The organism is Lactobacillus crispatus, assembly GCF_018987235.1.
GTDB classification, from domain to species: domain Bacteria; phylum Bacillota; class Bacilli; order Lactobacillales; family Lactobacillaceae; genus Lactobacillus; species Lactobacillus crispatus.
Genome location: NZ_CP072197.1, coordinates 1211100 through 1268770 on the forward strand (window position 1 = coordinate 1211100; position 57671 = coordinate 1268770).

52 protein-coding genes and 1 pseudogene (2 of these 53 cut by a window edge) are annotated in these 57671 nt (G+C 37.3%); 13 read left to right on the forward strand and 40 right to left on the reverse strand.

Annotated features, from left to right (window positions below; all coding sequences use genetic code 11):
• The 3 genes from pyk to J6L97_RS05905 all read right to left on the reverse strand — a co-directional run.
• A protein-coding gene (pyk, locus tag J6L97_RS05895) for a pyruvate kinase (protein WP_013086285.1) crosses the window boundary here: on the reverse strand, positions 1-1244 show its 5' portion. 526 nt of this gene lie to the left of the window's left edge; 1244 of the gene's 1770 nt are visible here — the first part of the coding sequence; the start codon lies at positions 1242-1244; its stop codon lies beyond the left edge, outside the window.
• A gap of 33 nt (positions 1245-1277) precedes the next feature.
• Positions 1278-2240 carry a 6-phosphofructokinase gene (pfkA, locus tag J6L97_RS05900; protein WP_005720158.1) on the reverse strand — a complete coding sequence of 321 codons (963 nt, stop codon included), beginning with the start codon at positions 2238-2240 and terminating at the stop codon, positions 1278-1280.
• 167 nt (positions 2241-2407) lie between these two features.
• Positions 2408-5515, reverse strand: coding sequence for a DNA polymerase III subunit alpha (locus tag J6L97_RS05905; protein ID WP_057726526.1), 3108 nt, complete (start codon positions 5513-5515; stop codon positions 2408-2410).
• A 115-nt stretch (positions 5516-5630) separates the two neighbouring features.
• On the opposite strand from J6L97_RS05905, the gene J6L97_RS05910 reads away from it, so the two are divergent.
• Positions 5631-5849 carry a DUF2929 family protein gene (locus J6L97_RS05910; RefSeq protein WP_005722935.1) on the forward strand — a complete coding sequence of 73 codons (219 nt, stop codon included), beginning with the start codon at positions 5631-5633 and terminating at the stop codon, positions 5847-5849.
• Between the two features lie 61 nt (positions 5850-5910).
• On the opposite strand, the gene J6L97_RS05915 is transcribed toward J6L97_RS05910, so the two are convergent.
• From J6L97_RS05915 to uvrC, 8 genes are all read right to left on the reverse strand, one after another.
• Positions 5911-7467: a bifunctional metallophosphatase/5'-nucleotidase gene (locus J6L97_RS05915; protein ID WP_057726527.1), complete on the reverse strand. Its 1557-nt coding sequence runs from the start codon at positions 7465-7467 to the stop codon at positions 5911-5913.
• Between the two features lie 59 nt (positions 7468-7526).
• On the reverse strand, positions 7527-7715 hold the full coding sequence (gene rpmF / locus J6L97_RS05920; protein WP_005720154.1) for a 50S ribosomal protein L32: 189 nt from the start codon (positions 7713-7715) through the stop codon (positions 7527-7529).
• Positions 7716-7817: 102 nt separating this feature from the next.
• Entirely contained in the window at positions 7818-8066 is a 249-nt protein-coding gene (locus J6L97_RS05925; protein ID WP_005720153.1) for a lipopolysaccharide assembly protein LapA domain-containing protein, read from the reverse strand.
• Between the two features lie 6 nt (positions 8067-8072).
• Positions 8073-8867, reverse strand: coding sequence for an SDR family NAD(P)-dependent oxidoreductase (locus J6L97_RS05930; protein ID WP_013086283.1), 795 nt, complete (start codon positions 8865-8867; stop codon positions 8073-8075).
• Positions 8864-9802, reverse strand: a complete 939-nt coding sequence (rnz, locus tag J6L97_RS05935; protein ID WP_005724643.1) for a ribonuclease Z — start codon at positions 9800-9802, stop codon at positions 8864-8866. The genes J6L97_RS05930 and rnz overlap by 4 nt, the downstream gene beginning before the upstream one ends.
• 17 nt (positions 9803-9819) lie before the next feature.
• Entirely contained in the window at positions 9820-11736 is a 1917-nt protein-coding gene (locus J6L97_RS05940; RefSeq protein WP_081036405.1) for an acyltransferase family protein, read from the reverse strand.
• Between the two features lie 15 nt (positions 11737-11751).
• Positions 11752-13056: a GTPase ObgE gene (gene obgE, locus J6L97_RS05945; RefSeq protein ID WP_005722345.1), complete on the reverse strand. Its 1305-nt coding sequence runs from the start codon at positions 13054-13056 to the stop codon at positions 11752-11754.
• A gap of 78 nt (positions 13057-13134) precedes the next feature.
• Positions 13135-14937 carry an excinuclease ABC subunit UvrC gene (gene uvrC, locus J6L97_RS05950; protein WP_023488620.1) on the reverse strand — a complete coding sequence of 601 codons (1803 nt, stop codon included), beginning with the start codon at positions 14935-14937 and terminating at the stop codon, positions 13135-13137.
• A 139-nt stretch (positions 14938-15076) separates the two neighbouring features.
• Between uvrC and J6L97_RS05955 the strand changes: the two genes are divergently transcribed.
• The gene (locus tag J6L97_RS05955) at positions 15077-15691 is read left to right on the forward strand and encodes a DedA family protein (RefSeq protein ID WP_005724638.1); all 615 of its coding nucleotides are present in this window, start codon (positions 15077-15079) and stop codon (positions 15689-15691) included.
• Positions 15692-15788: 97 nt separating this feature from the next.
• Entirely contained in the window at positions 15789-17174 is a 1386-nt protein-coding gene (locus J6L97_RS05960; protein ID WP_057726529.1) for an APC family permease, read from the forward strand.
• Between the two features lie 66 nt (positions 17175-17240).
• Here J6L97_RS05960 and J6L97_RS05965 read toward each other — a convergent pair whose 3' ends face one another.
• The 4 genes from J6L97_RS05965 to coaBC all read right to left on the reverse strand — a co-directional run bounded on the left by J6L97_RS05965 (position 17241) and on the right by coaBC (position 21660).
• Positions 17241-18206 (reverse strand): NAD(P)-dependent oxidoreductase, encoded by a 966-nt coding sequence (locus J6L97_RS05965; RefSeq protein WP_057726530.1) that lies wholly within the window; start codon positions 18204-18206, stop codon positions 17241-17243.
• Positions 18207-18272: 66 nt separating this feature from the next.
• The gene (locus J6L97_RS05970; protein ID WP_057726531.1) at positions 18273-19085 is read right to left on the reverse strand and encodes a Cof-type HAD-IIB family hydrolase; all 813 of its coding nucleotides are present in this window, start codon (positions 19083-19085) and stop codon (positions 18273-18275) included.
• A gap of 48 nt (positions 19086-19133) precedes the next feature.
• Positions 19134-19970 carry an aldo/keto reductase gene (locus J6L97_RS05975; RefSeq protein ID WP_057726532.1) on the reverse strand — a complete coding sequence of 279 codons (837 nt, stop codon included), beginning with the start codon at positions 19968-19970 and terminating at the stop codon, positions 19134-19136.
• Between the two features lie 499 nt (positions 19971-20469).
• The gene (coaBC, locus tag J6L97_RS05980) at positions 20470-21660 is read right to left on the reverse strand and encodes a bifunctional phosphopantothenoylcysteine decarboxylase/phosphopantothenate--cysteine ligase CoaBC (protein ID WP_035443635.1); all 1191 of its coding nucleotides are present in this window, start codon (positions 21658-21660) and stop codon (positions 20470-20472) included.
• Positions 21661-22137: 477 nt separating this feature from the next.
• Between coaBC and J6L97_RS05985 the strand changes: the two genes are divergently transcribed.
• Positions 22138-23322 (forward strand): aminotransferase class I/II-fold pyridoxal phosphate-dependent enzyme, encoded by a 1185-nt coding sequence (locus J6L97_RS05985; RefSeq protein WP_057726533.1) that lies wholly within the window; start codon positions 22138-22140, stop codon positions 23320-23322.
• A gap of 65 nt (positions 23323-23387) precedes the next feature.
• Here the strand turns inward: J6L97_RS05985 and aspS are convergent, their stop codons facing one another.
• The 6 genes from aspS to prmA form a co-directional block, all read right to left on the reverse strand.
• Positions 23388-25241: an aspartate--tRNA ligase gene (aspS, locus tag J6L97_RS05990; RefSeq protein WP_057726534.1), complete on the reverse strand. Its 1854-nt coding sequence runs from the start codon at positions 25239-25241 to the stop codon at positions 23388-23390.
• Between the two features lie 5 nt (positions 25242-25246).
• A complete protein-coding gene (hisS, locus tag J6L97_RS05995; protein WP_023488611.1) occupies positions 25247-26533 on the reverse strand; it encodes a histidine--tRNA ligase in 1287 nt (428 codons plus the stop codon).
• A gap of 295 nt (positions 26534-26828) precedes the next feature.
• Entirely contained in the window at positions 26829-27266 is a 438-nt protein-coding gene (gene dtd / locus J6L97_RS06000) for a D-aminoacyl-tRNA deacylase (protein WP_005720133.1), read from the reverse strand.
• Complete coding sequence (locus J6L97_RS06005) at positions 27266-29506, reverse strand: RelA/SpoT family protein (protein WP_057726535.1); 2241 nt, start codon at positions 29504-29506, stop codon at positions 27266-27268. Before J6L97_RS06005 ends, dtd begins: the two co-directional genes overlap by 1 nt.
• A 14-nt stretch (positions 29507-29520) precedes the next feature.
• The gene (locus J6L97_RS06010) at positions 29521-29883 is read right to left on the reverse strand and encodes a hypothetical protein (protein WP_013086268.1); all 363 of its coding nucleotides are present in this window, start codon (positions 29881-29883) and stop codon (positions 29521-29523) included.
• Between the two features lie 55 nt (positions 29884-29938).
• The gene (prmA, locus tag J6L97_RS06015; RefSeq protein ID WP_021355666.1) at positions 29939-30883 is read right to left on the reverse strand and encodes a 50S ribosomal protein L11 methyltransferase; all 945 of its coding nucleotides are present in this window, start codon (positions 30881-30883) and stop codon (positions 29939-29941) included.
• A 60-nt stretch (positions 30884-30943) separates the two neighbouring features.
• On the opposite strand from prmA, the gene J6L97_RS06020 reads away from it, so the two are divergent.
• Positions 30944-31453 carry an aminoacyl-tRNA deacylase gene (locus tag J6L97_RS06020; protein ID WP_005727610.1) on the forward strand — a complete coding sequence of 170 codons (510 nt, stop codon included), beginning with the start codon at positions 30944-30946 and terminating at the stop codon, positions 31451-31453.
• Positions 31454-31848: 395 nt separating this feature from the next.
• Here the strand turns inward: J6L97_RS06020 and J6L97_RS06025 are convergent, their stop codons facing one another.
• Entirely contained in the window at positions 31849-33195 is a 1347-nt protein-coding gene (locus tag J6L97_RS06025; protein ID WP_057726536.1) for a threonine/serine exporter family protein, read from the reverse strand.
• Positions 33196-33412: 217 nt separating this feature from the next.
• Between J6L97_RS06025 and J6L97_RS06030 the strand changes: the two genes are divergently transcribed.
• The 4 genes from J6L97_RS06030 to J6L97_RS11230 all read left to right on the forward strand — a co-directional run bounded on the left by J6L97_RS06030 (position 33413) and on the right by J6L97_RS11230 (position 36082).
• The gene (locus J6L97_RS06030; RefSeq protein ID WP_123811765.1) at positions 33413-34447 is read left to right on the forward strand and encodes an IS30 family transposase; all 1035 of its coding nucleotides are present in this window, start codon (positions 33413-33415) and stop codon (positions 34445-34447) included.
• An 88-nt stretch (positions 34448-34535) separates the two neighbouring features.
• Complete coding sequence (locus J6L97_RS06035; protein WP_057726714.1) at positions 34536-35474, forward strand: sugar-binding transcriptional regulator; 939 nt, start codon at positions 34536-34538, stop codon at positions 35472-35474.
• Positions 35475-35521: 47 nt separating this feature from the next.
• Positions 35522-35848, forward strand: coding sequence for a hypothetical protein (locus J6L97_RS06040; RefSeq protein WP_005720120.1), 327 nt, complete (start codon positions 35522-35524; stop codon positions 35846-35848).
• Positions 35849-35950: 102 nt separating this feature from the next.
• Positions 35951-36082, forward strand: coding sequence for a hypothetical protein (locus J6L97_RS11230; protein ID WP_005720118.1), 132 nt, complete (start codon positions 35951-35953; stop codon positions 36080-36082).
• Between the two features lie 66 nt (positions 36083-36148).
• Here J6L97_RS11230 and J6L97_RS06045 read toward each other — a convergent pair whose 3' ends face one another.
• Positions 36149-36529, reverse strand: a complete 381-nt coding sequence (locus J6L97_RS06045; RefSeq protein ID WP_005720116.1) for a DUF1828 domain-containing protein — start codon at positions 36527-36529, stop codon at positions 36149-36151.
• Between the two features lie 157 nt (positions 36530-36686).
• On the opposite strand from J6L97_RS06045, the gene J6L97_RS06050 reads away from it, so the two are divergent.
• Genes J6L97_RS06050 through J6L97_RS06060 form a run of 3 tightly spaced genes read left to right on the forward strand, consistent with a single transcriptional unit; the run spans position 36687 to position 39783 of the window.
• On the forward strand, positions 36687-37244 hold the full coding sequence (locus tag J6L97_RS06050; RefSeq protein WP_057726715.1) for an ECF-type riboflavin transporter substrate-binding protein: 558 nt from the start codon (positions 36687-36689) through the stop codon (positions 37242-37244).
• Between the two features lie 3 nt (positions 37245-37247).
• On the forward strand, positions 37248-38957 hold the full coding sequence (locus J6L97_RS06055) for an ABC transporter ATP-binding protein (RefSeq protein WP_057726716.1): 1710 nt from the start codon (positions 37248-37250) through the stop codon (positions 38955-38957).
• On the forward strand, positions 38950-39783 hold the full coding sequence (locus J6L97_RS06060; protein WP_057726717.1) for an energy-coupling factor transporter transmembrane component T family protein: 834 nt from the start codon (positions 38950-38952) through the stop codon (positions 39781-39783). Before J6L97_RS06055 ends, J6L97_RS06060 begins: the two co-directional genes overlap by 8 nt.
• A gap of 17 nt (positions 39784-39800) precedes the next feature.
• On the opposite strand, the gene J6L97_RS06065 is transcribed toward J6L97_RS06060, so the two are convergent.
• The 16 genes and pseudogenes from J6L97_RS06065 to J6L97_RS06140 all read right to left on the reverse strand — a co-directional run bounded on the left by J6L97_RS06065 (position 39801) and on the right by J6L97_RS06140 (position 56167).
• Positions 39801-39962 carry a hypothetical protein gene (locus J6L97_RS06065; protein WP_005720315.1) on the reverse strand — a complete coding sequence of 54 codons (162 nt, stop codon included), beginning with the start codon at positions 39960-39962 and terminating at the stop codon, positions 39801-39803.
• Positions 39963-39991: 29 nt separating this feature from the next.
• The gene (locus J6L97_RS06070; protein WP_005722922.1) at positions 39992-40447 is read right to left on the reverse strand and encodes a DUF441 domain-containing protein; all 456 of its coding nucleotides are present in this window, start codon (positions 40445-40447) and stop codon (positions 39992-39994) included.
• Positions 40448-40863: 416 nt separating this feature from the next.
• Positions 40864-42405: a citrate lyase subunit alpha gene (citF, locus tag J6L97_RS06075; RefSeq protein ID WP_143436821.1), complete on the reverse strand. Its 1542-nt coding sequence runs from the start codon at positions 42403-42405 to the stop codon at positions 40864-40866.
• Complete coding sequence (citE, locus tag J6L97_RS06080) at positions 42395-43309, reverse strand: citrate (pro-3S)-lyase subunit beta (RefSeq protein WP_013086264.1); 915 nt, start codon at positions 43307-43309, stop codon at positions 42395-42397. The genes citF and citE overlap by 11 nt, the downstream gene beginning before the upstream one ends.
• On the reverse strand, positions 43310-43603 hold the full coding sequence (gene citD / locus J6L97_RS06085; protein WP_005720311.1) for a citrate lyase acyl carrier protein: 294 nt from the start codon (positions 43601-43603) through the stop codon (positions 43310-43312).
• Positions 43593-44648 carry a [citrate (pro-3S)-lyase] ligase gene (gene citC / locus J6L97_RS06090; RefSeq protein WP_054832832.1) on the reverse strand — a complete coding sequence of 352 codons (1056 nt, stop codon included), beginning with the start codon at positions 44646-44648 and terminating at the stop codon, positions 43593-43595. The genes citD and citC overlap by 11 nt, the downstream gene beginning before the upstream one ends.
• 80 nt (positions 44649-44728) lie before the next feature.
• Positions 44729-45519 (reverse strand): annotated as a pseudogene (locus J6L97_RS06095) (alpha/beta fold hydrolase).
• Between the two features lie 81 nt (positions 45520-45600).
• The gene (locus J6L97_RS06100) at positions 45601-47070 is read right to left on the reverse strand and encodes a DASS family sodium-coupled anion symporter (protein WP_005720306.1); all 1470 of its coding nucleotides are present in this window, start codon (positions 47068-47070) and stop codon (positions 45601-45603) included.
• A 16-nt stretch (positions 47071-47086) separates the two neighbouring features.
• Positions 47087-47785, reverse strand: a complete 699-nt coding sequence (locus tag J6L97_RS06105; RefSeq protein WP_005720304.1) for an RraA family protein — start codon at positions 47783-47785, stop codon at positions 47087-47089.
• A gap of 252 nt (positions 47786-48037) precedes the next feature.
• Positions 48038-49354, reverse strand: a complete 1317-nt coding sequence (locus J6L97_RS06110) for a C1 family peptidase (RefSeq protein ID WP_057726718.1) — start codon at positions 49352-49354, stop codon at positions 48038-48040.
• A gap of 138 nt (positions 49355-49492) precedes the next feature.
• Positions 49493-50422 carry an L-lactate dehydrogenase gene (locus tag J6L97_RS06115; protein ID WP_005720302.1) on the reverse strand — a complete coding sequence of 310 codons (930 nt, stop codon included), beginning with the start codon at positions 50420-50422 and terminating at the stop codon, positions 49493-49495.
• 196 nt (positions 50423-50618) lie between these two features.
• Positions 50619-51995: a flavocytochrome c gene (locus tag J6L97_RS06120; protein ID WP_013086259.1), complete on the reverse strand. Its 1377-nt coding sequence runs from the start codon at positions 51993-51995 to the stop codon at positions 50619-50621.
• Between the two features lie 12 nt (positions 51996-52007).
• Positions 52008-53411 carry a class II fumarate hydratase gene (locus J6L97_RS06125; RefSeq protein ID WP_057726719.1) on the reverse strand — a complete coding sequence of 468 codons (1404 nt, stop codon included), beginning with the start codon at positions 53409-53411 and terminating at the stop codon, positions 52008-52010.
• A 130-nt stretch (positions 53412-53541) separates the two neighbouring features.
• Positions 53542-54243, reverse strand: a complete 702-nt coding sequence (locus tag J6L97_RS06130; RefSeq protein WP_005722357.1) for a methionine ABC transporter permease — start codon at positions 54241-54243, stop codon at positions 53542-53544.
• Positions 54236-55300 carry a methionine ABC transporter ATP-binding protein gene (locus J6L97_RS06135; RefSeq protein WP_057726720.1) on the reverse strand — a complete coding sequence of 355 codons (1065 nt, stop codon included), beginning with the start codon at positions 55298-55300 and terminating at the stop codon, positions 54236-54238. Before J6L97_RS06135 ends, J6L97_RS06130 begins: the two co-directional genes overlap by 8 nt.
• Before the next feature lie 12 nt (positions 55301-55312).
• Positions 55313-56167 carry a MetQ/NlpA family ABC transporter substrate-binding protein gene (locus tag J6L97_RS06140; protein WP_054832833.1) on the reverse strand — a complete coding sequence of 285 codons (855 nt, stop codon included), beginning with the start codon at positions 56165-56167 and terminating at the stop codon, positions 55313-55315.
• A 418-nt stretch (positions 56168-56585) separates the two neighbouring features.
• On the opposite strand from J6L97_RS06140, the gene J6L97_RS06145 reads away from it, so the two are divergent.
• Positions 56586-57527, forward strand: a complete 942-nt coding sequence (locus tag J6L97_RS06145) for a DNA/RNA non-specific endonuclease (protein WP_005720295.1) — start codon at positions 56586-56588, stop codon at positions 57525-57527.
• 41 nt (positions 57528-57568) lie between these two features.
• Here the strand turns inward: J6L97_RS06145 and J6L97_RS06150 are convergent, their stop codons facing one another.
• Positions 57569-57671, reverse strand: the 3' portion of a protein-coding gene (locus J6L97_RS06150) for an HAD-IC family P-type ATPase (protein WP_057726721.1). The gene runs 2300 nt beyond the window's last position; 103 of the gene's 2403 nt are visible here — the last part of the coding sequence; the start codon falls outside the window, past its right edge — the gene reads right to left on this strand; its stop codon occupies positions 57569-57571.

Consider the following 57671-nt stretch of genomic DNA (forward strand, 5'->3'; position numbering starts at 1 on the left):
CCCAATGAGTGTTGAATCTTTTCGTCAAAGGTCATAGCAATAATGTCAGCATTTGGACGGTACTTAGAAATCATACGTGCAGTGTAACCTGAGTTAGTTGCAGTAATGATAGTCTTAACACCTAATTCTTGAGCAGTACGTACAACTGATTCACCGATAGCTTCAGTTACGTTTGAACCCTTGTAGGCTTCGAATCTTTGAAGAGCTAAAGTATTACGCTTAAGCATTTGCTTTTCAGTACGTTCGTCAATTTCAGCCATAGCCTTAACAGCCTTAACTGGGTAAAGACCATTTGCTGATTCACCTGAAAGCATAGTTGCGTCAGTACCATCAAGAACAGCGTTAGCAACGTCTGAAACTTCGGCACGAGTTGGACGTGGGTTTTCTTGCATTGAGTCAAGCATTTGAGTAGCAGTAATAACTGGCTTACCAAGTGCGTTAGCCTTGCGGATTAGGCTCTTTTGTACAAATGGAACTTCCATAAATGGAATTTCAACACCCATGTCACCACGAGCAACCATTAAACCATCTGAAACTTGCAAAATTTCGTCTGCGTTGTCGATACCTTCTTGAGATTCAATCTTTGGGAAGATCTTAACGTAGTCTGCACCTGCTTCTTCACAAAGCTTACGGATGTCTAAGATATCTTGAGCCTTACGTGCAAATGAAGCAGTAATGAAGTTAATACCATAGTTCAAACCAAACTTAATGTCATCAGTATCCTTTTCAGTAATACCTGGAAGGCGAATTTCAACACCAGGAGCGTTAACACCCTTCTTTGAACCGATTACACCAGTGTTTTGAGCTTCACAAACAAGTTCTCTCTTTGAGTCGTCCTTTTCCTTGATCAAAAGGTCAACCAAACCATCATCGATTAATACGTGACCACCAACGTGAGTATCATCGTATAAACCGTCGTAGGTAACGTGGATCATGTCCTTGTTACCCTTCTTAGTGGCATCCATTGATACACGGATCATGTCACCAGTATTAATAGTGAACTTACCACCTTCTTGTTCAGTGGTTCTGATTTCAGCACCCTTAGTGTCAAGGTCGATACCAAGAAGTAAACCAGTATCCTTTTCCACTTGACGAACCATCTTCATACGAGCAAGGTGTTCTGGGTGGTCACCGTGTGAGAAGTTGAAACGGAATACGTTTGCACCAGCCTTAGCTAAAGCAGTAATAGTTTCAATATCGTTTGAAGCTGGCCCTAAAGTACTAACAATCTTAGTTTTCTTCATTATTAAAAAAATCCTCTCCAAAAATCAACTAAATTAATATTTAGTCATTTCTTCATTTACATCCAATAACGCATAATCACCTTGGTGTTTACCGTCAAACAAATCAAGAATGTCGTGGGTATTAAGTTCACCATTCTCCATGCCGACAGCTAAACCGCCCTTCCCATCGAGAAGTAACTTAACAGCATAATTACCCATCTTAGTAGCATTAACTCTATCTGTAACAGTAGGTGAGCCACCACGTTGCATATGCGCAAGGACATTAGCACGAGCATCAAAGTCACCATATTTAAGGAGTTCGTCCTTAAACTTATCAGCAGCCATAACGCCTTCTGCTAAAACAATGATACCATGATCTTTGCCATCTGCAAAACCACGAGTAAGAGTTTCTGCAATTTCCTTAACATCGTATGAACGTTCAGGAATTACAATTGCGTCTGCTCCACTTGCTACACCGACACGCATAGCGATATCACCACATTCACGACCCATTACATTAACAACGAATACGCGGTGGTGACTGCTTGCAGTATCACGAATTTTATCGATAGCATCCATAGCAGTACGACAAGCAGAATCAAAGCCGATCGTGTAGTCAGTATAAGGAATATCATTATCGATAGTTCCTGGCAAACCAACTGAGTTTACGCCGTGGCGAGTCAAGGCTAAAGCACCATGGTATGAACCGTCACCGCCAATTACGATAACCGCATCAATACCATGTTTCTTTAATTGCTCAACACCCTTTTGTTGCACTTCTTCTTGTGCAAATTCAGGGAAACGAGCACTGTACAAGAAAGTACCGCCTTCACTAATCTTGTGGTCAACATTTTCCGTGGTAAGCGGAACAAAGTCACCTGCAACCAAACCAGCGAAACCATAACGAATTCCAAAGACTTCAAGCCCATGATGGATAGCAGTCTTTGTCACAGCTCTAATTGCTGCATTCATACCAGGGGCGTCTCCGCCACTAGTTAAAATACCAATCCGTTTCATGAATTCACCTCATCATGATTATTTTGTGTAATTTCTCACATCACATAAATATTAACATTTTTTAGGCAAAAAAGCTCACAAAAATTGGGCTAATTTATGCTTTCTTTCCGTATTTAAGTTTGTTAGCACTTACATCCATCGTCAAAGATAGCTTTGTAATTTGAACTTTATTCTTTAAAATTAACTTTTCGCAAATTGGTTAAGAAATACTGTTTTTTATTTTGGTCAAATCGATCACCTTGAACCTTGACTCCTAGTAAATAAATATCTCCTTCTTTTAAAATAGAGCCAAATTTTTCATAAGCCGGTGGAAAAATAATAATTTCTTGTTCGCTAGATGTATCAGCAAAACTAGCAAAAGCCATTGTTTTTCCATTTTTGGTCCTAATTTGCTTTAACTTCATTAATTTACCCACGCTAATACCACTATCATTTAACTGAAATTGATTCAATGGTCTAGCGTTAAATTTTTGTGCATATTTTTGTACAGCTATTAGAGGAGTAGTTGTTGTAGTAAAGCCTAAAGCTTTCTCTTCCATTTCTGCTTTTTGGGCAGCAGTCGGTGGCTCAGCAGGCTTAAGTGGTGCATCCCCCAGAATCTCAGATAAAGACATATTTTGTCCCGTTAATTGCACATTAGCAATTACATCTTTGCAGTTAAGCAATAACTCATTGCGATTATCTTCGATTGAGTCAAATGCTCCAGCCATAATCAATGCTTCAATTGCGTCTACTTGTAAGAACTTAGCATCGATTCTACGCAAAAAATCATTAAAAGACTTATACGGTTTAGTATTGGCAGCTATTTCCTTAGCAAAATCAAGACGTAATCCTTTAATTGCTTTTAAACCAACTAAAATCTTGCCATCTTGTAAAGTATAGTCTAATTGGCTGTGATTGATATCAGGCGGCAAAATACGAACTCCAGCTTCCTGAGCTTGCATCGAATAGCTTTGCGCTTTAGCAGACGTTGATGAATTGAGCATCGCTGTGTAAAATGCAGCAGGATAATGAACCTTCAAATAAGCTAGCCAAAAGGCAATCTTGGTATATGCCACCGCGTGTGAACGGTTAAAACCATAGTTAGCAAATTGCTCTATATAATGATAAACTCGCTCACCTACTTCTTTAGGATGACCTTTTTTGACCGTACCAGCAATAAATTTTCCACGTTCTTGCTCAATGACATTCTGATTCTTTTTAGACATCGCACGTCGTAAAATATCGGCTTCACCCAATGAAAATCCTGCCAGGATTTGAGCTGTTTGCATGACTTGTTCCTGATAAACCAAAATTCCATAAGTTGATTGTAAAATTTGCTTTAAACTGGGATCAGGATAATGCACAGTAGCCGTACCATTTTTTCTTGCAACAAATGCGTCAATATTTTGCATTGGACCTGGACGGTATAAAGCGTTCACCGCTACTAGGTCCTCAAAATTGTCGGGATGCAATTTACGCAAAACACCACGAATCCCACCAGATTCAAATTGGAAGACTGCATCTGTTTTACCTTGTTGAAACAGTTCCATTGTTTTGGGATCATTTAACGGAATTGTATTAGGATCTAGCTTTACACCTTGCTGCCGCACTAAAGCTAAAATATTGCCTAAAACTGTCAAATTGCGCAATCCCAAAAAGTCGATCTTTAGCAAACCTAATGATTCAACATATTTTTTGGTTTGCTGAGTTACAGGAATGCCGAAAGGACCAGCCTGCAATCCCGAAATGCCAGCAATCGAATCATCACTAATCACCAATCCAGCCGCATGAATAGAATAATGCCTTGGCAATCCCTCAAGTCCTAAAGCAGTCTTAAATAACAATTTATTCTCAGGCGTTGCATCAACCAATAATCTTAGTTCTCTAGACTCTTGATATGCTTTTTTTAATCCCATTTTATCTTTAGAGTACGGGATTGCGTGAGTCCACTTAGTGATTTCTGGTCCTGTTAAGCCAAAAACCCGGCCAGCGTCTCTTAATACTTGTTTAGCAGCCATTGTACCAAAAGTCAAAATTTGAGCAGCATGATCCATGCCATACTTTTGATACATATACTTAATTACTGTATTCCGTTGAATATCAGGAATGTCCAGATCAATATCAGGCATCTCATGACGAGCCGGATTTAAAAAACGCTCAAACAGTAAATTATATTGGATGGGATCAACTTCAGTGATACGCAAAGAGTATGAAACCAGTGAACCACAAGCTGAACCACGTCCTGGACCAGTAGTAATTTTTACTCGGTGACAATAGTTAATTACATCCCATACAATCAAAAAATAATCATCGAACCCCATCTGATTGATGACTCGTAATTCATAATTTAATCTTTTCTGATACTCGGCTGGAATACTTTTTTGACCAAAGCGCGCTTGTAAACCAGTTTGAGCCAAATAACGCAAATATTCTTCTGAAGTCGGAAACTTATCTTGATGATATTTAGGTAAGACCGGTTTTTGAAAGATCACTTCAGCATTACATTTCTGAGCAATTTTCCAAGTATTATTAATTGCATCATCCAAGTCATATTGATGATAGCGTTCTAAAACATTTTGTGCAGAATCTAAATAATGCGAACCAGCTTGCTTAGCTAGTGGCAATATATCTTGCAATTTATCTCCCTTAGCAATCGCACGCAAAGTTTTTTGTAAAAATTGCTCACGTGGCCGTAAATATTGACTATCTTCCACTGCAACTAAAGATAATTCAAATTGCTTAGCTAATCCACGGACATAATCAATGTAATCTATACTTGCTTTTGAAGCATATACACCCAAATAAAGATCAGACGTTAACTTCTTTAGTTGGCGAACATAATCACTGCCTAATGCCTGATTTGTATCATGCAGCGCCATTAATTCACTTTTTAGATTAGCTGGTACGATAATCAACAAATCATCTAAATATTTGGTTAATTCATTCAGCGTTAAGACCTTATCGTTTTGCCCATTTTCCGTTAACAAATTTACCGCGCTAGAAAGTCGCAATAAATTATGATAGCCCTTATTTGTTTTGGCAAAAACTAGCAAATCATATTTTTGGGTGCTATCAACCAAACCATTTAAACGCAGTTGCATCCCAAGAAGTGGTTTAATTCCCGCCTTTTTAGCCAACTCATAAAAATTGACCAAACCATAAGTCACGTTCACGTCGGCTAAACCAACCACAGGATAGCCCTTCTCTTTAGCGTCTTTTATCAAATCACTTACCTTGGTTGGACTACTTAAAAGCGTAAAGGAGCTTATGTTTTGAAGTGCTGCTACTTGCATAAATTAACCACCTTTCGTCATTACAAACATTAAATTAAGTATACCAAATTGAACCAATCAGGTTTGAATTTGCGCTTCATTTTTGATAAAATCTTACACGAAAGAAGGAATCATTATGGGTCGTTATATCATCACAACTGTATGGAGCGTAATCTACATGTTAGTTGTAGGCTTTATTGCTGGTCCTTTAACCCGAAGTGCTTCATTCAACGGCACAGATTTAAGAAATTGTGTAATCGTTGGGATCATTTTTGGTATTCTTTTCTCAGCAATTATTGCGACTATTACTGCTCGTTCACACAAAGATAATAGTAAATACAGTAAGTTAAAATAATTATTCAATCTATTCAAAAAAGACGTGAGATGTTTTTATTCTCACGTCTTTTTCGTTTGGTTTAGTAAAACTTATAATTCTTTTTTGTATCTACTTCGACTGGTCCATGAGTCAAATATTCGCTAAACATTTGTACATAGTCCTTATCCAAAGTGGTTTCAATTTTTTCCATACTATATTCAGGATAAAATCCCCCACCCATAGCACGATAGTTGTTAACTGCTAAATGATAAATCTGATCATCTTTGATTGGCTTACCGTGCAAAGTTAGTTTAGTCAGCCGTTCACCTACTGGTCTGGATAAATCCGCTTCATATTCGACTGGATAAAAGACGTCAAAATGATACAACATTGGCTTAGGCTTAATCCATCGATCAATAAAGCCAATGTTTCCTGCTTCATCTTTCTTCAAAAAGCCAGCAGAGTGCTCAATAATATGACGTAATTCTTTACCAGTCAGCTTCACACGACACAACTGATTAGCATACGGATAATTTAACAAAACATCTCTCATAGTAATGGTCTTATCAAATCCCTTAGCTGTCTCACTCATCACTGCAGTTGCCGAAACATCAGCTTTAGTAAACCATAATTGCATTTGTTGGATTAAATTAATAAATGGCGCGCCTTCTATTCTGCCTTTCATTGCATTTTCAATTCGAGCAGGTTTATCTAAATGTGCAATTGGTTGATCTAGCCATTTTTGTGTTCTTTTATCCAAGTCAGATACAATATCAACAATTACAGGATCAGGATCATAATCGTTAGTGTCAATCAACTTAGTGGACATTGATTTGATTTTCTTAGTATCATCATCAATATCAAGAACCACTTCAGCTACAGCTTCACCGCGATAACCTGGTTGAACAATAGCAGTATCGCGTGTAACCAAATTTAAGCGCCGATGCTGGTGACCTGTCAATAGGACATCAACTTCTGGAATTTTGGTTAAAATCTGATAACCTTCATTTTCACCACGATTAGGTTCAGTCGCCTTACCAGTTTCAGGATCGCTTTCAAAGCCACCATGATACATCACAGCTAAAATATCAACCTGAGGGCGTAATATTTTGGCATAATGCTTAATTTTTTCGTAAGCAGAGGCAAACTTTAAGCCTTTTACATTTTCTTTAGGTTCCCAATGTGGGATATATTGCGTTGTAATCCCCAATAAACCAATCTTTAAGCCATTTCTCTTGATAATAGTGTATTCTCTACCAAAAAATGGAACTTCTGTTTCTGCATCCAGTACATTATCATTAATGATTGGTGCCTCATTGTTATCAACATAGTAGCTTAAATAATCTAATCCAAAGTTAAAATCATGGTTACCTAAAAAGCGAGCATCATACCCCACTGCATTATAAGCTTGCGTAAAAATACGTAAATCACTATAATCACCAGTTGAATGAGCATAGGAAGCAAGTGGTGAGCCTTGCAAACAATCACCTGCATCGGTAACTACAACATTGTTATCACCATACTTTTTCTTTTCAGATTTAATAACTGAGCTAACTCTACTCAAACTAAAAGGAGCATGATAGTCGGTTTTATTTTGGTAATCAGTTGGCAACAAAAATCCATGTGTATCACTAGAATGTAAAAATACTAACTTCATTATTTGTTTTTCCTTTTTCTAGGTATAAAAAAAGACACCATATCAAAGGTGTCCTTTAACTAGTTATTGCTGTTGTCGTTGTTATTTACAACTTGACGACCCTTGTAATAACCCTTTGGTGAAACACGGTGGCTTAAGCGGTATTCACCAGTAGTTGCATCATAGTGCATTGCTGGAACACTCAACTTAATGTGACCACGACGTGAACGTTTCTTTTGTTTAGAAGTATGTCTTGCAGGAACTGCCATTTAATTTGATCTCCTTTATTGTAGTCTTAAGCTTCAGGGTCATATAACCCCGAATCACTCACGTAGTTCAATCATACTATTCAATTGCTAATAAATCAAGATTTATTCTATTTTCTTCTCTTTTTTATTGAAGAAAGTGACCTTGTGATCCGTTTTTTCCTTAGTATCTCGTCCAAAGAACCAAGCAATAATCATCCCGATAATCACCATTACCACTAACACAACAATTAGTGGTAACCTCACCTTAAAAAAGCCAAAATTAATTGCGACAGGTGATGTATTTAAAACAACAAAAATTACTGCAATTAAAGCCACAACTGATCCAATAATTAAATTTCTTTGTTTTTCCATCTTTTTTTACTTTCTAGAAGCAAACTTTAAGGAAATCTCATCACCAATCGATGGAAATAGATTATACAATTTAGCCGCTACAGCTAAACTAAGTGGTAAATTTAATTCACGTTTATCACTGCCAAAGAAGTGAACTACTTGCCAAGCAACATCATCTGGATCCAACATAAATTCTTGAACATTTTTGACATAATTTCCAGTCTTATCTGCTACATTGAGGAAATTAGTATAAACTGGTCCTGGGTTTACAGTCATTACCTTGACACCAAATGGCTTTAATTCTAGCCGTAAGACATTTGAAAATTGAATTACGGCAGCCTTAGATGCACTGTAAGCGGCTGACTTGGTAGTTGGTACCTTGCCAGCAATTGAGCCAAAATTAATAATTTGACCAGTCTTTTGTTCCATCATGACCCTACCTACTAAACGAGTAAAGTACATCAAACCTAAAACATTAACTTGGAACATATTGGTAACGTCTTGCATTTTTTGGTCCATAAATTCTTCGAATTTACCAAAACCAGCACAATTAACTAAAAAGTCAATGTGTTTTACTTGTTTAGTAATTGCATTAAAGGTTTGTTCAATTTCTTCCGGCTTACCCATATCTGTTGGAAAAACATATGCTTCAGCACCGGATAGTTCTTTAGCTTCTGCTGCAATTTCATCTAATTGGTTCTTTCTTCTAGCAATTAAAATTACAGTAGCACCACGACCAGCACTTTCAAGGGCAATGGAACGTCCAATCCCACTTGAAGCACCTGTAATTACAACAACTTTATTTCTTAATGAGTCTTTCATTTTTCTGAGCCTTTCATTGGAATATTAATCTGATCAAAATCATTAACTAATACTGTATTAGAAAATACTTTTTTAGCCTGTTTTTCGAGTTTTTTCGCTTTAGCACCCATATAACGAGCAGAAATATGATTTAGACATAATAATTTAACATTATCTTTCCGAGCAATTTTGGCTGCTTCAACCGAAGTAGAATGATAATAATCATGCGCCAATTTTTGTTCATCCCCTGCAAAAGTTGATTCATGGACTAAAACATCTGCATCTTTAGCCAAACGAGCAATACTTGGCGTGGAACGTGTGTCATAGATGACCGTCACAATTCTTCCCGATTTAGTAGGTCCTAAGAAATTTTTACCATCCAAAACAGTACCATCAGCTAAAGTTACTTTTTCGCCATTTTTTAATTTCCCCAAAAGTGGCCCATTAGGAACATTATACTGTGCTAACTTGTCAATTAATAATTCGCCTGGATGTGAAGCCTCCACTACTCTAAAACCAAAACTGGGTATCCGGTGGTCTAGTTGCTCCGTATACACTCGAAAGCCCTTATCCTCACAGATTAACCCTGATTTAGCTAATTCAACAAACCTTATAGGATATGAAATTTTAGTCCGAGATACCTTAAGAGCTGTTCTAACAAATTCTTCAATACCACTGGGACCATAAATAGTAATAGGACCAACATCACCTTGAAAAGAACGAGTTGACAATAACCCTGGTAACCCAAAAATGTGATCACCGTGATTATGTGATATAAAAATTTTGGTAACTTTTCGTAATTTAATATTTGTTCTTAAAATTTGATGCTGAGTTGCTTCACCTACGTCAAAAAGCCAGATTTCATTCAATTCATCCAGCAACTTAAGTGCAACACTAGAAACATTGCGTTGCTTTGAAGGTTGCCCAGCACCAGTACCTAAAAATTGTAATTCCATGAAAATCCTATTCTAATCTAAAATTTTGAATGCTTAACAATTGTTTTGGTAACTAATGCACTATAGTATTTTGAGCCCTCTAAATTAGGGTGAGTATGATCACCGTAGAACCAGTCAGGATGATTCTTCGAGTATGAATACCAATCAATTATTATAAGATTATGATACCGTTTTGCACCTTGCTTTAGCAAATTATTCACTGAATTTTGCCAATCTCTAGTTGGAACGTGAACATTGATCCAGAAAACTTTTCTCTTAGGCCCAGCCTGATGCATTATTCGATCAAGATCTTCCATTGAGAAAGGTCCATTAGTTCCTAATCCTATTAAGATATTATCTGCTAAAACTCCTTGACTTTGATAACTATCTAATAAGCCAAAAGCAACATTCAATTGTCTTGAAACAGCAGCATCAATTAACGCTTTAGGCATTAATTGTTTTAAATCGTTGCTCGAACCGGCCATTACCGAGTCGCCAATCGCAGTTACTTGAACATGTTGAGCCAATTGCAAATCTAACTGGGAAATACCATATTTAACAAAAGATTTGTTAATAGGATGCTTTTTAGTTTGAAGCTCAGCTTCACGAATAATTTTAGATTTTTTTTCTTTTTTCTTTTTTTCTTTTTTTAACTTTTCAATTAATTTAGCATTATCCTTTTTTTGTTTTTTAGAATTCTGATTAATTCGCTGTGCTAATTGGCTTTTATTAAAGTCTTCTGCTTTTACTCCTGGTGAAATAGCAATAGCTGCTGATCCTAAGATTAAAATCAAAGCTGCTAAGGCTGCTTGACCTTTCTTAAAGTAATCTTTTGTTTCAAAATTAAAAATTCGAGCAAAATATTGCTTCGTTTTATCCCAGGTAATCCTACCCATTGGTCTTTCAATCAAACGATAAGTAATTTCTGTAATCACTAAAATTAAAATCACTTCAATAAGGTGATACAGCATTGGATTATCACCAATATTTACCTTATCTTCAAAAAAGATCATTACTGGAAATTGATACAGATAGATGCCATAGCTTCGTGAGCCAATCCAATCAAATAACTTATTAGTTAGGATTTGATTCCAATGACTGCCAGGATGAGCAATTACCGCTACTAAAATACATACATCTAAAGTAAATAACAACATTCCGCCAGAGTAAGTAAAGGCTTGTTGTGGATTCATCCACTTAGAGAAGAACATTGCTAACATTAAAACAAATGAAGCAAGGCCCACCAAGTCCAATATCCAACTTACTTTTCGTTCGACTTGCTGATTTAAACCTTCTATCGGCCAAACAACTGCTAATGCTGCTCCTAATCCTAAAGAAAAGAAACGAGTATCAGTTCCGTAATAAATTCGATTAATATCAGCCTTTAAAAAGTATAGGATTGCCATTTCTAATGCAGAAACAGCTGATAGACCAACTAAAATCCAGAAAATATTTTTTTTCTTTTTAACCAATTTAACTAGTAAATAAATGACAATTGGCCAAACAATATAAAATTGGCCTTCAATTGACATCGTCCATAAATTAGTAAATGGTGATTCATTAGCTGCAAAACGCTCAAAATAGCTTTGACCATTATGAATTTGCCAAAAATTAAATACATTTAATAGATTTGCAAGTACAACCTGATTTAATTTAGCCAGTAAATTTCGTTGAAAGATAAAGATATAGGCTGCACTTAACCATAAAACAGTAATTAATTGTGGATATAACTTTTTTATTCGACTCAAATAAAAATGACGATTATTATATGATCCTGTTTTATCATATGAATTAAGCATATGATCTGTCACCAAATATCCTGAGAGCACGAAAAAAATCGGCACTCCCAGATATCCTCCCATAAAGGAATTAGGATCCAAATGATAAAGAATTACTCCGATAACTGCTAAGGCTCTAAGGCCAGAATACCCCGTAATAAACCTATTTTTTTTCATACCCTATCTCTACTCTTATTGTACGAATTCAAAGACAAACTTGCCAATAGCCACATCATCACCATTAACAGCTCCTTTTTCACGTAGTGCGTCATCAACACCTAAACGCTTAAGCTTTCTTGCTAAACGCATAATACCGTCTTGGTGATCCAAGTTGGTCATTTGAACTAATCTTTCTAATTGTTCACCCTTAACGATAAATTCATGTTCGCCAACTTGCTCAACTGTAAATTCATTCTTTTGTGGTGCCTGATACTTATATTCTTTAATCTTTTGTGCTAGCTTAGGTTGTTCTTCAGCCTGTTCTTGTTCAACTTCAGTTACTAAGTTGGCAGTATCTGACATCAACTTATCTACGCCTTTATGAGTTACACTTGAGATTTCATAAATAGGTTCATTATTTCCTTCTGCTTTTAATGCTTTTTTAAACTCAGCTAGTTTTTCCTCAGCACCAGGAATATCCATTTGTGAAGCTACAATCAATTCTCGCTTCTTTGATAAATCTGTTTCGTAATTTTTGAGTTCTTTTTTAATGGTATGGTAATCATCAATTGCCTCACGACCATTATTAGGATCCATTGAAACTAGATGTAGAATTACTTTGGTTCTTTCAACGTGACGTAAAAATTGAATTCCTAAGCCTACGCCTTGACTAGCTCCTTCAATTAATCCTGGCAAATCCGCCATTGAAAAGTCACGACCATCTGGCAAGATAACCATTCCCAAATTAGGAGTTAAAGTCGTGAATTGATAAGCAGCAATTTTGGGCTTGGCCTTAGTTGTTACTGATAACAGTGTTGATTTACCAACTGACGGAAAACCAACTAAGCCGACATCAGCCAATAATTTTAATTCTAAACGCAAAACGCGATCTTCACCTGGTTCACCATTTTCAGCAATTTCTGGTGCAGTATTAACACTAGTTGCAAAATGGATATTACCACGACCGCCGCGACCGCCTTTAGCAACGACTAGTTCTTGGCCCTTTTCAGTTAAATCACCAATCAATTCATTAGTGTCATAATCATATACAGTAGTACCAACTGGAACTTTTAAATAAAGATCCTTAGCTGCACGGCCATATTGTGATTTAATACGACCGTTTTCACCACTATCCGCCTTAAACTTACGCCGATAGCGAAAATCCATCAAAGTTCTTAAGCCGCTGTCAGCAACAAAAATAATACTGCCGCCACGGCCACCATCACCACCGGCTGGACCGCCATTAGGGACGTATTTTTCATGGCGGAAAGCCACCATGCCATCGCCGCCTTTTCCGGCTTGTACTTCGATTTTAGTTTGATCAACAAATGTAGGCATGTATATCTCTTCCTTCCGTCTTAATCTAGCTTTTAATACTATACCACAGAAATACGCATGATATCGCGTTTTCTCGGATTACAATGTTAATTTTACCGTTTGTGCTTGAGTAAGCGTTAATCCTGCTCTACGCAAGTCATCAATTGAAGCTTCTTTAATTTTCTTCAATGAACCAAATTCGCGCAATAATTTGTTACGACTTTTAGGACCAATTCCCTTAATCGAATCTAAACGACTGGACAAAGCATTTTTAGCATGGCGTCTTCTATGAAAAGTAATCGCAAAGCGGTGCACTTCGTCTTGAATGCGCGTCATTAAATAAAAGCCCTCTGATTTGGGATTAAGGGGAATCAGTTTCAAAGGAATACCGTTGATGGGATCGCCAAATAATAAATGGTTTGTTCTGTGCTTATCATCTTTAACCATCCCCGCAACTGGGATATTCAAATTTAATTCATTTCGTAAAACATCTAAACAAGCATCGACCTGAATTTGACCACCATCCATCAAAATCAAATCAGGCATTCTTTTATGCTCGCGCAACAGTCTACCATATCTTCGGCGGACAACTTCCCTCGTGTTGCGTACTTCGTCGCCACCATTTTGATGTTCAACCTCACCTTTTAGCTTATATTTACGATAAGCTGTTTTTTCGGGTTCACCATCTTTAAAAACGACTAAAGCAGAGACTGGGTCAGCACCTTGAATATGGGAGTGATCAAAACTTTCAATAAAGTGTCCATATGGTAAGCCTAAAGCATCAAAAATTTCTTTTTGAGCGCCTTTAGTTTTTCGATTACCTAGTTCTAATAATCTAAACTTATCATCTAGCTTTAACTTAGCATTATCCTTCGCCATGTCTAGCAATGACTTTTTCTGCCCTCGTTGCGGTGTTCTAACAGGTACCTTCAAGACCTCAGCTAAAGTAGCATTATCAAATCCTTCAGGAATCAGAATTTCTTTAGGCAAAACCCTATTTCTTTGCTCATAAAATTGCACAATAAAAGAAGTGAAAGCATCTTCTGGATCTGTGGCATCTGTCAAAGGAAACATTCTGGTTTCTCTACGCAATAACTTTGCTTGCCGTAAAAAGAAGATTTGAACAGAAATCCAAGACTTGTCAACGTAATAATTAAAAATATCACGCTGCGTATTATCATTGGAAATAATTTTTTGTTTTTCAACCGTTTCTTCAATATATTTCAATTGGTCGCGAATTTCGGCTGCTCGTTCAAATTCAAGATTGCTAGCTGCTTGAGCCATTTTTTCGGTCAAACTCTGCTTAACACTAGCAATATCTCCATTCAAAAAGCTCTTGATCTTTTTAATTTGCTCTTCGTATTCTTTTTGTGGCACTTTTTTAAAGCATGCACCTAAGCACTGCCCCATATGATAGTAAAGACAAGGTCTGCCTTGATAACCATGACAGCGCCTTAGTGGAAAAACTTTTTGAATAAACTTCAAAGTGGCCTGGGCAGCATATACATTAGGATAGGGACCAAAATAGTAGCCACCATCCTTATGAACGATACTAGTTAACCGAGTTTGCGGATCGTGTTCACGCGTGATTTCTATGTAAGGATATCCCGTACCCTGCTTTAATTGAACATTATAATAAGGTTGATACTTTTTTATTAATGTAATTTCAAGTAAAAAAGCTTCCTTATCAGTTGATACAGTAATGATGTCATAATCTCGAATTTCACGAACTAATTCAGCACGACGTCCAACCTGTTTACTCTTAAAATATGAGCGAACCCGATTTTTTAAATTTTTAGATTTACCAACATATATAACCGTACCGTTAATATCTTTCATCAAATAACAGCCGGGGTTTTCTGGTAAAAGTTTTAGTTTATTCTCAATTAATTGTGTTGCCATTATCTCATCTCACTGAAAAAATTTGCATTTAATAGTTTAACACAGACTGTTTAAGAAGATCTTAACTTTGCTTATAGAAATAGCTATTCGGTACAAAAGTTGATATATTAAAAGAAATAAAATTTGAGGAGAACTTTTGATGACTAATCTAGTTTTTGACTTAATTAACCAATTTGGCTACCTAGCCATCAGTTTGCTAATTGCAATCGAAAACATCTTTCCCCCTATTCCATCCGAAGTAATTCTATCGTTCGCTGGCTTTGCAACCCATCATTCTCAAATGAATGTCTTCGGTGTAATTATTGCTTCAACAATCGGCGCGGTAGTTGGTGCACTAGTTTTATATTGGATTGGCACTTTACTTAATCCAGATCGATTAGAAAAGTTGTTCGATCATAAGTTATTCAAACTACTTGGCTTTAAAAAGGGTGATGTACAAAAGGCTATCAGATGGTTTGATAAATACGGTACCGGTGCAATCTTCTATGGTCGGTGCATCCCTGTAGTTCGTAGCTTAATTTCAATTCCAGCTGGAATAGCAAAAGTTAAATTACCTAAGTTCCTTATTTACACTAGCTTAGGCAGCTTACTCTGGAATGCTATTCTAGTTGGTCTTGGTTCCTATATGGGTGAAAATTGGGAACAAATTGTGTTAATTTTTGAAGAATACTCATTAATCATTGGAGGACTTATTCTAATTGCTTTAATATATTTCTCCTGTAAATGGTATAAGCAAAAAATTAAAGCTGATTAATTCAAACGCTCTATAAAAAATATAGAGCGTTTTCTTCTTTTAAAAATTAAAAATATCATGTAAAATTAATCTAATCTATAATAAGGGAAGTTTGCGAATGAAATTTAATATTTTTAGGAAACAAAATGTTGAGAGCTATCTCGGTAAAGACATTAAGTTCTCCAAAACAATGAACGCCGTTGATTTAATGTCTCTTGGCGTAGGAGCTGTCATCGGGACCGGTATTTTCATCTTACCCGGAACTGTTGCAGCCACATTAGCTGGACCTAGCGTTAGTTTATCCTTTGTTGTTGCAGCAATTGTTTGTGCTTTAGCTGGAATGTGTTATGCAGAATTTGCTTCAGCGATCCCAGTAGCTGGTTCTGCCTATTCATATGGGAATATCGTTTATGGCGAATTTACAGGCTGGATTATCGGTTGGGCACTGATTCTGGAATACATGCTATCTGTAGCCACTGTGGCAGCAGGTTGGTCATCATACTTCAGTTCTTTCATTGCACCATTTGGTCTAAAAATTCCACACGCTATTTCTGGTCCTATGAATCTTAACAATGGCGTTTATTTTGACTTGGTTTCTGTTTTAATCATTTTACTTATCAGTATCCTGTTGTCACGAGGGATGAAGAACTCAATTAAAATTAATGTCGTAGCTGTTTTTATTAAAATCGCCATTATTTTAATTTTTATTTTTGTAGGCTTACAGTTCATTAAACCTAACAACTATCATCCGTTCTTGCCATATCATTTTTCAGGAGTCATCAAAGGAGCAACCACAGTCTTCTTTGCCTTTCTTGGCTTTGATGTTGTTTCATCATCAGCCGCCGAGGTTAAAAATCCTAAGAAAAATATGCCCCTAGGAATTATTGGCACTTTAGCTATTGCAGCTGTACTTTATTTTGGCGTTTCAATCGTTTTAACGGGTATGGTTAATTATACCAAGCTAAACGTATCTAATCCCGTTGCTTTTGCATTGCAATATGTTCATCAAAACTGGGTAGCAGAGTTATTATCATTTGGTGCTATGCTAGGAATGGCTACCATGATGCTGACAATGATCTATTCAAGCTCTCGCTTAATCTATGCTATGGCACGTGATGGGCTATTGCCTAGTGCATTCAGTAAATTAGATAAAAAACATAACTCTCCTCAAAATGCCTTAGTCGCTGTCACTATTATTATTGCAGCAGGTGCAGCATTCTTCTCCGTTGATCAACTAGCCAATTTGGTCAACTTTGGTACACTTTTTGCCTTTACTCTTGTTTCCTTTGGAATTCTAAAATTAAGAAAAAGAACAGATATTGTTAACGATGGCTTTAAAGTTCCCGGATACCCATATTTGCCAATCATTTCTGGTTTAATTTGTATCTTTATGATTTGCCATTTAAGTTCAGAAGTTTACTTAATGGCAGCTATTTGGTTAATCATCGGTGCTGTAATTTACTTTGTTTATGGCTACCACCATAGTCAGCTTGATCATGATTAACATCAGTAAAAATTATGTAAAGAAAAAGACGATTCGCATGAATCGTCTTTTTTAGCTCTGTTTGAACTAGTTAATTTGATTAATTGCCTGACCATCTTTAAAGAAAGACAAAACATTATTCGCAGCTTCTTTAGACAAATTAAATCTAGCAATGTGAGTAGCTGAACCAACGTGAGGCGTCATGATCACATTATCCATTTCAACCAATTCAGGTCTTGGATGCGGTTCGTTTTCGAAAACATCTAAGGCGGCGCCTGCAATTGAACCATTCTTTAACGCAGCAATTAATGCATCCCCGTCAATCAACGATCCACGAGCAACATTAATTAAAAACGCTGTGTCTTTCATTTTCTTTAAAAAGTCTGAATTAACCAGATGATATGTTTCAGCTGTAGCAGGAGTATGTAAACTCACAAAATCAGCTTCTTTTGCCAAAGTATCTAAGTCAACATATTTAGCATCTAATTCTGTTGCAATTTGATCATCTACTTGATGACGATTATGATAAATAATTGTCATACCAAATGCTTTAGCGAACCTAGCAACTTGTTGACCAATTCGACCCATACCTACAATTCCTAAGGTCTTTCCTTCAATGGAGTACCCTTGGTTGTCGTACTCATCGGCATTTAAAAAGACGCCTTCACGCAAAGCATGGTCATAATAATGCAATCTACGAGCTGATGCCATAATCATTGTCCAGGCAAGTTCCGCCGTTGGACGCAACACACTCTTAGGGCAATTTGAAACAACTATTCCTTTTTCTTTAGCGTATTCAACATCAACGTGGTCAAAGCCAACGCCATAAGTTGAAATTATTTTTAAATTTTTCGCAGCATCAATCATTTCTCGATCAAAAGCCATCTTTGCTACGATCACACCATCATATTCTGCAATATGATCAAGCACCCACTCACGATCATCTTCTGGTCGATGTCCTACTGGACCGATATCAACTTGACAAATATTTTTTAAATCAGTTAAGGCCTCATCTCTTAAGCCACCTAAAACTAAAACTTTTGCTTTATTCATTATTTTTAGACCTCTATTCAATTTTCATCTTAAAGTAAAAATACCACTATTTGAAAGAGAAAACATCTACTTTAATATTTTATTGATTGCAACTGCAACACCGTCGTGGTCACAATCAGCCGTAACTTCATCAGCATGTTGCTTTGTATATTCAACAGCATTTCCCATTGCGATACCTAATCCAGCATAAGTTAACATCGGCATGTCGTTTGCTTGATCGCCTAGGGCCATCACATTACTTCGATCTATTTTTAAGTAGTCACATAGTCTTTTCAGGCCAGTCCCCTTATCGACACCGGCAGCGGTTGCTTCATAATAAAAAGGCTCAGTCTTTGAAAATACAGCTCGATCTTTCATCATTTCAAATAAAGGAGATTCTATTTTCTCATCTAAATAGTCTGGATCATCAACATACATACATTTGATGATTGGTATCTGCTTCATTTCTTCTTGTGTACGATATGAGACTTCTAATTTTACGACCCGTGAATTATAAATTGTATAATGTCCCAAATCACGGTTAGCTGTATAAATTCGATCTAACGATACGCTATGAAAATGTAAGTTTAGCTTTCGCGCAATTGTCTCTAAATCTACATAATCTTCATATTTTAGCCCCTGTTTGAAAATAACCTGCCCCGCGGTTGATTCTACAACTGCACCATTAAAACTAACTACATACTGATTTTCTTGGCCATTAAGCCCTAATTCATCTAAATAACGTTGAGCACCTGACAAAGGCCGACCTGTGCAAATTACGATTTGCTTGCCTTGTTTTTGAGCAGTTAAAATTGCTTTTTTAACTGCTGGTGTAATCTCCTTCTTAGAATTAACTAAGGTTCCATCAATATCTATCGCGATTAGTTTAATTTCTTCCATTACCTTTTCCCTTAAAACAAAGAAAGCACCGCTTATGCGATGCTTCTATTAAACAGCCATGGTCTGCGTATTTTCTTTTAACTTGACCAAATCAGCCATATCATCAGCACTGATTTCAAAATCGATGTTCAAGTTTTCCTGCATTTCTTTAACATTATCACTCTTCGGCAAAACAATACAACCTAGCTGTAAGTCAAATGATAACATTAATTGAGCTGGACTAACATGATACTTTTCAGCGTAAGTCCTGATTCTTGGATCCTTTAACAAACGACCATGTGCAAGTGGAGAATATGCTTCAATCTGAATTCCTAAATTTTTACAGTATTTCATCAAATCAGTTGGCACATTTCCTATATGAACTTCGATTTGATTAACTACTGGCTTAATTGAGCTGTTATTAACAATGTTAGCTACGTCTTCTTGTAAAAAATTTGAAACACCAATTGATCTAACTTTACCGGCTTTAAGTGCGTCTTCCATTGCTCTCCAGTTTTCCAGATTGCCTTCAAAGTGACGATCATTAATTCTATTCACTTCAATCCAAGGTTGTGGTGAATGAATTAACAACATATCAATATATTCCAAACTAAATCGATCTAAAGCGTCATCAATTGCTTTTTTTGTACCTTCATAGTCTTTAATCGAAGTTGGTAATTTAGTTGTTAAAAAAATATCACTACGCTCAACATCAGAGTTCCAAATACCTTTTCCCACACCACTTTCATTGCCATAGTCTTTAGCAGTATCGAAAGCGCGGTAACCAACATTAATCGCTTGACGAATTACTTTTCGTACATCATCGTTATTAATTAGCCAAGTTCCTAGTTGAATTCGAGGAACCTCTACTCCGTTATTGAGCATTAAAGTTTTATCAGAGTACATATATACACCTCTACATTTTACTAATATGTCTCTGTTTCTTAATTCCTGTATTTGTATAGCTAATAACAATTATTAAACAATAATTGTTTTTTCAGCCATCTGTTAATAGCATACAACAAAATTGTTGCAAATCCTATACATACATTTTATTTTTTGTGGTTCTGTTATATTTTCTAATTAAAATAGTAGCATCAATCAATGCTGCTGGGTTTATAAAGATTATCAAATAATTTATTTTATTATTCTATACAAAATTAATATTTTCGTATAAAAAAAGAAAGGGCTGATGATGTCCTATCAACTCTTTCTCTTCAGTCTCTTAATTCCCAACACCTATAATACCAGCATTTATCATTTAAACAAGGATAAAAAACATCTTTTACTTACTAAATATTATTTTTAGTTTTCATCACATTTTTAAAAAGCCTAGATGTTATATTACAAAATGATTACAAGAGCAATATAAATCATATAGTTCACTATTAGCTATATGCAAATACTATATTTTTTGAGCAATAAGCTGCAACAATTTTTGAGCAATCTTTTGCTTACTCATTTTAGGCCATTTCTTAGTTGACTTATTTTTTTGTAAAATCGTTACCTGGTCTTCATCATTGCCAAAAACATTTTTAGAAACGTCATTTGCTACAATCATATCGGCACCTTTTGAAGATAGCTTTTTTGCAGCATTTTGTAGCAAATTATTCGTTTCTGCCGCAAAGCCGACAACTATCTGCCCTCGCTGCTTGTGGCTAGCAACTTCGCGTAAAATATCTGTCGTTTTAACTAAAGTTAGAGTCAAAGTTTGTTGATCAGCTTGCTTTTTTAATTTATGATCTGCAACTTGTTTCATGCGCCAATCCGCTACTGCAGCAGCCATAATTAAAACGTTACTATGCTTAAATTCTTTTTTGACTGCAACTAACATTTCTTCGCTACTAGAAACATGAATTAATGTAATCCTAGGATTTTGTGGCAAAGGCATACTTACATTACCATATATTAGCTTTACTTTTGCTCCCATTGCTGCTGCTTCTGTAGCTAAGGAAATGCCCATTTTCCCACTAGAGCGGTTACCAATAAAGCGGACGGGATCGATTGCTTCTTCAGTACCACCAGCAGTAATAACAATATTTTTTCCTTGCAAAACGTTCTGTTGTTCAGTGAAATTTTTGATCCACGCCACAATTGCTCCTGGCTCTGGCATTCGTCCTTTAGCAGCATAGCCTTCTGCCAGCATCCCTACTGCAGGCTCCATTATTTCTACACCATGTTCTTTCAGAAAAGCTATATTTCGCTGTGTAGCTGGATTATTCCACATTTGGTCATTCATGGCTGGTACAACCAATTTAGGTGCACTTGTAGCTAAAATTGTAGTGCTAGCTGCATCGTCAGCAATTCCCGTTGCCATTTTAGCAATAAAATTTGCAGTCGCTGGTAAAACCAGAGCTAACTCTGTCCAACGCGCTAGATGAACATGTGGTATGCTAGACTCATTTTCCTTGCTCCATAAATCATCCAAAACAGGATACTTTGTTAAAGCAGCCAGTGTATTAGTAGTTACAAAATGCTCTGCATTTTTAGTCATTACTATTTGAACTTGATGACCCGCTTTTTCTAAATCGCGGATAACGTTAACTGCCTTATAATCAGCGATTCCACCTGTCATATAAATTGTTATTCGACTCATTTTACCATTCCTCGTCATCTAAACTTATTTTTATTTTATCATTGTCCACTTAAATAGTAGAATATTGTGTTGGGAGTTATATTTGGAAAAAATTAAAAAATATGCAAAAACTACTTTTACTAACTATATTCTTACTTAGCTTATCGGCCTGCACTAAACCACAATCATCCTTTGTACCACGTGATAAAAGTGCCACTACAATCAAGATTGTTGATAGGAAGCTTGAGTTGCATCAGCCCACTAAAAGGCCACTTCAACCTTTAAATGGAATTTTGCCTCATTGGCTGCAAATGCCAGATAAATCTCAGCCTAAGCCAGCAATTTATACTAATTTGAATACTGTTCTTAAAAACAAATAGGGAAATGATTAGTTTCATCTTCCCTATTTTTTGTTCAATTTACAAGTTGCTTTAAAAATAGTTGTTTTATATTAATGAGTAATTTAAAATTTATATAATACAGAAAGGAACTTTATATATGCCAAATTTATCCAGTGATTTAACTTCAACTATTAATGAGAGACTAAACAACTTGACCGCATCTAAAATTCGAGCATTTGACCAAAAGATCTCTGAAATTTCTGGGATTATTAAGTTAACTATTGGTGAACCTGATTTAGCGACACCTGATCATATTAAAGATGCCGCAATTCGTGATATTCAGGCTAATGATTCCCATTATGCTCCTCAAGCTGGTAAGCCAGAACTACTTGAAGCTATTAGCAATTACCTTGACCGCTCAATTGGTGTACATTATGATCCAAAAAGTGAAATCTGTGTCACTGTCGGTGCAACAGGTGCATTAAATGATGTCTTTATGACCTTGCTTAACCCCGGTGACAAAATTTTGGTTCCTACTCCGGTTTGGGCTTTATACTTTCAGCTAATTAAAATGACTGGAGCAATCCCTATTCAAGTCGATACTAAAAAAGATGACTTCATCTTAACAGCTGAACATTTACGTCATGTTCTCAATGGTCGCGGTAAAGGTGCAAAGGCAATTATTTTAACTGATCCTTCTAATCCAACTGGCCGCGTTTATTCTGCCACAACTCTCAAAGCCTTAGCAGATGTCATTAAGGAATACAAAATCTTTTCTGTAACTGATGAAATTTATGCAGAACTTGTTTATGGCAAAGCCAAACATCACTCACTTTCTGAATACATCCCTGACAGAAATATTTTGATTTCCGGTTTATCCAAGGCTTATGCTATGACTGGCTGGCGTTTAGGCTATATTGCTGCCCCTAAACAAATCATGAAGAGCATCCGCAAGATTAATTCATTTTTAGTTACTTCAGTTACTGATAACGTTCAAATAGCTGCTGTCGAAGCCTTAAACAATGGTCAAAACGATCCTAAAAAAGCGCGTGAAATCTACGAAGCACGTTTAAACTTTATGCAATCTGGCTTAGAAAAGTTGGGCTTTGAAATGGCCACACCGCAAGGAGCATTCTACATTTTTACTAAGATCCCCGAAAAATATGGCACCAATGATGAACAATTCGCTTTTGAGCTGGCTCAAAAAGCAAAAGTCGGTGTCACTCCTGGTCGCTACTTTGGCAAGGGCGGTGAAGGTTATGTCCGTCTTTCTTATGCATCATCAACTGAGCAATTAAAAGAAAGTTTAGCTCGGATTAGTAATTTCGTTAATAATTTATAATTCAGATAAAAAAATAAGTGATCTCAATCAAAGCGAGATCACTTATTTTTTATTATATTGATTTATTACTTATCCCAAGTTGAATTTTCTGCAGCATCTTCAGCAGCCATCTTTTCAAGACGCTCTTCAGTTGCCTTTACACTGTCTTGGTACTTTTCCTCAACTTCGATCCCCAAGTCAGCTAATTGTTGATCAGCTACTGGAGCTGGAGCATGCATCATTGGTTCTGAAGCAGAAGCATTCTTAGGGAATGCTGAAACGTCACGAATATTATCCTTATCAGCAAGCATCATTGCAAATCGATCAAGACCGATAGCTAAACCTGCGTGAGGTGGGAAGCCCATGTCCAAAGCATCCATCAAGTAACCAAATTGTTCATATGCACGTTTCTTAGTGAAACCAAGTGCCTTAAACATATTTTCTTGAATTGAGCGCTTGTGGATACGGATTGAGCCACCGCCCATCTCATCACCATTCATAACAATATCATAACTACGTGCGTGAGCCTTATGAGGTTCAGTAGTTAGCAACTTAACCCCTTCATCATCTGGCATAGTGAATGGGTGGTGAGCTGCTACCCAACGGCCAAGTCCTTCATCGTATTCAAATAATGGCCAATCAACAACCCAAACAAAGTCATAAACACCCTTAGGAACAATACCAGTTTCTTTGGCAAATTCACGACGAAGGTGGTCAAGTGAATCACAACATACCTTCCACTTATCAGCTACGAATACTACTAATTCGCCGCCTTCAAGATCAAATTCCTTCTTCAAAGCTTCTTTGTTCTCATCAGTCAAGAAGCGAGCAACAGGGCCTGAAAATTCGCCATCTTCAAATTTAACCCAAGCCAAACCTTTAGCGTGGAAACGTTTAATAAAGTCAGCCTTCTTGTCAATCTTCTTACGTGAGTATTCTTTTGCACCATTTTTAACAGCAATTCCCTTAACAAAACCGCCATCAGCAATTGCACCGGAGAAGACCTTAAAGTCACTATCCTTGAAAATTGGGCTTAAGTCATGAATCAACATACCGTAACGAGTATCTGGTTTGTCACAGCCATACTTGTTCATTGAATCAGTCCAAGTAATTCGCTTAATTGGAGTTTTAAGATCAATGCCCTTGACATCTTTCATAATTTTCTTCAAAAGACCTTCAGTATAACTCTGAATAGTTTCTTCATCAGCAAATGACATTTCCATATCAATTTGAGTAAATTCTGGTTGGCGGTCACCACGTAGGTCTTCATCACGGAAACAACGAGCTAACTGGTAATACTTGTCAAATCCTGCACCCATTAAAAGCTGCTTGAACAGTTGTGGTGATTGTGGCAAAGCGTAGAAACTACCTGGATAGATTCTTGATGGTACTAAGTAGTCACGTGCACCTTCAGGTGATGACTTACCTAAGATTGGAGTTTCAATATCAATAAAACCATTTTCATCAAAGAATTCATGAGTAGCACGCAAAATCTTTGAACGTAAAATAATTGCTTGTTGAACTTCTGGACGGCGAAGATCAAGATAGCGATACTTTAATCTAGTTTGTTCTGAGACTTCAATTCCATCTTTAATTTCAAATGGAGGGTTCTTAGCCTTGTTTAAAATAATGATTTCAGTTGCATCAACTTCAACTTGACCAGTCTTCATGTCAGGGTTAACTTCTGAACGCTTAACAACTTTCCCCTTAACTTGAACAACATATTCATTACCAAGTGAATCGGCAATATCCATTAACTTCTTACCAGAATCTTTGTTAACAACGATCTGAACCAAGCCTTCACGGTCACGCAAATCGATGAAAACCAAGTTACCTAAGTTACGTACACGTTGTACCCAACCATAGAGATTTACATCTTGACCGATGTATTTTTCAGTAATATTGCCACAATAATCTGTTCTTTTTTCCATCTTTTCCATTGTTACTAGTCCTTCAATTCATCCATTATTTTAGTCATGTTATTTAGATCTTCAAGACTTAAATCGATTGTCTTGCCATCAGCTAAACGTTTAATATTCAAAACGCCGTTAGCCAGTTCCTTTTCACCTAAAGTAATAACATACTTAGCACCTTCACGATCTGCCTTCTTGAATTGGTTCTTTAACTTCTTCTGATTGACATCAAAGTCAGCTTCAAAACCTTGATTACGAAGGCTACGTGCAATTTCAATTGCCTTTTGTGCAGTACCGTCACCAATATTAGTAATAAAGAAATCAATACCGCGTTTCTCGAATAATGCAGGATTTTGCTTTTCAAGCACCAACATCAATCTTTCTTCGCCAATCCCGAAACCAACGGCTGGAGTAGCGGGTCCATTGAATTCTTCTACCAAGTGATCATATCTACCACCACCAAGAATAGTAGTTGCACTTTCCCATAAGCTCTTATCTTCAACCATAAATTCAAAGATAATTCCAGTATAGTAATCAAGTCCGCGTACTAGATCATCATCAATTACATAATCAATACCAAGTTGATCTAGCATCTTCAAGATTGCTTCAAAATTAGCTTTTGAATCGTCATCCAAAAATTCACGAATCTTAGGTGCCTTAGGCAAGAACTTCTTATCACGTTCATCTTTAGAATCTAAAATACGCAATGGATTATCACGCAATCTTCTTTGTGAGTCTTCTGATAACTCATCTTTCAAAGGAGTGAAATAATTAACCAAGGCATCATGATAATCTTGACGTACTTGCTCATTCCCCAAAGTGTTAATGTGAAGTTGGTAATTCTTAACGCCTAACTCACCCAATAAATCATGTCCCATCATGATTGTTTGTACATCACTTAATGGGTTACTTGAGCCAAAGCTCTCTACCCCAATTTGGTGAAATTCACGTTGACGACCGGCTTGTGGTCTTTCATATCTAAAAGTTGATTCCATATAAAAAACATTAAATGGCTTAACAACTTCTGGCGCATACATCTTGTCTTCTACATAAGCCCGCACTACGCCAGCTGTTCCTTCTGGGCGAAGGGCAATATGGCGACCACCCTTATCATCGAAGTCGTACATCTGTTTTTCAACGATTTCTGAACTATCGCCACTTGAACGAGCAAAGATTTCATAATTTTCAAAACTTGGTGTGCGAATTTCACGATAATTTGCGCGATTGAAGAAATTTCTGGCAGTTTCTTCAACTTTTTGCCATGAACCAGATTGATCAGGCAAAATATCAACTGTTCCCTTAGGTTTTTGAACTCTCATTTAATCATCCTTTTTATATTTTGATAACTTGATTAAAAATAAAAAGCGCCCTTGAACTTAATCAAGGGCGCTTAGATTAGCACGGTACCACCTTTTTGGTTGCTGCGATTAACGCTCGCCAAACGATCCATTATCTGTTAAAGGTGTCACAGACCGCGATCTATCTACTCTCTCACCACAACGAGCAGTCTCTTTGAATAGATCATTGCTAATCTACATTCTTTGTCATCGATAATTCTTACTTAGCTTATATTTTTCTCAAGACATTGTCAACCTTTGCGGTCTCATTTTTTCGCTAAAGATCTAACACAATCGTGAATGGACCATCGTTTTCTAAACTAACTTGCATGTCAGCCCCAAACTCACCAGTCTCAACGTGGAAACCGTCATTTTCTAGTTCTTGATTAAAGTCTTCCCAAAGTTCTTTCGATCTTGGTGGACGCATCGCATCAACAAAACTAGGACGGTTGCCTTTTTTAGTATTTGCCATCAACGTAAATTGTGATACCGACAAAATTTCTCCGTTAACATCCTTTAAAGACAAGTTAGTCTTCCCCTCTTCATCTTCAAAAATACGCATTTTAGCTATTTTATCAGCTGCTTTTTTGATTACTGGCAATTCATCACCATTTTTGATGCCAACTAATAATAAAAAGCCTTTACCAATCTTGCCCACAGTTTTACCGTCAATATCTACTTGAGCATGATTTACTCTCTGAATTACAACTCGCATTAATTATCTGACCTCTTAGTTTCGTATACGTCTGGAATATCACGTAATTTACTCAAAATTTCATCTAGTTGATCTGCATTCCGTACAGCAACTGTGACATACATATGTGCAACATTATCTTCGTTTACTTTACCAGAGATATTATTAATATTCTTAGTAAGTGAGTTCAACTTATTAATAACGTCACTAAGCAGATTGGAACGATTGTAACCAAAGACTTCAATATTTGCATTAAAGGATTGAACACTATTTTCCTCAACATTTTCCCATTCAACATCAATTAAGCGGCCTTGTTCTTCAGCTTCTTTGGTGATATTACGGCAATCTGTTCGGTGAATAGTTACACCGCGACCTTTAGTTACATACCCAATAATCTTGTCACCTGGAACTGGATTACAACACTTAGCTAAATGAAGCATTAAGTCACTAACGCCTTGGATCATGACGCCATTTTTATGCTTAACCTTCATTGTAGTATTTGAATTCTTCTTAGGTTGTTCTTCTTGAACTGCTTGTTGTCCAGAATTCAAAATCTTTTCTTCCAGCTCTTTTTGTTTTTGATTTTCTTCCTCACGGCGCAAATCAACCGTCAAGCGATTAACCACTGCTTGAGCAGAAAGATCACCAAAGCCTACTGCCGCATATAGTTCATCTGCAGTGTGATAATTAAAGTGCTCTAATAGCTTTTCAATTCGATCCCTGGCCATAAATTCTTTGGGTGAAAGATCCTCATCGCGCAACATGTCAGCAATCAATTGTTCACCATGCTGAATGCTATCTTCTCTATCCTGACTTCTGAAGTAGCGTCTAATCTTGTTGCGTGCTCTTGAAGTCTTCACCATGTCAACCCAGTCACGCGATGGCGCCGCATTAGTCTGTGTCATAATTTCAATAACATCGCCATTGCGTAATTTATAGTCCAAAGGAACTAATTTGTTATTAACTTTGGCACCTACTGCATGACTACCAACTTGAGTGTGAATTGCATAGGCAAAATCTAGCGTAACCGAACCTTTAGGTAGTTCATATACTTCACCTTTAGGCGTAAAAACATAAACTCTGTCTGAAAAAATATCACTTTTAACAGACTTCATAAATTCACCGGCATCTTTAGTTTCATCCTTTAATTCAAGGATTTCTCTTACCATATCCAGCTTTTCACCAGAGGTACTTTGCTCAACACCAGTAAAATTGCCACGCTTATAAGCCCAGTGTGCAGCCACACCATATTCAGCTACTTTATGCATTTGTTCAGTTCTAATCTGAATTTCTAGTGGACGACCGCCAGGCCCAATAATGGTTGTATGGAGTGATTGATAGCCGTTAACCTTTGGCATAGCAATGTAATCCTTAAAACGACCTGGCATTGGCTTCCATTCAGTATGAACAGCACCCAAAACAGCATAACAATCACGCACATTTTTAACAATTACACGTACGGCCAATAAGTCATAAATCTCATCAAAATCTTTATGCTTATTAACCATCTTTTTATAGATTGAATAAATATGCTTCGGACGACCATAAATTTCATACTTAATGCCTAATTCATCTAGAGTCTTCTTCAAAGTCTTGATTGTATCGGCAATATATTTTTCACGCTGGCTTCGCTTGACATCCATCAAGTTAACAATGCGATAATAGGCTTCGGGATTTAAGTAGTGGAAAGACATATCTTCTAGTTCCCACTTAATTGTCCCAATACCTAGACGATCAGCCAGCGGTGCATAAATATCCATTGTTTCGGAAGCAATACGCCGCTGCTTATCAGGTCGTAAGTGTTGCAGAGTATGCATATTGTGTAAACGGTCAGCTAACTTCACCATAATTACACGTAGATCTTGAGCCATGGCAATCAACATTTTACGGTGATTCTCAGCTAAAAATTCTTGATGAGACTTGTACTCATATTTGTTTAACTTGGTTACACCATCAACAATAAAAGCTACATCTTCACCAAATTCTTCCTTCAGCTCATCATTTGTAACTGGGGTATCTTCCACTGTATCGTGCAAAAAGCCCGCTGCAACTGTATCAGGATCTAAGCCTAATGTAGCTAAAGTTCCAGCCACTTGCGTTGGATGAATAATATAAGGCTGTCCAGACGCCCGTTTCTGTCCAGCATGAGCTTTATTGGCAAATTCATATGCTTTTTCAACAAAGGCCACCTGGTCATCATTCATATACTTTTTGCAGGTATCAATTACCTGATCATGCGTCATTTCAATGTATTTGGACATTATGATCATCCCCTCTAGCGGTAAATATTTTTATTCATTAAGCCAAAAGCTTCAATTATTAAGTAAATTAAACCAAACATTAAATTATACAAAGCAAAATGTGGCAACATTGCTAAGCAGAAAAGCACAGGTAACAAGAAAATCCACCACTTGGACAGGTTAAGTTTAATAATTAAATTGCCTAGATGGTATGCAATGATGCTGTTAATAATAAAAAACAGAATTGCTTCTCGCCACACTACCGGCACACGGCAAATGCTAAAGATATACGGCAAAATCATTACCAAAATACTCCACCAGACAAGTGACATCCAGCGATGAGAATTCAACTTCCTGACAATTGGAATTGCTTCGATTTTATTTCCTAGTTTTTTCATTAAAAGATTGTGCCTCTCATCAAAGTTTAATTTAATTGATAATATTTTACCATATTTATTTTTCTTTTCTAGTAATTGCTAGTCCAATCCAGCGACCTTGACGCATGGTTAAATCGACCTTAAAGCCATTCTCGTCTAGAGCCTTTTCAATCTTAGGCAATTGCAGGTAGTCAATTCCAGAAAAGATAACTTGACCATCGTCGTTTAAATGACTATCCATTTGTGGAATCAAGTCTAGTAAAATTTCTGCCAAAATATTGGCAACAATGATGTCAAACTTGCCTTTAACATCAGCTAACAAACTAGTCTTTTGAGTGTGAATATTATTAATATCGTTTAAGGCTGCATTTTGTTTAGCTGCAGTCATTGATTCATCTGAAATATCTGTGGCTAAAACGTCAGTTGCTCCTAATTTTGATGCAGCAATTGCCAAAATACCGGACCCTGTACCAACGTCCACTACATTCATTGGCTTAACCATTGCTCTCTCTAGGCCCATCATTGCTAATTGAGTAGTTTTGTGATTTCCTGTACCAAAAGCTAAGCCTGGATCAAGCTTAATTAATTGCTGGTCCTTAAAAGCGGGGTTGTAATCTTCCCATTCAGGCACAATTGCCAAGTGACGTGAAAAATCAATCACGTGATAATACTTTTGCCATGCCGTGTTCCAATCTTGGTCCTTAATGTATGAAGTTGTAATTTTGGCATCCCCTACATCTAGGCCATAGCTCTTCAATTCCTTTAACTTATCTTGGAATTTTTTTACTAATGCGTCTTTATCTGCTTCTTCATCAAAATAAGCATAGAAATATGTATCCTTAGGTAAGTCTTTAATGTCATCCATTTCAACTACAGTAGAATCATGCAACCAGCCTGCTTGCTCAAAGTCGCTACGCTTTCTTGATTCAATACCCAATGCATTCAGATTATCTAAAGCAAAAACGCTCAAAGCGTCTTCAACTTCATGACTAGTATCAATTTTAATAATTAGTAATTTCATTAGTATTATCTCCTTTGGGATTTTCTTTGCATAATGCTATCATGATAACAGGTGATAAATATGTCAAAGAAGAAAAATAAAAAGAACAAACTCGAAAAAACATTGGTCGAAAAAATCTTAGACCAAAATAAGATCAAGTATCGTCAAGCTCAATTTGCTGTCTCCGAAGATAAAGGCGGAGTTGCACAAATGAACACTTCTATTTTAGAAGACAAAGAGCGTTTAGTCTATAAAACTCTCGTCTGCGAAGGAAATAAAACTGGTCCATTGGTTGGTGTTGTACCAGTTACTGAACATTTAAGCATGAAAAAGTTAGCTAAAGTTTCTGGTAACAAAAAATGTGAAATGCTTCCCTTAAAGAAATTAGCCAAAACAACTGGTTATGTACATGGCGCTAATACTCCTATCGGAATTTATTTTAAGGAAAAGTTTCCTATCTATTTGGATGACTCTATGCAAGGAAATCCTGAAATTGGTGTTTCTAGTGGTGAAGTTGGCCGCAGTGTCTTTTTGAACCCAGAAGACTTAGCCAAATTCTGCCATGCTCCTTTTATTGATCTAAAAGAATAAAAAGCGCTTACAATTTATTGCGTTATTCTTCTTCTTTTGTGTTATAGTAAATATATGTACCGCATACAGAATATAACAATTACATAGAAGAAGATGACAAAAATGAATATATTGTTAGGAATTGTTGGCTTTGTAGTTGCCATGATCGCTGCCTTTGTTGTTACGGCATTAGCAATTGCCAAGTAAATAAAGCGAAAAAATAATAACAGATTTAAAATGACGTGGTTTGATATCACGCCGTTTTTTTTCTATATAATAGTTATTTATTATCAAATTATAAATATTTAATATATAAGGCCAAACTATTTATACTAAAAAGAAAACATGATTAATTAACAATCGCAAACTAAAAGAGACAGACCAAAAATCTGTCTCTTTTTTCTACCTTAATTTATTTAATCTGCATGTCTCCACTTCTTATCAGTTAAGATACGTGCAGCTAAAAGACCTAATGGCAAGGCCACGACAATCATCAACGCTTCTACGATCCAATAAGCCCCGATATTAATATTCGTGATTCCAAAGTTAAATACAGCTCGATACATGTAAAGACCAGGCACCATAATTACAATTGATGGAACAGTAATTGCAATTCTTGGAAAACCAACTTTTTTCCTTACAATACTTGCTAATAGACCAGCTGTTAAAGCACCAATAAATGCTGCCAAAGCTGGAGCAACCTGAGCATAATCGACTAAGCTAAGACGTAATGTATTTGCCATTGCTCCCATTACCGCGGCTGTAGCTGCCATTTGTGGTCGACTGTTAAACATAATTGAAAAACCAAACACCCCACAAAAGCTAGCCAGCAATCGCAAGCAGGTTAACGTCCCTGGATCAATTTTTAACTTAGGCATAGATCCTGGATGCAAACGCAAAATTGTTGCTACAGCCCAGCCTGCCATCGTTGCAATTACGATAATTAAAATCGCATAAGTCAGCCGTTCAAGCCCAGAGCGCATATCTAACTTAGACATGTCCAATCCAGATGTAATAAATGGAAAAACCGGAATTACGAACAACATGGCACCAATATAGCCATAGGCATGATCATGATTAATGTGGAATAATATTTCTCCTACATGAAAACTCATAAAGTAAACACTGCAGGCTATGGCAACCGCAACCGCAATCTTGGCTACCAAAGTTAACCTGTGCTTACCCATAATTGCTCTAATATATTGACCGCAAGCTGCACCCAAGAAAGCACAGATTACCTCAGGAAGACCGCCGCCTAATAAGAAAATAAAGCCGCCGCAGGCCAAGCCTGAACTAAGTCCCGAAATTAACGGAGAATACGCTGACTTTTGCTGAGAAATCTCCCGTAAGCGTTTATGAATTTGACCGATAGTCCATTCCCCATGTCCCTTTTCAAATTGCCGAACGAATTTTTCCATTTCATTCAACTTAGTCATATTCACACCTGTTGCTGGTAACGATAAAGTCTGGGAATATGATTCATTATCAACATCAAAACAGGTATATTCAATTGACACTAATCCAATATCCGTTGAACAGGTAATGCCCAAGGTTCTGGCAACCGTATCCATTGAATCACGTACTCGCCAAGCACCTGTACCACAGCTTAAAAGCATAATACCTACTCGACCTACAATCGAGGTCTTTTCAACTAATGTTGCATCCTGCGCCATCGTATTATTATCGCTCTTGAAAGATTCCTCCCACAGAATCTTCATATGATGTTTTTCTGATAAATGATGTTCTCGATCAATTTCACTCATGCTATTATTACTTTCCCTCACATAGTTCGCATAACTATAACTATTATATTCTACCACAGGAACTTCATCATAATTTTTGATATTTTAAAATTTGCTGCTCCTTTTTATTATTTTAAATTTCCCGGATTTAAAATTGAAGTGCAACACCAAGTGTTAAACAAAAAGGCCATGAAGACCTAAACTTGAAGTGACGAAAAATCAAGAAAGGAAGATCTTCATGACCAATTCAAATTCTAGCATTTCTAAGCACTATCATCAATTAACCAGCGTACAACGTGGACAAATTCAAGCAATGCTGGATTCCGGCATAACTTCCCGTACTGTTATCGCTCAAGAAGTCGGCTGCCATAAGTCGACAATCAGTCGCGAAATCAAACGCGGAAGCGTCCTGCAAAGAGACAGCAGCTATTTATTGTATGAGCACTATTACGCTGATACTGCACAGCTTTATTATGAGAAGCGTCGCAAAAACTGCTATCAGCGCAATCCATTGAAGCATTATGCTGTCTTTTTGAGAATGCTCTCCAGACGCTTCAAAGCTAAATTTGATGCCACCAGCATCGATGAATTCGTTGGTGAATTCAAAAGGACTATGCCAGGCTACCCTTGTCCCAGCACACCAACTGTCTATCGCTATATTGATCAGGGCTTGCTGGACATAAGCAATATTGATCTGCCTATGAAGCTCAAAAGACGCAGGAACAAGCGTCATCACGGCCAGAGCGGTCATGCTTTGCACAAGAAGAATCTTGGCAATTCCATTGAACAGCGTCCTAAAGAGATTGAAGACAGAAAAACGCCGCTGCACTGGGAAGGAGATCTGGTTAAAGGCGTCAGACGCAAGAATCAGCCTGCTTTAATGACTTTGACCGAAAGAACCACACGCTTTGAAGTAGTTATCAAGATTCCTGACTATCGGGCAAGCACATGCCAAAGGCTGCTTCAAAATGAGATTGACAGACATCCTGCCTGGTTTAAATCGATCACGTTTGACAATGGCTCTGAGTTTGCGGATATGACCAAGATCAAAGGCTGCCAGATCTACTTCGCCCACCCATATTCTCCATGGGAAAGAGGCACCAATGAGAACTGCAATGGACTTCTGCGTCAATTCTTCCCTAAAGGCAAAAGCATGAAAGATAAGTCAGCTGCTTATGTTCAACAGGCAACTGATGCCATTAACCGCAAACATCGTCGAATCCTTCAATATCACACAGCAGAAGAACTCTTCAAGCAATATATTTCCTCATAGCCTAACTGTTGCACTTAATTTGACAATTCAGGTTATTTTAAATTTATAATAGACATATAAGTTATTTTGAAATAAAGGATGATTTAAAGTGGCTCAATTAACTGATGAACAACTTGCTAACATTGCTCATGACTTTTACCTTAGTCAGCTTAATATTGCTGATATCTCACAAAAATATGATTTATCGCGATATTTAATCGCTAAAGCACTAGAAGACGCGCGTAACCGTGGAATTGTTAAAATTAAAATCTCGCGTGGAATCAAACGCAATCAGGTACTAGAGAGAGAATTTCAGAAAAGATTCAGATTAAAAGAAGCTTTTATTGTCGAAACTACCGGCAACCGCGATGAAAATAGTGAAGCCGTAGTTAACTTCGCTGCTAAACAAATTGAAACCTATCTAAAGCAAGCAAAAATCGCTGGTGTTAGTTGGGGTGCAACAATGCATGGCGTGATCAACGACTTTTTTGAGCAGGACTTAGAGCAACTTTACTTTATTCAATTACTTGGTCAACCAATTAATTCTAACCGCAGAAAGAATCCATTGGCCCAAGATGCGGCAGAAAAATTGCATTCCCATAGTCTAAGTCTGCCAACCCCACTTTATATACTAAATCCAAAGATCATGCCTGCCTTGAAACATGAGCCTTATTTTAAAGTAATTGAAAATTGTTATCATCACTTAGACATGCTTTTCACTGGTCTTAGTACTTTCCAATCATTTCAAGCTAATCAATTTTTGAAAGAAAATTATGGACCTGAACTATTTAAAGCCATTCCTGACTGCGATGTAGCTGGAATGATCATGGGACGACCATATAATATTAAAGGTGAATTTTTCCCTGACTTTGAACAACACATTTGTGGTATCAGCATGAATGACATTATGAAAACGCCAATTCGTTTTTGTGTCGTCCGCAATCGCTTTAAATCTGAGGCACTCCTTGGCGCCTTACGTAGCGGTATCATTACTCATCTAGTAACTAATGATGCAATTGCCCAACGCGTTTTGCAAAATATCGATTAATTCGCTAAAGTAATACAGAGATAGACTATTTATAATGAGGAGAAAAAATGAAAAAATCTAAATATGATTTATGGATTGGTGCACTGAACCTGATCAATTGTGTGTTATTCATTAGCTCTTGGTTTGCCATCCTTGGAGCTGACTTCACTGCTAGAATAGCTTTAATATTTTACTTATTTGCCTGGTTCGGCGTGATCCTTAATGCCGTTGCAGTAGTACAATCGCATAACATGAATATCTCACTAATTGGGCCAATTTTAGGAGTAATTGGTAATGCACTATATGGCTTTACCGCTGCTCTAGCCTTACCTGCTGTGATTGTTAATATTATTTCTGCCTTCTTTATCTTTATGCAACATAGCAATAAAAAATAGAAAAAGCAGCCAAAAATTGGCTGCTTTTTCTATGCTAAAATTTGTTATGTACTGGTTAACAATTACTAAAGTTGGATTTACAACGACTGGGAGGTGAGCATTATGGAGTTTAGAATTGATGAATGTATTCCAGATGTTGTATCAATGATGGCTTTAGCACAAGCAATTGCAAATTTTGACCTCAATGGTAAAAAGCCACAAGATGTGAACCTAGGAAGGATGGCAAATGTCTAAAGTTTTTCGAAATGATTTAAAAATAAAGGACATCCCTAATCAAAGAAAACTTAGGGATGTCTTTTTTTAGCCTAAATATGAAATTGCTACTTGTAATTGTGCCAGCTTCATTGCCGCCTGAGCCACATTCTTGCGATCAACATCAACAAAAATCTCACAGTGTTTTTCATCAAATTCATAACCTGACCCTAGCGCAATATCTTCCGCAGTTTCATATAACTCTTTATCTTCTTCATTAGGATCTAGCTTAAATAGAATTCGTCCGCCATCACTAACGCGGCAATGATCATCGGCTTCCTCAACCCAAACATATACGGTATCGCCATAAGAATCAATCATCATTGTGGCAATCTGCAATGTCCTATCGTCAACCCAAATTGTCTTGGTTACCTTAGCAACATACGAACCTATTTCATGGTTAATTTTCTTTAATTCATCCTGCTTCATTTTTTACCTCTAATTTATAAATTCTTTTCTTTAATATAAGGATACCCTCTTAGTAATTCTTCTACAAATTTATTAAATAGATTGAATCTCCCAATCAGCTTGACTGTTACCGCTTACTAATTATACCTTGTAAATATACTAAATTTTGGAGAAAAATATGCATACTAAGGGTTTATCAGTTAAAAATGTTGTAGCGATCGGAATTGGATCGGCAATCTATGTTATTTTAGCACGTTTCACATCGATTCCTACGCCTATTCCTAACACAAATATTGAATTAGTCTTTCCTTTTTTGGCTCTTTTTGCGTCAATCTATGGCGCTAAGGTCGGTTTTATTGTCGGCTTTATTGGACATGCTTTGTCTGATTTCATTATGTACGGGCAGACTTGGTGGAGCTGGGTATTAGCTACTGCTGTTTTAGGCTGGATCATCGGTTTAGCGGCCAAACGCTTAGACTTAAAAAATGGTATTTTTGGTATTAAACAAATAATCTTTTTTAATATCATTCAAATTATTGCCAATATTCTCGCCTGGATTGTAGTTGCACCAATCGGTGACATTATCATCTATAGCGAACCTGCTAACAAAGTTTTTGTCCAAGGAATTTCGGCTACGCTTTCTAATGGTATTACAATTATGGTCATTGGCACGCTCCTACTTAAAGCTTATGCTGGAACCAAGATTAAAAAAGGCAGCTTGCGCAAGGAGGAGTAAACAATGCCTAAAACAATTATTGAATTCAAAGATTTTTCATTTAAGTATGACAGTCAGGCCGAGCCAACACTAAAACAGATTAATCTAACTATCAAACAAGGTGAAAAATTGTTAATTGCTGGACCATCAGGTTCAGGTAAATCGACCATTGGCCGCTGTATTAACGGCCTAATTCCCAATCTAGATACTGGTGAGATCACCGGTGAATGCACTATTAACGGCAAGAATATTAAAGACACTAACCTATTTGATCTTTCTTTCACCACCTCAACTATCCTACAAGATACTGACAGTCAATTTATCGGCTTAACTGTTGGTGAAGACATTGCTTTTTCTTTGGAAAACGACTGCCAACCACAAAATCATATGAAGCAAGTTGTTCATCGCTGGGCTGATGAATTAGGGATTGAGCATTTATTAAAGCAGGCGCCACAAAATCTATCTGGTGGTCAAAAACAAATTGTTGCTCTAGCTGGTGTCATGGTTGATGAATCACCAATTTTACTTTTTGACGAGCCACTTGCTAATTTAGACCCAGCTTCAGGAATGAAAACGATGGCTTTAATTGATCGCATTCAAAAAGAATTAAATGCGACAGTAATCATTATTGAACACCGTCTAGAAGAAGTTTTGAGTCAGCCTATAGATCGCATTATCCTAATTAATGATGGTGAAATTGTAGCTGATAAGAAGCCAAATGATCTATTACATGAGAATTGTTTAGAAGACGTTGGTGTTCGTAGTCCTCTTTATTTAAATGCCTTAAAAAAAGCTAACGTCGACCTTACGCGTATTCCCGACCTAACTTCAGTCGCTGCTTTGCCCCAAGATCCTGCAATTGCTAAGCAATTGCAAGAATGGCAAAACAACATTACCCTAAGTGGTGAAAAAGAAGAGACTCATCCTCTATTAGAACTCAAAGGCGTCGGCCACCGTTATAGTAAATTGCAGATTCATCCTTTACATGACGTTACAGCGACAATCAATCAATGCGATTTTGTTTCAATAGTCGGTCAAAATGGTGCGGGAAAAACCACCCTTTGTCGAATTATTTGTGGCTTTATCGACAATGAGGGACTTATTTTATTTGATGGTGATAACCTTAAGCAGTTTTCAATCAAAGAGCGTTCCGATAAGATTGGTTATGTCATGCAAGATCCTAACCAGATGATTTCACAAAAAATGATTTTTGACGAAGTAGCTCTAGGCTTGCGTCTACGTGGTTATGATGAGCAGACTATTCGCACTAAGGTCTATGATACTTTGAAAGTTTGTGGTCTTTATCCGTACCGCAACTGGCCAATCTCTGCTTTATCCTTCGGTCAGAAAAAGCGAGTCACAATTGCTGCAATTTTAGTGCTTAATCCTGAATTATTAATTCTTGATGAACCAACTGCAGGGCAAGATTGGCAAACTTATACTGAGATCATGAACTTTTTAAAACAGCTTAATGATCAAGGCAAAACAATTATGATTATCACTCACGATATGTACCTGCTGATGGAATACACTAACAGATCCCTGGCTTTTGCTGATGGAACACTAATTGCTGACACAGATCCAATCAAGTTATTAACTGAAAAAGCTTTAATTAAAAAGGCTGCTTTGAAGCGAACCTCCTTATATAATCTCGCTATCAAATATCAATTAGAAAATCCAGATAGCTTTGTCCGCGCCTATATTGATGCAGAAAGGGATGAAAAACATGCATAATGAGAGCCAAGTTTTAGGTTATCAACCTGGTGATTCTTTTATTTATCAATTAAACGCAACCACTAAGTTAGTTTTTATGCTCCTAATCTCGGTTGCTTGTATGGTAACTTATGATACCAGATTCTTAATTGCTATCTGTATTTTATCAATTTTTTTGTTTAAAGAGGCAAAAATTAAGTGGAGCCAGATTTCTTTTATCGTGAAATTTATTGTAGTTTTCATGTTGCTAAATCTGATTTTTGTTTTCATCTTTCAGCCAAGCTATGGTGAAAATATTTATCATTCTAAAAGCATCTTGATCCATGCCGGCTACTTCACATTAACATTGCAAGAGGTATTCTACTTATTCAATCTTTTCTTAAAATATGTCTGCTCAATTCCAATCGTATTGCTGTTTCTATTAACTACTAATCCTAGTCAATTTGCTGCTTCATTAAATAAAATCGGCATTAGTTACAAAATTTCCTATGCTGTTTCTCTAGCTCTACGCTACATCCCAGATATCCAAAATTCTTATTGGGATATCTCAGCTGCCCAACAAGCACGTGGCAATGAACTATCCAAAAAGGCTAGTTTAGGCAAACGAATTAAGGGGACATTGAATATCGTGATGCCTCTTATCTTCTCCAGTTTGGATCGAATCGATACAATTTCAACAGCCATGCAATTACGCCGCTTTGGCTCAAAGAAAAAACGGACCTGGTATGTCACCCAATCATTAAAAAAAGCTGATTATCTTGTAATGATCGCAGCCGTGATTTTGGTATTAATTGTGGTTGGTCTCTGGCAACTTGATCATGGTAGATTTTATAATCCATTTATTTAGACCAATATTAAAAGGACCTAATGGTCCCTTTTTTGTTTTCGATTTTTCTGTTTATGATCATCTTGAGTGACAATCTCAGGTTTCTTAGGAATCGGCGGCGTGATTATTTCATAATTACGCAAACGGTGTTCAAGATAGTCATCTAATCGCTCTTGCGTATTTTCATGTACAATAATCATTAAATCGCCTCACTTTTCACAATTATACCTCAAAAATGTAGGTTAAACAGCGTAATTACTAAGTATGTCATTCCACTAGCAATCACAGGACCTGCAGCTACACCCTTGAAAACCACTACTCCAATAATAGTACCTAAAACTAATGCAACCGTCACCTGTGGCACCGCTGCTAATTGATCAACACCATAACGTGACAAGATAGCTACAGCAATTCCCGCTAAAATGGCAATCCATCCAGCTGGCGACTTAAAAGTTTTAATCAGATCCTTAAAGCCAATCTGTCCTGTCGCTATAGGAACTAGAATTGCAACCGAAATAATAGTTACGCCCCAATTAATCCCCTTTGCTTGAATAGTAGGCAGCCATTTACTAGTAAACGGCAATAATTTAAACACCATTACCACTCCCGTTGCAATAATTAATGACATGTTTTTACCCAATAACGCTACAACTAGCACCAATGCTAGAAATAACCAACTTTCCATATTTATCTCCCCTCAAAAAATCATTAGCATTAGTTCACTTTAACAAAAATATTCATCAAAACAAAATAATGAGTCTAAATAAGTGAAAATCAATCTAATTTGTGTCATAATAAAATTACTCAGAAAAATATATGTATACGCGCACCTCGTTCTTAAAACGAGGTGTTTTTTTACGCAAAGAACCAGTGCAGATATTTTACCTTCACTGTTTTTTCTTAGTTGATCGATATTGCGATATGACTTTACTACTGCATCGTAGTTAGAATTTGCAAATATTTATGCTTGAAAATAAAATATTTGCACAAATAATTAAAAAACGTTTCTTGCAAAAATACAACTTAACATTTTAATAAAAACAAAAAGATGCCACTTTCGTGACACCTTTGTGATTACTTATTCATACATTTCGTTTTGAACTAATCCCTAACTTCCTTAATGGTATCAATGATAGTACCATCACGATACTCAACTAAGGCAACCGTACGATCAGTATATTCAAGTGGCTTTGGTACACCAACTTGTTTTTCAGCCATTTTTTGCAATTCATTAATATCCAAGATCTTAAGTCCTGGCACCTTACTAAAGGCATCCACTAAATCCTGGCGAGCTGGATTAATGGCAATTCCTCTTTCAGTTACTAAAACATCAATTGATGAACCTGGAGTAACAATAGTTTCTACTCTTGGAACAACAGTCGCATTACGTCCCCGAACAAGAGGAGCTGTAATAATCGTCATCTTGGCACCAGCTGCGGAATCATGGTGACCACCGACGGCTCCACGAATGACACCATCTGAGCCAGTCATAACATTAACATTGAAGTCAGTATCGATTTGTAAAGCTGACAAGATTGAAACATCCAAGTTGTTAACCACTGCACCCTTATTATGAGGATCAGCATACCAAGAAGCATCAATTTCTTGTTGATTTTTATTGTTAGCCATTGATTGGGCAGCACCCTTATCAAAGTCCTGCACATCCATAACTTTTCTGACTAGACCTTCTTCAAGTAAGTCAGTGGTAGGTTTAGTAATACCACCCAAAGCAAATGATGCAGTAATGCCATCATCAATCATACTTTGACGTAAGTACCTGGTGACAGCTAATGCAGCACCACCAGAACCAGTTTGGAAACTGAAGCCTTGCTTGTAATATGGAGAGTTAATGATTACCTGGTTAACCATTTGAGCAATCTTGAGTTCCTTAGGATCCTTGGTAAAGCGAGTGGCACCAGAACCAATCTTGTCTGGATCTCCGACTTTATCAATTTTAACCACATAATCCACTTGATCTTGCTGAATTGACGCAGGCGTATTTGGATAATCAACAATATTATCAGTTAATAAAACAACCTTATTAGCATAGCGAGCATCCATTAGGGCATAACCCAATGAGCCGAAGACGGCATCCCCATCTTGACCGTTAGCATTACCTGCGGGATCAGATACTGGCACACCCAAGAAGGCAACATCAACCTTAATCTCGCCCTCTTCAATTGAACGAGCACGATTACCATGTGAGCGGAAAATTACAGGATTCTTCAAGCCGCCATGTGAAACAAAATCACCTAGTGAACCGCGCATACCCGAAGAAGTAATATTAGTGATTACTCCCTTTTTAATCGCTTCGATAACTTTATCATTCATAACACCAGTAAGTGAACTTGGAGCCAAGGTTAAATCCTGGTAACCCATACTAATAATCTTGTCCATTACCAAGTTAAAAACATAATCCCCATTTCTAAAATGGTGGTGGAATGAAATAGTCATACCATCTTTCAGGTTATTCTTGATTACCTCATCAAGTGAATCAATAATCTTATTTTGTCCAGTAGTAACTCTTACCTTTGGAGCAACCCGCTTAACTTCAGGATGACCAATTTCAGTAGTTTCAAATGGTTTCAAATTCATTTTTTTCATTAAATCATCTGGTAATTCGCGTTTTACTTTATTCTCCAATGTAGTTACCTTCTTTATCAATCAAGTTAGAAGCTTTCGCTGTTTCCAAAACCCTGGTAGCCTTTTCTACAACTGGCTTATCGATCATCTTACCATTAAGTGAAATAACGCCTGAGCCCTTAGCTTTGGCTTCACGAATGGCATTTTCAACATTCTTAGCTTGCTCAATCTCTTCTTTAGTTGGATTAAAGACCTTATTAACCATTTGAATTTGACGTGGGTTAACCAAACTCTTGCCATCATACCCTAGTTCATGGATATAGTTAGTTTCACGATAGAAGCCTTCAGTATCCTTCATATTTGAGAACACTGTATCAAAGGCATATACGTCTGCGGCCCGAGCTGCTTGTAAAACCATGTTACGCGCAAATTCCAATTCGCGACCATCTGGATAACGATGAGTATGCATATCTGCAGTATAGTCTTCGCCAGATACCGCCAAGCCCATCATTAAAGGCGTTGCGGTTGCAATTTCTGGGGCATTTAAGACACCCTTGGCTGATTCGATGGCAGCCATCACGCCAATAGAACCATTTTCAATGTCAAATTCATCTTCCCAATGTTCGATATCCTTTACCAATTTTTGAATCATTGCAGCTGATTCAGTTTTAGGCAAGCGAATAACGTCAACGCCGGCTTTTACCATTGCCTTAACATCTTCATCGTAAAATGGCGTGTCTTGACCATTAACACGAACTACAATTTCACTGCCACCGAAATCGACTGTCTTAATTGCCTCATAGACCAACATTCTGGCAGCATCTTTTTCCGTTAATGAAACTGAGTCTTCCAAATCAAGCATAATCGAATCTGCACCATAAATGCCAGCATCCTTAATCATAGCTGGATTATTACCAGGTACAAACATCATGGTTCTACGCAAACGATTCTTAACGTATGTCATTTAGAGCACCTCCAAATCTGGCTTGTCTGAAGTTTCGGTTGCACGTTGTGCAGCTGCTAAAGTACGAGCCTTAATTACACAATCCAGTGCTCCCTTATCGGTTGCTTTAACCTTGGCATTTTCTAAGCCATAAGCTTTTAAGGTGTCAGTAATCACCTTTTCAATCTGATCTCCATAGGCCTTTTTTACTTCTGATTCAAGGTCAATCTCAATGCCGTTAGAACCCTTTGAAATCATGATTTGGATATCTGAACTCTCAAGTGTTCCCGCAACTGCTGTGGTTTTAATTTCCATCAATATTCATTCCTTTCTCAATTTTAGACTGCAATTTCTGCATGTTTTGCTTAATAAATTCATAAGTCGTTTCCGGCACGAATTTATTGATCTCTTTTAAATTGCCATCCTTGATCAGCTGTCTAACTTTAGTGGCAGTAACAATTTGACCGTCTTTTTCCAAGCGATCAATTACGATTACTTCAATCTCAGGACCAAGCTCATGCGCTAGGCTAACATTATAAAAGTGAGTCGTTCTTGAAATTGGTTCTTTACCAATATAACGACGGGTAATGTTCAGTCCTGGTGCAATTTGATTCTTAAAGACAGCCGCGTCTATCACCGTTTGTACAGCAATTAAATCGTCAGGTGATTTTAAGAAGTATGCTGGAAAAGTAGCTGGTGAAACCATGTAGTCTCCGCCAGAGATTACTTTCACATTACTAAACTCCTTAATACCTTCTTGCACCAATTTGAAGCGCTCATCAAAGCTAAACAAAGAAACATCATTAGCCACAACAAAGACATAAACCAAATCGTTTTCTTCACTAGCCATCTTAATCAAATGCTGATGACCCAAGGTAAACGGATTTGCATTCATGACTATTGCAGCGACCTTCTTATGCTCTTGATCTGCTATTTCGGGCACTTCAGCCACAAATTCCTTCACATCAGGCATTCCATTTTCTAAAAAGGCTGCCTGATCCGTCTTGGCTAACAAATTGAAGTGCAAGTGCTCAAAGCTAGTTGCATACTTTGCTTTAGTAAAGACAAAGGAATGGAAAATTCCATCATTAGTCAAATATTGCGTTAAGGCTGTAACCACTTTATTAAAGCGAGCCCCCTGCGTATCGGCATCATTCTTGACTCCGATATACTTTAAGACATTACCAGCCACACTACCAGTACCAACTAAATTGCCTTCCTCATCTTCTAGCCCAATAGTATGATCAATCACATTAACTTCGCGTTCACTAAAATCATTTAACCCCAATGATTCCAACAAGTTTTCCCATTTTTGCCTAGTTGTAGCGTCGTTTAAAAACAAATCAACGACTTTATCCATAAATATGCCGCCTTACTATTTCGGTAATCGTTTTCACAAATATAGTTTACTCTCTTAGTTTGATTATTTCAATTTATCTATTAATTTTTTAAATTTTTCAAAAATTCAGCAATAATCTCATGCGTTTTTTCTGGTTGCTCAGCCTGAGGCAAATGCCCACATTCCGGTACAATCGCCGTTTGAACATCTTGATTCAGCATTTTTATCGCTTGGGTAAATTCTGCATTAAAAAATGGCGATTTTCCCCAGCAATTACCAGCATGGGAACCGGCGTATCCAAAATCATGTCACGCCAATCTTGCTCCGCATGTTCAACTAAACAGTTATAGTTTTCGGCTGGATCATATGGGAATTCTTGATATTCCTTTTTAGCAGCCAAAAACATTTTTTCATCAATGTGATGGTAAAAAGCCTTGCCAAAATCAAATTTAAGCATGTCAGGATAATTATCCCAAGTTAGGTCTTTAAAGCCATACTTCCAGCTCTTATCCGCAATCATCTTTGGTGACTGGTCTAAATCAACCATTGCCTTTAGTCTACCTTTGCCATAAATTGACAAATATGCCCAAATATTGGCAGCCCCCATGGAATTTCCAATAGCTACTACATCATGCAAATTGAGCTTAACTAATAGCTCCTCTAAGTCAACTGCATGACGACTAATCCGCTGTCCACGATAGGTTCGTTCGGACTGTCCTTGATTGCGTGGATCAAGCATAATAAAACGATAATCATTTTTAAATAAGGCAATTAAATCTTGCCACATTTGACAAGATCCCCCTATACCTGGGATCCCAATCAAAGCAGGCTTATCTTCATCCCCCGTATCGGTATAATGCAAAATTACATCGTCATTAGTTTTAAATTTCATCTTTAATCTTCTTTCATTTTGATTACTCAATTCTATTATGACGCAAAAAAAGCAACCTGGTGATTCCAGATTGCTTATTTTTTACCATAAACCAATAATCTTCATCCAAAGAACTCCGACAGTTCCAAAAATAATCATATAGATTAATCCAAGGACAAAATTCATCTTCCACCATTCACCTTGTTTAACATAGCCAGTAGTAGCCAAAATTGAGGCAGGACCATTAGCATAGTGAGTGGTTGATGCGTTGATTGCACCAGTAAAGGCTAAAAGCATTGCGGAAAGGCCTAAAGGAGCACCAGTTGCAACCGCAACAGACAAGAATGGCAAATAAAGAGCAGTCATATGTGCAGTTCCACTTGCAAAGAAGTAGTGGGTGTAGAACAAAAGCAAAACTAGAATTGCCAATACAAAGCCCCAGCTAACACCATGAAGACCATTTTGAACTAATTTGGAGAACCAATCAATAAATCCGTATGAAATCAGCTTACCAGCCATGAACATCAGGATAGAAAGCCAAATCAAGATATTCCAAGCACCAGTTTCTTTCAGAGCATCCTGCATTGTTAACACACCGGTAATCATCAAAATAGTTACAGCCAGGAAGGCAACAAAAGTCGCATCTAATTGTGGGATCTTAAAGAAACCAGACAAAACCCATAAAACAATTGAAAGAATGAAGACTGACATCATAATTTTTTCTGGAGTTGACATTGGTCCCATTTTTGCTAATTTTTCATCAGCCCATTTCTTAGCATCTGGAGTTTCTTTAATCTCAGGTGGGTACATCTTGTAAATAACAAATGGAATGATTACTGCCAATACAGCAACAGGTACGATTGCAGTGAAAAACCAACCTGCCCAAGACATTTGATAGCCCTTTTGTGCGGCTAATTGTTGAGCCACCATGTTAGGAGCAGCACCGGTAATAAACAAAGCCGTTGATAAAATATTGGCATGAAAGGCAGTAAAGTCAATGTAGGCACCAATCTTTTTACGAGAAGCATCATCTGGCTTAGAATCGTAGCCTTCTTTTGAAACAGATTCAACAACTGGCCAAACGACCCCACCAGTACGAGCTGAGTTCGATGGAATTAAGGCACCGAGAATTAATTCCAATCCAGTAATCGCATAACCAATACCCAATGACTTCTTACCAAATTTTTGAATCATAATATAGGCAATACGGTTACCTAGACCTGTTTTACTAATACCATGAGCCATAATGAAGGCCATAGCGATTAACCATGCAGCAGAGTTACCAAATGAACTAAGCACGCCTTGATTAACTACCATACCTTTTGCATTTGTAACGTCCTTCATTGGTGCTAAGCCAACTAAAACAGTTACTACCAAGCCAGCTAAGGTTGTACCACCAATTGGCAAAGGTTTTGTAATACACCCTACAATTGTGGCAACGAAAACGGCAAACATTTGCCATGCCTGAACCGAAAGGCCACTTGGGCGCCATGGAGTAATACACCACAATACAATTCCAACGATCAAAGGCCAAATAAAGCCTTTATAATTCACTTTTTCTAAAGTTTTCATAAGAATCCCCTATTCTCTATGGACGATACACATCATCAATGATGTCAAAGCCTTTATCTGCTAAGCTTTTATCTACCCAACTTAAATCAACTTCTCCTTTGCTAAAGGCAATTGCTTTAGCCTCATCCTGCTCATGAAAAGCTTGTGCCTTAGGCAAAATCTCAGGAGCATCTTTACGTGGAATACAGATTACTCCATCAGCATCCCCTAAAATCACATCACCTGGGTTAACACTAACATTCCCACAAGCAACAGGTACATTTATTTCACCAGGTCCTTCTTTATATGGTCCACCTGGAGTAGTACTGGTTGCATAAATCGGCAGTTTCCAATTTCTTAAATTATCAATATCACGAATTGGGCCACCAATTACAATACCTGCAATTTTCTTTTGATCGCGTAAGTAAGACATCATTACCTCACCAATCAAAGATCTAGTGTTATCACCCTCGTCGTCGATGACAATCACATCGCCTGGCTGGCAATACTTTAAAGCCGCATAAATTGCTAAGTTGTCACCCGCCCTGGTGTGAACCGTAAATGCTGGACCAACCATTTCCTCATCAGGATTCGACATTAACTTAATTCTAGGATTCATAGCACAATTTCGTTCCATGCAATCCGCGGTATTAGAAGCTGGGATCTTTTTAAAACCAGCTACAACTTTTGGATCAGGCATTTGCCTCTTTAAATAAATTCTTTTTCCTACAGGCATAGAGTAGCTCTCCCCTCTTTATGCTCCCTAATCTATCTTGTTATTGTTAAACAAGCCTTTTTATAAAAACTAAAACTCATCACAACTCACAATTAGTATTATACACTTATCAATAGATTAAGCGGTTACAAATTTTAAATTATTTTGATTTTTTGCTTATTTTTTGAATTATTTAAACTCAAATAATTATGCAAAAAAAGAGAACTGGCTAATTAAACCAGATCTCTTTACTTGATCTTTGTTATTTTGATCTTATTCACCAAAGTTTTCCCAAGGCATTACATCAATTGCAGGTTGATCAAGCAACTCTTGCAATTCTTTTGGTAAAAATTCTTTCTTCACAATCACATCATAAACATATTGTTCAAACCATGGCTCGCTCATTTCGTAGAAGCCCTTGTGTCCATATTTATCACCCCAAGAATTTTCAACCTTCCACTTGCGAATGTGACCATTATCTTCATCAACACCAACTAAAGTCATATCATGAGTGGCAAAACCTTCCCCTGTATTCAAGCGGTCAGCCTTACTCATTTGCGTATCTACGTGGAATAATTGATCAGTCTTGTACAAGTCGGTATCAAGAAAACCAGTCTTTCTTTCCATTTGCTTTAAAACGTCATTACCAAAGCTGACTGCTTCACCTGCCTTAAGTTGCGCCACTGCAGCTTGAGCTAAATATTCAATTGGTACATTCAAATACTTAACTTGATCACCACCAGCAACATTATCATAAAGTGGCAAATGGTAAACTTTGTTGTATTCATGATTAGGGATGTTGGACAAAGCAACATAATCATCGAAATTAAAGTTCTTGAAATACTTTTGGACAAAAGCTTGTGGTGTCAGATCACGTTCCAAGTGATATTTCTTATCATCATCACGATATTCTAAGTCAAATTTCTTTGGTGGTTCACCCAAGGCTACAGAAACCATGCGATAAATCTCGTTCAAGAATTCCTTCTTAGTTTTTTCTGCTTCATCCTTCTTACCTTCACTGACTAATTTACGCAAAACAAGCGCATCTTTTCGTTCCTTGCGAGCCAAGTTCTCAGCCAAAGCAGTAGTATTATTGGTATTAAAACTCTCTGGCATTGCGTATGAAGGTACTACACCATATTTTTTAACTAAGTTAATGGCCATAGTCCAAAGACCACCATCTTCACCAGCAAATTCAAGCCATGCTTGGACATGACGATCAGTCAAAGGTTTATCTGCTAAACGAATAATTGCATTGTAAAAAGCGTTAGCACGTTCAATCTTGTCCCAGAAGAAATTATAAGCTTGTGAGAACGTAAAATCCTTGACCTTGTTTTCCTTGCCAAAGTAGTGGCGCAAAACATTCAAAGTAGTGAATTCCCAGCAACGACCAGAATGCTTCTGATCAGTTACACCGCCAATATCAAGTTCAGTTGAAAAGACATGATTAAGTCGTTCTGATACGCGGTCATTAAATGAAGCTTCAAGCAAACCACTACGACGAGCAGCACGAGAAGCTACTTTATTCTCAGGATTAGAATTAAAGCTTTCAGAAAAGCCTTCAATTTCTTGTTGTGAAATAACTGTCATGATATACCTCGTTAATTCTTATCTTTTAATCTTTTTATTAATCTTTTCTTATATAATACTATTTTCTAGCTTTTTTGTCATTAAGAAAAAGCCCTAGTTTTTTTGACAACTAGGGCTTTTAATAAAATTAATGATCAATTAAAGGTTTATACCTGACAAAACTTCTTGCATCTTGTCTGCTGAGTTAATCATCTTAGCATGCTCAGTATCGGAAAGCTTAGTTTCAATTACCTTTTCGATCCCTTCACCGTTAATAACGGTTGGGGTACCTAAGTAAAGATCATGCTTAATACCGTATTCACCATTAATCGGAGCTGAAAGTGGCAAACAAATTGCACGATTGTCCAAAATAGCTGAGACAATTTGAGTAAGCATCATTGCAACACCGTAGAATGTAGCACCTTTGTTGGCAATGATCTTGCCACCCTTCTTACGCACATCGGTCTCAATTTCTGCTAGAACATCATCGTTGATTTCTGAGTAATCACGGAGTGCCTTACCTGCAACTGTTGATTCATCAAAGTTTTCAAAACTAGTATCACCGTGTTCACCAAGAACCATTGAGTTAACCTTAGCAACTGGGACATTCAAACGCTTTGAAAGTTCAACACGAAGACGCATTGAATCAAGTGAAGTACCAGTACCAATTACACGGTTCTTAGGGAAACCAGACAACTTTTGGGTCAAAGTCGTCAAAATGTCAACTGGGTTTGCGGAAACAACAAAGACACCATTAAATCCTGATTCAACTACTGGCTTAACAATACTTTCCAAAATCTTAACGTTCTTGTTAACCAAGTCAAGTCTAGTTTCACCTGGCTTACGAGGAACACCAGCAGTGATCACACAAACGTCAGCATCTTTAGCATCACTATAATCGGCTGCAGGATGAATATTGGTTTGACCCATAAATGGCGTAATATCTTCAAGGTCCATTGAATCACCAACAGGACGATCCTTAGCTACATCAAAAATTGCTAATTCATCAACAATTGTATTTTGCAATAAGTCATTTGCAAAAGTTGAACCAACAGCACCATCACCAACAAGAAATACTTTTCTACTCATAAGTTAAATTAGTCCTTTCAAATGTTTATAAACTGTTTTTTATCTACATGATTAATTATACACTAAGCGCTTTCATTAGACACGATTTATTCCATAATTATAAATTATAATATCCCATCAAAATCTCGCCAGTGTTATTATTTCTATCGAAAAAGAGCAGTTAACCAACCGCTCTCTTTACATAATCTTTCTTATATTATTTACTTTCACGAACATATTTAGCCATCTGAATACCTGCTTGACGACCAAAAATAACTGTTTCGGCAATTGAGTTACCACCAATTCGATTATTTCCATGAAGTCCGCCAGATACTTCACCAGCTGCAAATAATCCATCAATTACATTACCATTAGTATCAAGTACTTGAGTTTCAGTATTAATATGAATACCACCCATAGTATAGTGAATTGCTGGATGAACATGAATTGCAAAGTATGGACCACGATCAAGTTCACGATCCATCCCAGTCGTTCTGCCAAATTCTTTATCCTTACCAGTTGTAACGGACTTATTCCAAGCGGCAATGGTCTTTTCTAAGTTGGCACCATTTACGCCAATTTTTTTAGCTAAATCAGCCAAATCAGTACCATGTTCTACTAAACCAATCTGGTCATAAAACTCAACTGCAGCAAAATGAGCCCGTACACCTGAGTCAAAAATCAAGTATGCCCCATCTTCATGCAAATTAGTAATTGCACTAGAAACAATCTTTCGTGTACTTAATTCATTAACAAAACGTTGACCATTCTTGTTAACTAAGATAGCACCTTCACCGCGCAGACCTTCACCAATTAAATAAACATGCGGATTATCAGTATCTGCAGTTGGGTGAACCTGAATGAAGTTCATTTGCATTAGTTGAGCATCAAGTGCTTCAGCAAGCTTCAGTCCATCGCCTGTAGCCCCTGGCTGATTAGTAGTCTTATAGTCAACTAAGTCTGGACGATACTTCTTAATGATATCCTTGGAAGCACCAAAGCCACCAGTAGCTAAAAGAACCACCTTAGCTTTAACTGTTTTAATGCCATCTGGTGTCTCAACTTCAACACCATTAACGCGCTTCTTAGCATCTTGCAACAACTTGGTAACTTTAGCACCAGTAAAGATGTCAATACCCGCTTTTTTCACCTGTGTTGTCATTCGTGAAGTTAGATAAAATCCAACTGGTTCCATTGAAGCAGGACGGTGAGCACGTTTCTTACTCATCCCTCCTGTAATGGTCAAATCAGTTAAACGAATACCATATTTCATCAACCATGAAATAGCTAAAGCAGAGTGGTTAACAAAGTACTTCAACATGGCACGGTCATTTAATAAACCTCCACCTTTTAAAGTTTCTTCATAGAAGTCACGGTTATTATCAATGATCCCTTCGTCAAGCTGAACCAAAGATTCAGAAGCGTTCATTCCACTTGAAGCACGACTAGTGTTACCACCAGTTTTCTCATTTTTTTCAAGCACAACAACATTTAGACCTAGTTCATGAGCTTGAAGTGCAGCAGTCAGACCTGCTCCGCCTGAGCCAACAACGATAGCATCATATTTATTCTTTAATTCTTTTGTATTTGGCATTTCTTACTTTCCCTATTCTTCTGGAGTAGACTTATCAACATTAGTCATTTGCATATAGTCCATCCATTCATCATATTGTTCTTCAGTAACTTTACCACTCTTCAAAGCAGCTTCTCTTAAAGTAGTGCCTTCTTTATCAGCAGTTTGCGCAATCTTAGCAGCAGCATGATAGCCAATATGTGGCGACAAGGCAGTAACGGTCATTAATGAATTCTCAAGTAATTCATCCATTCTTTCTTCATTAACCGTTAAGCCATGAATCATTTTATCAGCAAAACCAGTAATTGTACCAGTTAAAATATCACAACTATCTAAGAATGATGCAATGATGACTGTCTTGAAGACGTTCATTTCAAAATTACCTTGACTAGAAGCAAAGGTAATGGTGGTGTCATTACCAAATACTTTAGCAGCAGCCATTGTCACAGCCTCTGCCTGAGTTGGGTTAACTTTACCTGGCATAATACTTGAACCTGGCTCATTTGCTGGAATATTTAATTCATGGTAGCCCGCTCTCGGACCTGAAGCAAGTAAACGAATATCTTGCGCAATCTTAAACATATCAGCAGCCAATGTTTTAAGGGCACCATGAACTACATCAAGACCTGAATGGTGAGCTAAGCCCCAGAATTTATTAGTTTTAACTTCAAATTTATGACCATAGACTTCTGATAATTTACCAGCAATTTTTTCGGTCATTCCCGGTGCTGCATTCAAGCCAGTCCCTACAGCAGTCCCACCAATAGCTAATTCGTAGAGAGTTGGCTTCAATTCACGAATATATGATAAGTCATGTTTAAGAGCAGAAATATAGCCAGATAATTCTTGACCAAAAGTCAAAGGCGTTGCGTCTTGTAAGTGGGTTCGACCAACTTTAACAGTCTTCCAATATTTCTTTTCTTTAGCAACTAATTTATCAATTAAGTGTTGAATTGCTGGTTCCAACTTGTCCAATGCTTCAACGGCAACAATATTCATTGCAGTTGGATAAGTATCATTAGATGATTGACCACGGTTAACATCATCATTAGGCAAAATATCTAAACCTGGGTGCAATTTATTAGCCAAGTTAGCTACAACTTCGTTAACGTTCATGTTGCTTTGAGTACCTGAACCGGTTTGCAAAACATGAAGTGGGAAGTCCTTACGCAAGTCAGTATCGCTTAAAGCTAGCAAATGATCAATTGCATCTTCAATTGCTTCGCCTTTTTCTTTTGGTTCATCGCCAACTTCAACGTTACTTTCTGCAGCTGCCTTCTTTAAGTGTAAAAATGCTCGAATAATTTGCAATGGCATCAATTCACCACTTGGGAAGTTATTGCGGCTTCTTTCAGTTTGAGGGCCCCATAAAGCATTTTTAGGGATCTTAACTGGACCAATAGTGTCACTTTCAACACGGTATTCTTCTTCGCTCATATTATATTCCTCCTTATTAAGCTCTATAAGGTTTGCGTTAATTATCAATCACCATTTATAATACCTGTAAAGGCTTTCTTTTTCAATTTCATTCCAAAAAAAGACCCAGGATTTTTCCTGGATCATAGTTTTATCTAGACTGGTGATTCATTCTTTTAGCAAAGAAGTCACCAATGATTTGAACGATAAAAATCAAAATAATTACTAATACAGTAGCTACTAAAGTAACATCATTATTGAATCGGTTATAACCGTATGAAATAGCGGTATTACCTAAACCACCGGCACCTACAGCACCAGCCATTGCAGTCAAACCAATCAAAGAAATAATCGTCACCGTCGAAACACGAATCAGTTCTGAGCGAGATTCTCTTAAATAAACATCAAAGATAATATCACGCGCAGTTGAGCCCAAACTTTCTGCGGCTTCAACCTTACCTGGGTCAACACTTTCTAAAGCAACTTGTACCTGACGAGCATAAAATGGAAATACGCCTAAAGTTAATGGTACTAAGGCTGCCTTCATTCCGATCTGTGTACCTACAATTTTTTGAGTAACTGGTGCAACAAATGCAAGCAGGATAATGAACGGAATCGCTCTGAAGATTGAAACTAGCTTGTCTGAGAAATTGTACCAGAATTTATTGGGCCGAATCCCGCCATCCTTAGTTAAAACTAAAATCACGCCAAAGATAATACCAAGAATGCCACCAAAGATAGCTGACCAAAAAGTCATAAATAAGGTCTGAAAAATACTAGTGCCCCAGCCAGCGTCTCCGCCCCAGCCAAGTTGAACAACATTGGGTAAATATTTACTTAAGAAACTAATCATGATATACATTCCCCTTTTCATCTAAACGTGTAAATGTCACATTTTGCTTAGCCAAAAATTCTTGTGTTTGCTTTTGCTTAGCTGGATCGCCTTCCACCAATACCACCAAAGTACCAATTGGCTCTTCATTCAAAAGTTCAACATTCCCATAAAGCATTGAAACTTCTACGCCAATTTGCTTATACAATTCAATAATGATTGATTTAGTCACATTAGCTACGCTGTAAACTAATTGATAAATTGCTTCATTTTTGCCAAGCTTATCAAGCGCCAATGAATTCAAAGTAGAAATCGCTTCAAGTGATCCACCAACAAACTTCTTGGTTAAATCCTGCTTAGGATGTAAGAAGACATCTCGCAAACTGCCGTCTTCAATCACATTGCCGTGTTCCATGACGGCGACCTTAGTGGCAATCTTCTTAACAGCATCCATTTCGTGCGTGATTAAGATGACCGTTAAGTGGAACTTTTTGTTCAAACGCTTAAGCAGGTCCAAGATTTGTTGCGTATTTTGTGGGTCCAAGGCACTGGTTGCTTCATCAGAGATCAAAATATCTGGATTATTAGCCAAAGCTCTAGCAATCGCTACTCTTTGTTGTTGCCCACCAGATAATTCAGCTGGATAAAAGTCAGCCTTATCTTTTAAGTCAACCAGATCAAGCAGTTCCAATGACCGTTTTTCTAATTCCTCATCACTCAACTTTTCATGTTTTAAGGCAAAGGCTACATTTTCTAATACAGTCGTTTCATTTAATAGGTTAAAACCCTGGAAGATCATTCCGATGTTTCTGCGCTTTAATTGCAATTCTTTATTAGAAATCACCTGCTTGCCATCTTTAACAAATTCAGTGCCATCAACGGTAATACTACCGGCAGTTGGTTTTTGTAAAAGATTGACCGTTCTAACTAAAGTTGACTTACCGGCACCAGAGAAACCTACAATTCCATAAATGTCGCCTTTTTCAATGGAAAGAGAAACATTATTCACTGCTTTAACTGGTTCGCCCTTCTTCTGAGGGAAGGCCACTTCTACATTTTTTAATTCAACAATACTCATTTTTGATCCTCCTTACTTCAACTTAACGTCCCAGGCTGCAATTTGCGTATTGCCATAGTATTTCTTAGTTAGCTTCTTAGTTTCTGCAGTTTGGTAAGCCATGACGACATCTTGGTAAAGCTTGTCCTTTTGTTTGCCTTGTTTGACACAAAGAATGTTAATCCATTGTTTTGAATCTTTGTTAATTGGTTCAATGTAAATCGTTTGCTTATCAGTCAAGCCAGCAGGACCAGCATAATCATTATTTACTACAGAAGCGTCAACTGAATTCAATACTCGACCAGTTTGTTCAGCACCGATTTCCTTAATCTTGTAGTTATTTGGATTGCTGGTGATATCAGCTACAGTAACTAAGGTCTTACCCTTCTTCAACTTAATTAAGCCGGCATTTTTCAAAACAAACAGTGCTCTTGATTCGTTAGTAGCATCGTTAGGCACTGCAATCGTGGCACCATCAGGTAAGTCACTCAATTTATGATACTTGCGTGAATAAAGTCTGATCGGTGCGATGTAGGTTCTACCAATGGCGACAACGCCACCGTGATTTGCCTTATTCCAATCCTTTAAGAAGGCATAGTGTTGAAAAGCATTCATGTCAATATCGCCCGACTTCAAGGCCTTGTTAGGTTGGTTGTAATCCGTAAAGTTCTTAGTTTTTAAGGTAATACCATATTTTTCCTTAGCCGTTTTAGCAATTGACTTCCAAATTGCGGCTTCGGCTTTACTTTCCCCAACGATTCCGACTGTAACAGTTTTTGCCTGATTTTGACTGGGAATTCCTGGACCAAAACTAAACCAACCTGCAATCACGATCAGTATCCCAATGATCGTCCAAATAATGGTATTTCTTCTTCTCCGTTTTCTCATAAAATACACTCCTACTTTGATAAAAATAAAAAAGCACCCATCCCAAAAGGACGAGTGCTCGCGTTACCACCTTTAATTCGCTGATCACTTACGTAATCAACCTCACTGGCTATCAAAAAATAGCCTGCACTGTTAACGGATGCAGCCCCGCCGATAGCTAAATATCACCACCGGTCATCGTTCCAAACCCATATTCACTAGCTCCTATTTGCCAACTTTCACCACCACGCTGGCTCTCTTTATCAATAGAAGTTCTAGTTACTCAGTCCTTCAAGATGTTGTTTTCTTGATTTGTTATAAATAAGTTATCATCTTCTTTTAATCTAGTCAACATCTTTTTTAATTTTTATTAGATAAAAGCGATTTCATTGTATAATTAGGATATAGTTAAATAATTTATTTTTGCTAAGGAGAAAAAATGAAGAAAAATCGCTTTCGAAGTTTTGCTCTCTCATTAGCTGCAGCAATTGGATTCATTTCTTTTGCTAATACTAATGTCCCATGCAACAATCAAACCGTCTATGCTGTTTCAGATAAAGCATTAGTCAATTTGAAATACCACAACAAAGAAATTGTGACCGTTGATCATGATCAGCCGCAGTTTTCTAAGAGTACACTGAGCAAGAAAAAAGGTCCATGGCAAAAATATAGCCAATTAGATTATTTGAACCGAGCTCATGCTGCTAATGCTTTACTAAATAAAAGATTAATGCCACATAGTCAGCGTGCGGCTTTAACTTGGAATCCGACCGGCTGGCATAATAAACGAATCGCTAGTGGTTGGTTGTATAATCGGTGCCATCTAATCGGCTATCAGTTGACTGGTCAAAACAACAATCCACGCAATTTGATTACCGGTACGCGTGAATTAAATGATCCGGATATGCTTAAATATGAAAATGAGGTTGCTGAATATTTACGTAGTTCGAGCAAAAACTATGTCCGCTATCGGGTTACTCCAATATTTAAAGGGAATGACCTATTAGCTAACGGCGTTGAAATGGAAGCCGAAGCAACTAGCAAAAACGGGCCTCGCTTTAATGTCTACATTTTTAATGAGCAACCTGGTATGTTGCTTAATTACAAGACCGGTACTTCTAAGGTTAAACATGGGTCTAGTACTATTGCTGAACATGTAAAATCTAGAAAACGATCCACTTCTCGAGTAACCAAGAAACGAACCATTCACCATATCAAAGGTACTGTATCCACTGCAGAACACCGAGTCGTTGGCAATCGTCGCAGTAAGATCTACCATGTAATGAATGGGCAAAATTATCATATGTCATCAGCTAATGCAGTTTACTTCAACAGTGAAGCTGCCGCACAAGCTGCTGGATATCGAAAATCATTAAGGTAGTAAAAAAGTCAGAGCAAAACTCTGGCTTTTTCATTATCTTCTTATTTCACATTATTTTTGCCACGATCATATGCTTCCTTGAATTCCGCAAAAGTCATGTTCTTTCCTTTTTGATCAAAGACAACCAACACTTCGGCGACTCCA

Coding starts and splice junctions, on each gene's coding strand:
- J6L97_RS06055 (WP_057726716.1), top strand. CDS start 37,248: ATGCCTAAAACAATTATTGAATTCAAAGATTTTTCATTTAAGTATGAC.
- pfkA (WP_005720158.1), bottom strand. CDS start 2,240: ATGAAACGGATTGGTATTTTAACTAGTGGCGGAGACGCCCCTGGTATG.
- J6L97_RS05970 (WP_057726531.1), bottom strand. CDS start 19,085: ATGGAAGAAATTAAACTAATCGCGATAGATATTGATGGAACCTTAGTT.
- J6L97_RS11230 (WP_005720118.1), top strand. CDS start 35,951: ATGGAGTTTAGAATTGATGAATGTATTCCAGATGTTGTATCAATGATG.
- J6L97_RS06100 (WP_005720306.1), bottom strand. CDS start 47,070: ATGAAAACTTTAGAAAAAGTGAATTATAAAGGCTTTATTTGGCCTTTG.
- J6L97_RS06030 (WP_123811765.1), top strand. CDS start 33,413: ATGACCAATTCAAATTCTAGCATTTCTAAGCACTATCATCAATTAACC.
- J6L97_RS06135 (WP_057726720.1), bottom strand. CDS start 55,300: ATGAGTATTGTTGAATTAAAAAATGTAGAAGTGGCCTTCCCTCAGAAG.
- J6L97_RS06110 (WP_057726718.1), bottom strand. CDS start 49,354: ATGACAGTTATTTCACAACAAGAAATTGAAGGCTTTTCTGAAAGCTTT.
- coaBC (WP_035443635.1), bottom strand. CDS start 21,660: ATGAGTCGAATAACAATTTATATGACAGGTGGAATCGCTGATTATAAG.
- J6L97_RS06040 (WP_005720120.1), top strand. CDS start 35,522: ATGAAAAAATCTAAATATGATTTATGGATTGGTGCACTGAACCTGATC.
- J6L97_RS06065 (WP_005720315.1), bottom strand. CDS start 39,962: ATGATTATTGTACATGAAAATACGCAAGAGCGATTAGATGACTATCTT.
- obgE (WP_005722345.1), bottom strand. CDS start 13,056: ATGCCTACATTTGTTGATCAAACTAAAATCGAAGTACAAGCCGGAAAA.
- rpmF (WP_005720154.1), bottom strand. CDS start 7,715: ATGGCAGTTCCTGCAAGACATACTTCTAAACAAAAGAAACGTTCACGT.
- J6L97_RS06120 (WP_013086259.1), bottom strand. CDS start 51,995: ATGCCAAATACAAAAGAATTAAAGAATAAATATGATGCTATCGTTGTT.
- J6L97_RS05965 (WP_057726530.1), bottom strand. CDS start 18,206: ATGAATAAAGCAAAAGTTTTAGTTTTAGGTGGCTTAAGAGATGAGGCC.
- citD (WP_005720311.1), bottom strand. CDS start 43,603: ATGGAAATTAAAACCACAGCAGTTGCGGGAACACTTGAGAGTTCAGAT.
- prmA (WP_021355666.1), bottom strand. CDS start 30,883: ATGAAATTACTAATTATTAAAATTGATACTAGTCATGAAGTTGAAGAC.
- J6L97_RS06070 (WP_005722922.1), bottom strand. CDS start 40,447: ATGGAAAGTTGGTTATTTCTAGCATTGGTGCTAGTTGTAGCGTTATTG.
- J6L97_RS05930 (WP_013086283.1), bottom strand. CDS start 8,867: ATGAAAGACTCATTAAGAAATAAAGTTGTTGTAATTACAGGTGCTTCA.
- citC (WP_054832832.1), bottom strand. CDS start 44,648: ATGGATAAAGTCGTTGATTTGTTTTTAAACGACGCTACAACTAGGCAA.
- J6L97_RS06010 (WP_013086268.1), bottom strand. CDS start 29,883: ATGAAAAAACTAGGAAATAAAATCGAAGCAATTCCAATTGTCAGGAAG.
- J6L97_RS05940 (WP_081036405.1), bottom strand. CDS start 11,736: ATGAAAAAAAATAGGTTTATTACGGGGTATTCTGGCCTTAGAGCCTTA.
- J6L97_RS05960 (WP_057726529.1), top strand. CDS start 15,789: ATGAAATTTAATATTTTTAGGAAACAAAATGTTGAGAGCTATCTCGGT.
- J6L97_RS05955 (WP_005724638.1), top strand. CDS start 15,077: ATGACTAATCTAGTTTTTGACTTAATTAACCAATTTGGCTACCTAGCC.
- J6L97_RS05985 (WP_057726533.1), top strand. CDS start 22,138: ATGCCAAATTTATCCAGTGATTTAACTTCAACTATTAATGAGAGACTA.
- rnz (WP_005724643.1), bottom strand. CDS start 9,802: ATGGAATTACAATTTTTAGGTACTGGTGCTGGGCAACCTTCAAAGCAA.
- J6L97_RS05910 (WP_005722935.1), top strand. CDS start 5,631: ATGGGTCGTTATATCATCACAACTGTATGGAGCGTAATCTACATGTTA.
- J6L97_RS06115 (WP_005720302.1), bottom strand. CDS start 50,422: ATGAGTAGAAAAGTATTTCTTGTTGGTGATGGTGCTGTTGGTTCAACT.
- J6L97_RS06105 (WP_005720304.1), bottom strand. CDS start 47,785: ATGCCTGTAGGAAAAAGAATTTATTTAAAGAGGCAAATGCCTGATCCA.
- J6L97_RS06045 (WP_005720116.1), bottom strand. CDS start 36,529: ATGAAGCAGGATGAATTAAAGAAAATTAACCATGAAATAGGTTCGTAT.
- aspS (WP_057726534.1), bottom strand. CDS start 25,241: ATGGAAAAGATGGAAAAAAGAACAGATTATTGTGGCAATATTACTGAA.
- J6L97_RS06050 (WP_057726715.1), top strand. CDS start 36,687: ATGCATACTAAGGGTTTATCAGTTAAAAATGTTGTAGCGATCGGAATT.
- dtd (WP_005720133.1), bottom strand. CDS start 27,266: ATGCGAGTTGTAATTCAGAGAGTAAATCATGCTCAAGTAGATATTGAC.
- citE (WP_013086264.1), bottom strand. CDS start 43,309: ATGACATACGTTAAGAATCGTTTGCGTAGAACCATGATGTTTGTACCT.
- J6L97_RS06005 (WP_057726535.1), bottom strand. CDS start 29,506: ATGTCCAAATACATTGAAATGACGCATGATCAGGTAATTGATACCTGC.
- uvrC (WP_023488620.1), bottom strand. CDS start 14,937: ATGGCAACACAATTAATTGAGAATAAACTAAAACTTTTACCAGAAAAC.
- J6L97_RS06125 (WP_057726719.1), bottom strand. CDS start 53,411: ATGAGCGAAGAAGAATACCGTGTTGAAAGTGACACTATTGGTCCAGTT.
- J6L97_RS06060 (WP_057726717.1), top strand. CDS start 38,950: ATGCATAATGAGAGCCAAGTTTTAGGTTATCAACCTGGTGATTCTTTT.
- J6L97_RS06140 (WP_054832833.1), bottom strand. CDS start 56,167: ATGAGAAAACGGAGAAGAAGAAATACCATTATTTGGACGATCATTGGG.
- hisS (WP_023488611.1), bottom strand. CDS start 26,533: ATGAGAGTTCAAAAACCTAAGGGAACAGTTGATATTTTGCCTGATCAA.
- J6L97_RS05905 (WP_057726526.1), bottom strand. CDS start 5,515: ATGCAAGTAGCAGCACTTCAAAACATAAGCTCCTTTACGCTTTTAAGT.
- J6L97_RS05925 (WP_005720153.1), bottom strand. CDS start 8,066: ATGGAAAAACAAAGAAATTTAATTATTGGATCAGTTGTGGCTTTAATT.
- J6L97_RS05915 (WP_057726527.1), bottom strand. CDS start 7,467: ATGAAGTTAGTATTTTTACATTCTAGTGATACACATGGATTTTTGTTG.
- J6L97_RS06145 (WP_005720295.1), top strand. CDS start 56,586: ATGAAGAAAAATCGCTTTCGAAGTTTTGCTCTCTCATTAGCTGCAGCA.
- J6L97_RS06130 (WP_005722357.1), bottom strand. CDS start 54,243: ATGATTAGTTTCTTAAGTAAATATTTACCCAATGTTGTTCAACTTGGC.
- J6L97_RS06025 (WP_057726536.1), bottom strand. CDS start 33,195: ATGAGTGAAATTGATCGAGAACATCATTTATCAGAAAAACATCATATG.
- J6L97_RS06020 (WP_005727610.1), top strand. CDS start 30,944: ATGTCAAAGAAGAAAAATAAAAAGAACAAACTCGAAAAAACATTGGTC.
- J6L97_RS05975 (WP_057726532.1), bottom strand. CDS start 19,970: ATGTACTCTGATAAAACTTTAATGCTCAATAACGGAGTAGAGGTTCCT.